The following is a 48,319-nucleotide window of genomic DNA, read 5'->3' on the forward strand; positions in this document are numbered from 1 at the left end:
ACGGGCGTTTTCCAGCAAAGGGCGGATGGCTTCGAATTGTTCGCGACTGATATCGCTGGGGTAAGGGGTTCTCATTGGGCAAGCATCGCCGGTCTGGAGCTAGATGAAAAGACTTTGAACAGGTTCTAAGAACCAGTTCAAAGTCTGCTGCGCGTTAGCGATACGGCGTTGCCCCTCCTCGGAATGCTCATTTACCATGAGTAAACTCCGCTTCCTCGGCGTTTTTTGCCTAGTCTCGCTTTAGCGCGCGAGACCATAAACAGATTCAAATTTGTGGCTGAGCGGTGAAAAGCATACTTTCCATTTGTGGGCTTTACTCTGGTGCTGGGAGTTGTCCTGCCGCGTGCAGTTTGAGCACGGTCTCGTCGAACTCTTTCATGAAAGCAGCAAAGTAGGGAAATCTATTGCGTTTGCTGGTGTAGCCGACATAAGAGTATTCCTTGCCAACTACGATAAGTTCACTGACATCGCTCATATCAAGGTTAAAACGCTTAGCTTCTGTTTCGATGGCTCGCCGGTCATTGGCGTAGCAGTCGATACGGCCTTTGATGAGTTTGCGCAGATTCGACTCAGTCGTTTTCGCCTCATCGAGCTTTACTTTGCCCGCCGCGAGCATAGCGAAAAAGGGTTCCCCGAGAATATGAAAGCCGGCGTTGTTTCCAAAGGTTAAACCGGTAAAGCCACTTGGCCAGCTCACACCTTTGTGGGATCTCACGATCTTGTCGGTACATAACAGCACGACGGTTTCAGTCAGCAAAGGGACCGAATACTCCATATTGGGCCGTACATCGGGCTTTTTATAAGGCGGATAAAATCCCATTGCCTCGCCGACTTCCACATGTTTGATGGCCCGTTTCCAGGGTTCCGGTTTCAACTGGATAACAAAGTTGGGCATGGCCGCGCTGATTTTACGCAGCATGTCGGCGTAGATACCTTGTGCTACACCATCCGCATCTGCAAAGCTATAGGGTGAGTAGTCGTCATCGCCAAGCAGTACCACGGTCTGTTTGTCTGCCAGGGCCGAGCTGCCCAATAGTGACAGTGCCAGCCAGCCTATTCCGAACATTTTCCCTGTTGGCCACATGACCTGTTCCTCGGCTACCACTGAGTAGCGCCAATCTGCGCGTGTCAGCCCCAGCGTAATACAAGGGTACTGATTAACTTTAGGTTACTGCGAATGGCGTTGTAAATGCGCTGCTTGCGCAATAGGACGAGCCTGGATCGTTACAGCAGCATAAAGCAGATTAAAAAAAGCAGTGATATATAATCTGTAATTTATGCTCAGTTAATACTGCACTAATTGTAAGCATATTTTATTACGCGTCACTTATTCCCGGGGTGAATACTTTGGTATTTGGGTTGATGAGGCGCAAGTGCTACAACAGATTGACTTGGCGACTACCTAATTTCAGGAGTTTTTTATGTGCTCTAAGCTTGCCCAATCCATACTTGCCAGCTTGTTGACGGTTACTGCGCTGGCCGCTGCGAATGTGACTACGGTACGTGGGCAGATTTCTGTTACAGGAAAAGATGGCAGCAGCAAACCGCTGGTAGATGGTGCCAGGGTTGAGGCGGGGAGCAAGATTGTCACGGGCAGCAATGGTTTTGCCATCCTTCGTTTTGACGATGGCCAAGTGATTGCATTGGAAAAAAATACCGACTTCACTATTGATCAATTCCGTTTCAACCGTGCACAGCCAGAAGACGGTAATGCGTTTTTCTCGATGCTGCGAGGCACTTTACGTGCTGTGACAGGATTGATTGGTCAACAGAACAAAGCTGCATTCCGCCTGAATACACCTACCGCTACGATTGGTATTCGCGGTAGTGACTGGATGGCCGCGCTACAGGGTAATAGCTTATATACGGGTGTAAATGCTGGCGGGATTACGGTTAAGAATGGCGCCAACTCATTGCTTGTCGATGCAGGCCAATATTCTGCCACTGCAGGGGCGAATGCTTCGCAATTGGTTAGTTTGTCGCAATTGCCTGCAGGTGTATTCGGTTCCCTACCCAATCTATCGCTTGGTGCGGTGTCGACCAGCGCTGCAGGTAGTGCATCAGTTGGGGCAGAGACTGGCGCTGCAGGTGGTGTACTTGGTGGCGTTGGTTCTACCGCAATTGCTGTGGGGGTAGGTATTGCCGCAGTTGTGGCAGTCACGTCCGATAGCGATGACAGCTCTTCTACTCACCACAGCAGTACAACGCACCAAGGTAGTGGTCAGTAAAGAATCTGGGCACTGATTGAAAGTAATTAAAGATAGGTCAGGTGGTTGAGTATTTTGTTAAAGGCGTCGCAAGCGACGCCTTTAATGTTTTCTATTGCCAGTTACTACGCACTTTGCTGGCAGCCAGAAATGTCTGCAGGATTGCTTCGGCATTACTAGCTTCCAGTTGTGCTGTCAGTTGCTCCAGCTGTTGCTTGAAAGCGGCCAAGTCGGAAAGCAGGGCTGTGCGGTTGGCCATGACGATATCGCGCCACATTTCCGGGTGGCTGCCGGCGATACGGGTGAAGTCGCGAAATCCGCTACCAGCTAACTGCAGGCAGGTCTGGGCGTCTGACCTGGCAAGTATCGTATTCATATAGGTGAAGGCCAGGACGTGGGGTAGATGGCTGACTGCGGCGAATACGGCGTCATGTTCTGTTGGACTCATCTGCACGATCTGGGCACCACATGCCTGCCAGAGTGACGCAACCTTGGCTGTGGTCTCGGCAGCGGTTTCCGCAAGTGGGGTGAGCACCACCTTCTTATTCTCATACAAGCCATAGCGTGCCGCAGCTGCGCCGGAAAGATCCGACCCGGCAATGGGATGGGCCGGTTGGCAGCGGTACAGGCTATCCGCCAGATGTTTGCGATACAGCAGGGCGACATCGGCTTTGGTGCTGCCACCATCGGTCACGATGGCATTGGCAGATAAAGCTGGCGCAATATGGGCCAGCACGCCATCCATTTGTCCGACCGGAATAGCCAGGAAAACCAGATCAGCGTCATGAACTGCCTTGGCGGCATTGGTTTCTGCAATGTCGATCACCTGAAGTTGCAAGGCGCGGTCCAGATTGGCTGTTGAACGGCCCACACCAACCACTTGTTTGACGAGCCGGGCACGCTTGAGATCCAGGGAAAGAGATCCGCCAATCAAACCGACGCCAATGATCACCAATTTGTTCAGCACTACGTCGTTCTCCGTGTTTGCCATGTCATCATTGTAAGTATCCGGTCACTTTTCCGACCAAGGGAGAATCCACTATTGAATGATGAGTAAATTTCCATGCGCTTGATCGTACTTTTCTTTTTGCTGTTTGGTTTAAATTTGAATGCTGCCGACCTACCGGCAGAGATGATGCAAGTGGCCACCAGCCAGCAACGATTGAGCGAGCGTATTGCAAGAATCTACGCTTGGCGCAGCCTGGAGGGTGAATCTGCAGAGGCGACCCGTCAGCATAAGCTGGCCAGTACACAGTTCAGCAAACAGCTTGAGCTTCTGCGTATGCTCAGCGCTGACGATGCAGAATTGGCCGACAACTACATGCTGCTGGCCCAGCTTTGGGCAGATTACCAAAAACTGACAGATGCACCTGGTTCGCACAGTGGTGCCTCTCAGTTGGCAGAACTTTCCGAGGAAGTAAGCTGGATTGCTCGCAAAGGCCAGGAGATCGTCGCTCAGCGTTTGGGGGTGAAGCACAAGCCCAGTAGGATGGTTGCTGATATCGCCATGCTGTCTCAGCGTTTGGCCAAGACTTACCTTTTGCAGGCAATGGGTCTGAAGCAACCCTTCCTACAACGTGATCTGGCCGATACTCGCCATGAGTTCATTACCCTGGATCGTCAACTCAGGGCGCTGTCGAACAATGATGCTGCCTTGAAGGACGAATTGCTATTACTGGAACAACAATGGTTTTTCTTCCAACACGCTATCGATGAGCTGGCAAAGAAAAATACCGACCCTCAGCTACGACGTAATGTAATCACCACCAGTGATCGTATCTATCAAATCGCGCTTGATCTTGGGAAACATTATGAGCGGCTTGGCAGGGGATAAGTTCATACTCATCAGTGCCACCCCTTAACCGGGGGAAAAGGGGTGTACTGGATATAACAGCAATTGAATTAAAGGCTGCGCCCCACAGCCTGGGCAATCAGGCGTAGAGAATCCATCAGCTCCTTCAGTTCTTGTGGCGTCAGTGCCTGGTCAGCATCACACCATGCCTCGCAAGGATTGGGATGCATCTCAACCAGAAGACCATCTGCCCCTGCAGCGATGGCGGCGCGTGACAAGGCCGGCACCATCCAGGCTTTACCTCCGGCATGGCTTGGGTCGACGAGTATTGGCAAGTGGGTTTCTTTTTTCATCACAGGAATGGCGGTTACATCGAGCACATTGCGGTAAGCGGTTTCGAAGGTACGGATACCGCGCTCACACAGGATGATGTTGTTGTTCCCGCCTGCAGCAATGTATTCAGCTGCCATCAACCACTCTGAAATCGTGGCCGACAAGCCACGCTTCAGGATGACAGGTTTGTTAACCCGGCCGACTTCTTTCAGCAGATCAAAGTTCTGCATATTGCGCGCACCGATCTGAATCACATCAACATCGTGTTCCAGGAAGGTATCGAGCATACGCACGTCCATCAACTCGGTTACGATAGGCATATCGTGTTCGCGAGCGGCATTCTGGAAGAATTCCAAACCTTGTACCCCCAAACCTTGGAAAGCATAAGGGCTGGTTCTTGGTTTGAATGCACCACCACGCATCATGCGGCAGCCGGCTTCCGCTACACCCTCCGCGGCAAGTTTCATTTGTTCCTGGGTTTCAACTGAGCAAGGACCCGCAATCACCTGGATCTGGTTTCCGCCGAGCTTAGTACCGCGAATATCGATAATGCTGCCGGCGGGGTGGCCTTCGCGCGCGACGAGTTTATAGGGCTTGACGATATGGATGGCACGCTCGACACCGGTCATCTGTTCAAAGGTCTGTTCGCTGAGTTTGCGTTCGTCGCCAATGGCACCAACGATGGTGCGCTCGCTGCCACGCGAAATATGTTCGGTGAGGCCAGCGTCGCGAATCTTGGCGACGACGGTATCAAGATCGGCTGGGCTGGCGGTGGGGGACATGACGATGATCATAGTGTTTCCTCTATAGGGGCGACGGCAATAAAGCAGATCGGAGCTTTGGCTCACAGGGTTGCTTGATCAGGACAACCTTGCGACCAACGCATCGACCCACGGAAAAAGTACAAATAAAAAGGCGGGCCCTTGTGAGGGGCCCGCCTTATTTTTTGATCCTGGTTTCTTCAGTACGAAACAGGCCAGCCCGTGTCAACTCGTGGACGGGAAGTAATAAAACGAGAAAAAGACGTTTTGCTGGCGCATGGTGTTCGTATGACGTTCGACTGTTGAAAATACTGACCGGAGCTTAACTGAAAAATTTCGGCTTTGCAGCAATTTTACTTTCACCTTGCACGGTCAACGGACGATAGGTTTGCGTAGCAAGGCTGAATCAGCCAGCGTGTCAGCTGCTTTTACGCTCCACGATGACATAGTGCTTCTGTATGGGTTCCAGCACTTCGAATACCCCTTTGAAACCAGCAGGAATCACAAGCGATTCACCAGGGCCTGCTTCAACCGCGGTACCCGCCTCGTCGATAATGCGGCAGCGTCCCTGGGTAACAATAAAGAACTCATCTTCGTCCGCACCAAACTCGATACGCCAGCTACCCACTTCGCAGGCCCATACGCCGGCAAATACTTCGCCTGATTTGTTGGTGAAATGATTCCAGGTGGTACGTTGCGGCGTACCCTTGATGCGGCGGGCTTCTTTGGGAAAGTCGTATTCCGGCAGGGTGTTCTGATGGGAAAAGGCAATGATGGATGACACGGCGAATTCCTGAAAAAAGAGGGCCGTATTATCTCATGCAGAAACAGATCCTGAAGGCAGGAGGGCTTTGCCTTTTGTTAACCCAGTACTGATTTATCATGTGCACGCAGCCGCGCTAGAGTTTGGATGGTAGCGCGGTTCATCATGATGTCCGGCTTGTCCCGCCTTACGAAGATGAGTCGTTCACGTCGGCTGGCATGGAAATAGAAAGCCCACATGGCAACAACAAGCAGCAGCGCAACACCCAGGATCAGTTCGAGCATGATGATAGCCGGCTGTTTTTGAGAAATTCATGCTAGTCATTTGCCTTACCCTACTCATCCTCCAAACGGGGGAAAGCGAAGAGTAAACCGAACATAAGCCGGGTAAAATTACACGCTCTCTTCAACGTGTACTTTTTTGCTTTGTGAACTATGGCGAGATCCGCTGACAACGATGGAGCAAGCTGTGTTTGCCGAGTGAACATGTGACTTCTAAAAGTATTTGCCAGTCGGTTTCATCGAAGTGCAGCGCACCTATAATTTACCAACTTAACCGAGCAGCTATATGCATCCCGAGCTTTCTCCCCTGGGTAAAACAAGTGCTTATGTCGAGCAATACGACCCGAGTCTGTTGTTTCCCATTCCACGACAAGGTAAACGTGACGAAATTGGCGTGCCAGCGGTATTGCCGTTTTTCGGGAGTGATATATGGAATGCCTATGAGCTTTCTTGGCTGAATCCAAAAGGCAAGCCGCAAGTGGCATTGGCAAGTTTCAATGTACCGGCGGATTCACCCAATATCATTGAGTCGAAAAGCTTCAAGCTGTATCTCAACAGCTTCAACCAAACCCGGCTTGAGAGTGTGGAAGAACTTAAAGCTCGACTAAGCCATGATTTGAGTGCTGCTGCAGGCAGCACGGTGAGCGTACGCATTGTTCTGCCAGACGCATTTGGCTGCGAACAGATGGCGGAGCTTGAAGGCTACTGTATTGATAATCTTGATGTGGAGATCGAGCACTATCAGCCTACGCCTTCACTACTGCGTACCGTGGCAGATGAAGGTGTTGTGGAAGAGACGCTATGCTCGAACCTGCTCAAGTCCAACTGTCTGGTAACCGGCCAGCCGGATTGGGGCAGCGTGCAGATTCGCTATCGTGGCGAGGCAATCGACCGGGCTGGCTTGCTGCAGTACCTAGTTTCCTTCCGCCAGCACAACGAATTTCACGAACAGTGCGTAGAGCGCATTTTCATGGACGTTATGCGCCAATGCAGGCCGCAGGCACTGGCAGTCTATGCGCGCTATACGCGCCGTGGCGGCTTGGATATCAATCCCTTCCGGACCAGCTTTACCCAGGCAACACCGGCAAATCTTCGTGCTGCACGTCAGTAGCTCAAGATAACTAAGAACTTGTTTACGATCTGCTGACAGCTGCTCGCAACAGATCGTAAAGAGATTCTAAGCGATCAGCTTCGCGGCCGCATCGCGTAACGCGGTGCGAAGACCTTCCTCCACTACCGGGTGGTAGAAGGGCATATCCAACATCTGGTTGATAGTCAGTTCCTGCTGGTAGGCCCATGCTAGAAGATGAGCGATGTTTTCCGCCCGAGGGCCCATCCATTCAGCACCCAGGAAGCGCCCTGTTTCCAGGTCTGCATAGATATGCATCAGGCCCTTGTTCTTCAGCATCACACGACTGCGGCCTTGGTCTTCGAAGCTGACGACACCGGTGACAAAACTGCGAGGGGGCAGGTCGGCATGCCGTTTACCGACCATGGCAAGCTGTGGGTCGGAAAACACGACGGCGATCGGCGCACGGCGCAGCCCGGGTTTTACATGCGGGTAGCGGGCAGCGTTCTCACCAGCGGTTTTGCCTTCGTCGGCAGCTTCATGCAACAGGGGCAGGATGTTATTGGCATCCCCGGCAATAAAGATAGTGGACTGACCACATTGCAGGGTTGCTGCATCAAATAGCGGCACACCAGATTGATCGAGTTCAATGCCGGCATTTTGCAGGTCAAGCCCGTCAACATTCGGCTGTCGGCCAGTAGCGGCCAGTACGTAATCGAAATGCTCCGTTATCTTTTCCCCTTGCAGGTTACGGTAAGTGATCACTACCTCGTCACCTTCCCGTTGCAGGGTATCTATTTTCACATCCGGGTCGAGATAGAACTGCCCTTGAAACACCGTGCGGGCATAGTCGCGGATGATTGGGTCGCTGAATGGACCAATACCACCGCCACGGCCAAATACCCGGGTAGTGACATCAAGGCGGGACAGCGCCTGGCCCAATTCCAAGCCGATGACGCCCGGGCCGAATACCGCTACACGGCGCGGTAAGGTTTCCCAGTTGAATACATCGTCGTTGACGATGAGTCGATCGCCCAAGGTTTGAAAGTGGACAGGAATAGCAGGGCTGGACCCGGTGGCGATGACAATGCGACGGGCTTTGACGGTGGTATGGTCATCCACAGCCAGGGTTTGGTTGTCGATGAACCGGGCATAGCCACGTAATCGGTCTTCTTCGGGAATATTTTCGACCCCCTTTAATACGAAGCCGACAAAACGATCCCGTTCACGCCGTACACGGTTCATTACTTCACGACCATCAATGCGGATATCGCCGTCGATATGGATGCCGAATGCAGCTGCATGGCGCATGTCATACGCTGCTTCTGCGGCTGCGATCAGGAGTTTGGAAGGCATGCATCCGACACGTGCGCAGGTGGTGCCATAAGGGCCACCTTCAATCAGCAGTGCTGTTTTGCCGGCAGCCTTGGCTGCACGGTAAGCGGCAAGGCCCGCTGTGCCGGCGCCGATGATGGCGATGTCGGTATGCAAGATGTTCATGAGGTTTCCTAATCGATTGCCAAGAAATAGAACGGCGTAACGCCAAGTCAGGCAGTACCTAATACGATAAGGTCTGACTTGGGGGGCTGATGATGCGCAATAGGCGCTGGGAACGTGTTTATCCCAGCGTCCACTTTAGAACCTGTTCACGATTTGTCTCGATCAGGTTCTCAGGCTGTGAGATGTGCCTCGAGTGCTTCAGCACCGCCGATCAATTTGCCGTTAATGAAGACTTGCGGCGCGGTCATTGTGCCGCTGACGGCGCCGAGCACCTTACCGCGTACTTTGTGGTCCAGTGGCAGATCAATGTACTCATATCCTTGGTCGCTCAGCAGTTGTTTTGCCTTGGCGCAGAACGGACAACCTTCCTTGGAAAATACGACAACCTGGTTAGGCTTTTTGGCTTCTGGGGCAATGTAGGCCAGCATGGTGTCGGCATCCGAGACTTCAAATGGATCGCCGTCTTTTTCCGGCTCCACGAACATCTTGTCTACGATGCCGTTCTTGACCAGCATCGAGTAACGCCAGCTGCGCTTGCCAAAACCCAGATCGGCCTTGTTGACCAGCATACCCATACCGTCGGTGAACTCACCGTTGCCGTCGGGAATCATCATGATGTTTTGCGATTCCTGGTCCTTGGCCCATTCATTCATTACAAAGGTGTCATTGACCGATACACATAAAATGGCATCGACGCCATGCTTGAAGAAAACAGGGGCCAGTTCGTTGTAGCGTGGCAGGTGCGTGCTGGAACAGGTAGGGGTGAAGGCACCAGGCAGAGAGAACACGGCCACGGTTTTGTTCTTGAACAGCTCATCCGTTGTCACGCTCGTCCACTCGTTGTTTTGGCGGATACGGAAAGTGACCTTGGGAACTGCCTGGCCTTCATGGTTCTTCAACATTGGAAAAGACTCCTTTGCGTTGCGGAATGGGCTGCATGGCAGCGATGGCATGCAGTATCCGGGCTCAAGAAGTATTGATCCAATTTATTGTTACAAATGTTCCGATATGGAATTGCTATTAATACTTGCTGGCGGGTATCTCTGAGGCTCAAAAAATAACGCCACCCATAGGGTGGCGTTGACTTGATATCGGATAAGGATGTGTTTTTAACTGGTTCTTCAGCCAAACAGCTTTGCCAGCTCTTTGCCTGGTGATGGCTGGCGCATAAATGCTTCCCCAACCAGGAAGGCATACACCTCGTGCTCCAACATCAAGGCGACATCGGCGGGTTTGAGGATGCCCGACTCGGTAATCACGATGCGATCGCTAGGGATTTCTTCCAACAGCTTCAAGGTGGTTTGCAGGCTGACTTCGAAGGTACGCAGATTGCGGTTGTTGATGCCGATCAGCGGCGTCTTGAGTTTCAGCGCTTCGTCGAGTTCCTTACCATCGTGCGACTCGACCAGCACGGCCATACCCAGCTCGTGCGCCAAGGCTTCGAGTTCCTGCATATGCGACGTTTCGAGCGCCCCTACAATCAGCAGAATACAGTCCGCCCCCATGGCGCGGGCTTCATAGACCTGATAGGCATCGACGATGAATTCCTTGCGCAATACGGGCAGGTTGCAGGCAGCACGGGCAGCCTTCAGGTAGTCGGCATGCCCCTGGAAATACTGCTGATCGGTGAGGACCGACAAACACGCTGCTCCATGGGCGGCATAGTCCGCGGCAATCTCAGCCGGCTGAAAGTCCTCACGGATGATGCCTTTTGATGGGCTAGCCTTCTTGATTTCGGCAATAACGGCAGCTTGATTGTCAGCGTACTTGTTGCGCAGGGCAGCTACGAAATCCCGCAGGTCACGGTTGGCCTCAGCTTCGGCACGAATGGCTTCCAGTGGCTTTTGCTTGCGGGCAGCCGCGACCTCTTCAGCTTTGGTGGCGAGAATCTTGTTCAGGATGTCGGACATGGTCAGGCTTTAAAAGATTGGGTCATGGTGACCAGGGCATTAAGTTTGGCACGGGCTGCGCCGCTGGCAATGACAGCTGCGGCAGTCTGAAAACCCTTGCTGATGGTGTCGGCAAGGCCGGCAGCATAAATAGCTGCACCGGCGTTCAGGACAACAATATCGCGGCATGGTCCAGCTTCATTGGCAAGCACCGCTTCGACTTTGGCTTTCGATTCAGCCGGGCTGTTGGCCTTCAAGGCCGCCGGGTCGCAGAACATGAAGCCATGTTCACGCGGGTCGAATACATATTCGTTGATCTCGCCGTCTTTTAGTTCAGCGACGAGCGTTGTGTCAAACAGGCTGATCTCATCGAGGCCATCGCGGCCGTGTACGACCAGCACATGGTGGCTGCCCAGCTCTTTCAGTACCCGTGCCTGGATACCGACGAGGTCGGGATGGAACACACCCATGACTTGATTGTCGGCTGCAGCGGGGTTGGTTAGTGGTCCCAGAATATTGAAGATGGTGCGTACGCCGAGCTCACGGCGTATGGCGCTGACATTCTTCATGGCACCGTGATGATTGGGGGCAAACATGAAACCCACGCCCACTTCATCGATACATTGGCCAACCTGATCTGGTGTCAGTGCCAGGTTAACACCCAGAGCCTCCAGCACATCAGCGGACCCGCTGCTGGATGAAACACTGCGGTTACCGTGTTTCGCCACTTTGGCACCCGCAGCTGCAGCAACAAAAGCCGCTGTGGTGGAAATATTGAAGGTATGGGCCCCGTCGCCACCGGTTCCGCAGGTGTCGATCAGATGGTGCCGGTCTTTTACTATCACCTTGCTGGCAAGTTCCCGCATCACGGTAGCCGCTGCGGCAATCTCGGATACGGTTTCCACTTTTACGCGCAAGCCAACCAGGATGGCGGCAGTATGCACCGGGCTCATTTCGCCATTCATGATCTGGCGCATGACCGACAACATTTCGTCGTAGAAGAGCTCGTTACCATCGATAAGGCGATTCAGCGCAGCTTGCGGGGTGATCATGGAGCGGGCCTATAAGAGGACTGGGTAGGGAAGGTCGTCGATTCTAGCCGGCTAGCGCAGGTGTACCAAGTGTGGGCTTGGCTGAACCCTGTCACCCGAAGAGGAGGTGTCGCACAAACACCGCCACCTGCTGCACTTGTGGTGCGGCAGACAGCGGCGATTCAAACAAGCGCTTATGCCGCTTGATGAGCCATGCCAGCCGGGGTACGGGCTGTGGCACGGTTGGTAGCGCTGATCAACGCCAAGATGGAAGCGGTAATGATGTTGCTGTGCAGGCCGACGCCAAATACGCTGCCGTCTACGCCTTCCATAGCGACCTCAACAAAAGCCACTGCTCTTGCATCGGCACCGTGGCCGAGCGATCTTTCCTCGTAGGACATTACCCTGACAGGTGTACCGAGTGCTGCGACGGCCGCTGCAATCGGGCCATTGCCGCTACCGCCCAGCTTTCGTGTTTTCCCATCGATTTCCACGATCAATTCAATCCCTTGCTCACTGCCTTCTTCTAGCAAGTGGTGCCCGTGCAGGCGCATTGGGGTTTGGGCATCGAGGTATTCCTGGCCAAACATGCGCCATAACTCGTCGGCATTCACTTCCGCGCCTGTGGCATCGGTATGCTTTTGGACGACACCGCTGAACTCTACCTGCAAGCGTCGGGGCATTACGAGGCCGTAGTGGGCCTCAAGCAGATAGGCAATGCCCCCTTTGCCCGATTGGCTGTTCACACGGATGACAGATTCGTAATTACGGCCAAGGTCAGCTGGGTCGATGGGCAGGTACGGTACATCCCAGATATCCCCTGCTTGACGACAGGACAGACCTTTCTTGATCGCATCCTGGTGCGAGCCTGAAAACGCAGTGAAGACCAGGTCACCCACATAAGGGTGGCGGGGGTGGATGGGCAGTTGCGTACAGTCTTCCACCGTACGCGCCACATGGTTGATATCGGCGAAATCCAGGCCCGGGTCGACGCCCTGTGTGTACAGGTTCAACGCCAGGGTAACCAGGTCAACATTACCAGTGCGTTCGCCATTGCCAAACAGGCAGCCTTCCACGCGATCTGCACCCGCCATGATGGCCAATTCCGCTGCAGCAACGGCGGTACCCCGGTCGTTATGCGGATGGACGCTCAGCACAACACTATCGCGTTGCTTGAGGTGGCGATGCATGAACTCGACCTGATCGGCATATACATTCGGCGTGGCAGCTTCCACCGTGGCAGGCAGGTTGATGATCAGCTTACTGGCTGGGCTTGGGCACCAAGTGTCGATGACGGCGTTACAGATTTCCAAGGCGAAGTCGGGTTCTGTCTGGCTGAAGGTTTCGGGACTGTATTGCAAGACCCATTCAGTTTCGGGGTATTGCGCGGTCAATGTCTTGATCAGGCCGACGGCTTCGACAGCGAGGCTGCGTACATCATCGCGCTCCATCCCGAACACCTGTTCACGCCAAGGGCGGGCGGTAGCGTTGTAGACATGGACGATGGCGCGGCGTGCGCCAATCAGTGATTCGATGGTACGGTGAATCAGATGCTCACGCGCCTGGGTCAGTACCTCGATGGTGACGTCGGCGGGAATACGGTCTTCGTCGATCAGCTTACGGACAAAGTCGAAGTCGGTTTGCGAGGCGGAAGGAAAGGCAACTTCGATTTCCTTGACGCCAATCTGCACCAGCGTTTCGAACATGCGCAGCTTGCGCTCGGCGTTCATCGGTTCGAACAAGGCTTGGTTGCCATCGCGCAGGTCTGTACTCATCCAGATCGGAGCGTGTTCGATGACTTTGGCAGGCCAAGTGCGATTGGGCAGCACAATGGCGGGGAAAGGGCGGTATTTGCTGTTTGCATTCTTTAACATGGCGTCTCTCGTGATCGTCGTGATGTCGGTACGGATGCGATGGTCTGTTTGCGGGGAAACAGAAGGCTGCCGGGCTGTCGCGTGCTCATGGCCGGGCAACCGTTGCGCAGTCGTAGCGATAGATCAATAAGACGAAGCATGATGAGATTCCTGTGTGGTGCTGTAAAAATGGATTTGGTTGAGCGCAGCCAACCCTCGCGGGTGGCGATGCTCTTCAGGACTGGGAGGGGAAAATCAAGCGCGCGAGGAGCGCAGCAGCAAACCCAGGCCCGAGGAGCGGGCTAGGGGTAGTCGTAGCGATAGGGTTTGCTGACGATAGGTCATAGACCTAACCGTAAATGCAGCAACTGGCTGTGGTCAAGCACTTTTTAGTTTTAGTGGCGATGGGGCTAAGCGTACCAACTGGCCTCCAGCCAATCGCAAAATGCAAACCAACCCATGCCAAACGTGACAGCAAGTTGGCTGAAACCGGGGATATGCGTAGGTAGGCGCATCTTGGGTAGTGCCGCGAATTGATTGAAACGCTCAGGTCGCCTAGTCATCGCCTCGGCGACCAGTTTACCCGCAAGACCGGTGAGCGCCAGACCGTGGCCACAAAAGCCCTGGGCGTAGTAAATGCTGTCGTCCAGTCGGCCAAACTGCGGCAATTTGTTAGGCGGAACATCGACTTGTCCACCCCATGCATATTCAATGGCTGCATCGGCTAGTTCCGGAAACACAGCCAGCATCCGTTGACGGGTATTTTCTGTTCGGTCGTATGAAGAACCCGTACTACGCCCACCAAACAGCAAGCGATGATCGTGGCTTAGCCGGAAGTAGTTGAGCACCCGGTTACAGTCGGCTATGGCTACCCCACTGGGAATCAGCTTTTGGGTACGTTCGATACCGAGTGGCGCTGTCGCGACGATAAAACTATCGACCGGGAGAAAATAGCGCGCCAGCTCGGGCGAGAGGCCTACTGCGCCGGTATTTACCGCTAGCAATATCTGCTGACATCGTATGCTGCCAGTGGCTGTCCGGATGCGCCAATACCCCTTCTCTCGCTGCCAGCTGATTACACGACTGTACTCATAGAAATTCGCACCAATGTCTTTAGCTGCCTGTGCCAAGCCCAGCGTATAAGCAAGCGGATCGAGATGGGCTTCGTGCGGATCGTACAGACCACCAACATAAGCATTGCTGGCAACATGTGCTGACATACCGGACTGATCGAGTAACTGGAAACTCTTGTAACCGTAGCGATGGGCCATATAGGCTTGCCATTCGCCAAGCGCAGCCATCTGCCCGGCATGGCAAGCCGCATAGACATACCCTTTTTCGACCAGATTACAGGGGATGTGGAAGCGATCGATATTGCCCTTCAGCTCCGTGAGCCCTTCGCAACTCATTGACCATATCGACTTGGCAGTCTCAATGCCTACTGCCCGTTCAACCACTTCCATACTCGCTGCCAAGCCTTGTAAGGCCTGTCCGCCATTACGTCCAGAAGCTTGGGAACCTATACGGTCTGCTTCCAGGAGCACGATATTGACGCCACGCTCCGCTAAATAAAGTGCTGCGGAAATACCGGTCAACCCTCCACCAACAATGACGACTTCTGCAGTCACATCGTCGAGTAGTGCAGGATGGGGTGTCACCGAACACTGGCTCTGGGCGTACCAGGAAGGATTGATGGGTGACAGCATGAGCAGAAATGGTGTTTAAAGGACTGCTTAACGAACCATCACATCGCCCTAGTGGGCCGAAATTGCTCTGGCGGCTAACCGTAAGCTTTGAGGAAATTCCCCAGCATCTGGTGGCCATGTTCGGTCAGGATCGCTTCAGGATGAAACTGCACGCCTTCAATCGGCAATGTTTTGTGCCGTACGCCCATGATTTCACCATCATCAGTCCAGGCAGTAATTTCCAGGCAGTCCGGGCAGCTTTCACGTTCGATTACCAGCGAGTGATAACGCGTTGCTGTGAAGGGAGAAGGTAGGTTTTTGAACGTACCGACATCGGTATGGCTGACGGGAGAGGTTTTGCCATGCATCAACTGCTTGGCATGGATGATTTTGCCGCCAAAAGCTTGGCCGATAGATTGGTGCCCCAGGCAGACACCCAAAATAGGGATTTCTCCCGCGAACCGTTTGATCGCTTCTACTGAAATACCGGCTTCGCTAGGTGAACAAGGCCCTGGCGAAACGACGAGATATTTAGGTTTTTTCGCGGCGATCTCATCGAGCGTGATTTCGTCGTTACGGTGAACTTCTACTTCTTGTCCCAGCTCGCCAAAGTACTGAACCAAGTTGTAGGTAAAAGAATCATAGTTGTCGATAACTAGCAGCATATGTAACCTTAAATCGTTGATTTTAGTTGCTTTATGAGGGGAATTAATGCCGGCTGACTCGCACTCTTACTCACAACTGATTCCAATGACTTTTTCCCGCCAGACTTGATAGTCCTATGAGCCGCCTTGATGACCTACCAATCTTCTTTGGCGCAGGAAACTCACCAACCTTGATCTTACGGTAAATTGTTGCGTGATGGTAACCGGTCAATGGGATGATGTCTTTGATCGTTGTATAGCTTTCCTAGCATGGTAGTTATCTTGTGAAGTGGGGAAGGTAGGTCTTTGTCTTCGTGGTTGAAATGAAATCACCCGGCCGGTTGGGCTCGGGTGAGGGATGATTGTTCGACACACTCGTAGTAACAGTAACTAATATATGCGGCGTCAACTTATCGGACTCTAGAACGGCGATAACGTTTGCTTGTAATAAGAATGCTCAAAAATATCCCCATTATAACTTCCATGAAAAGCGGAAGCCTATTCTGAAGGAAATGGAGAAGGCAATGCCTGAAATACGTGATGCAATCATAAATCAAAAGGGGCAATTTCCTCTTCTCCCCAAAATAGAGTTGTTTCATTATCTAATTAATGCGCTAAAAAGTGCAGATTGAAGGTGTGCTTGGTAAAAATTTCCTTCGGGGCTTCACCGGAAGTGGATGCACTAAATGATTCACCAGATTCTTAGATCCATATGGCGAGTTTGGTAGTATTGGCTACTATACGTAGTGTCTGAAGATAGTTAGAATAGGTGCTGTGAATATCTCTGCGGTATTTATCCAGCAATATACTTTATTGTAAATAATGCTAGGAAAATTAAACACTACTCTTCCGTTTGAACCCCTTGAATTATCCCCCCATCAAATACAACAAATTGTTCAGCAGTGCCATACCGCATAATTCCAGAAGAAAAAATAACTCTTCTGTTCAAGTCAATGTGTAACGTCAAAAAATCAGGACGTTCTTTTTGTAGCCATTGCACAAGATAAACATTTTCATCGATTTGTCTGGAGTTATAAGGAATGTTTTCATCACCGCTGCCTTTTTTAGGCCCAGCTACCCACTCATAACGTGCTTTCCCATCTGCAAATTGCACACGCACAGCATCTCCAGACTGGTACTGATAATACAACACCGTACCATCAAGAAGGTATTCTGGATCGCCGAATTTATATTCGGCTTGAGCGTAATTGCTGAAAAGAGTAAACAAGCTAATTAAAGCAACTTGGAAATAAAGCTGAGTGAAGTATTTCATGCTGACTTTCCTGCAGAGGTAGTGCTGTACGCTACTTAAACGTAGTTTTTCTATGGCGTAGTGTCAAGCTAGATTCATGAAATACGGTAATTATATGCGATGAATGGTGCGAGAGTCAGCGTCCCGCCATTCGTCGATATGTCAGAAGTAAGTTACTTTTATGGAATGATCTGTGCTGTTCGTTATTTTTATTAGGGGTTCTTTTTTGTGCTGAGTTTATTATTTTCATAGTAGGTATCAATTACCTTAGAATTGATGGTCAGTATTAATTTATTTGGTTGCGCTTATTTCATTGAGTAAAGAATCTATTGGCTTTTTGACTATTTATTGAGATGCCTTACAGAATTCAGCTATTACATATTGATAAAGTCTTAGAGCCTGTTCAAAGTCTCGCGAGCTAAAGCAAGACAAGGCGAAAACAATCGAGGAAGCGGAGTTTCCATGGGGTAAATGAGCATTCCGAGGGCGTTTTCAACACCGTATTGCTGACGCGCAGCAGACTTTGAACAGGTTCTTGGGAAGTATCGAAAATTTTTAGAAGTTGTCTATGCTCTGTCCGAGCAGCTATCAGCAGGGTACAGAGTAGGAACTGAGTCCTGATAGCAGCTGCGCAGTAAGGACGTAAAAGGTTCTTATGTCCGCTTTATAGAGACGTACAGCTACAGCCAGCCTGCTACCTTCCATCGGTACATGTGTAACCCTTACTCCAAATGGGGGATGCGAATATTTGTTCGTCTATCTATCTGTTTAGTAACGACAATGCTGGCCATGGTGTCTGCTGAGGTCGTTCTTTTACTCAGGAGATGCCGCAGCATCCGTTGATCAGAGTGCGGCGTTTATGCTGCGATCTCACTCTGCCCCTCATGAGCAGTTCAAGTTTCTGTCTACTCTGCCAGCAACGCGGGGTCATGTTCGTCTCGCGCTCGGCATTGTTGCCGGTTCGGCGATTCTGTTTGCGCTGGCCGTACCGTATGCCAAGTTACCATTAGGCAAGGTATGGCCCTTTATTCCAGCTTACCAATCAGCCTTGGTTGTTAATGACTTGATCACTGCGGTATTGCTGTTTGGTCAATTTGTCATTTTGAAGTCGCGTGCCCTATTGGCCTTGGCCAGTGGTTATCTGTTCACAGCGTTTATGGCTATCGTCCATGCGCTCAGCTTCCCTGGTTTGTTTGCCGAGACAGGACTACTTGGTGCAGGGCCGCAGACTACTGCGTGGCTATACATGTTCTGGCATGGGGGCTTCCCCCTGATGGTTACGGCTTACGCTCTGCTAGCCAATCATTCGGAAACCGCGAAATTTTTACGTCACCCAGGAAGCGAAATTTTTGCATGTATAGCAATCGCGTTCCTGATGGCGTGGGGGCTTACTGCCATTGCCACTACGGGTAAGCGTTACCTCCCACCCATAATGCAGGGCAGCCATTACACGCCGCTTATGCTGGGCGTGGTTTCTACAGTCTGGAGCTTAAGTCTGCTGGCTTTGATAGCTGTTGGCCGGCGGCGTAAGCGCACCATGCTTGATTTGTGGCTGACTGTAACGATGTTTGCCTGGCTTTGTGATATTGCACTGTCCGCAGTACTGAATGCCGGCCGCTTCGATCTTGGCTTTTACGTAGGCCGGTTGTATGGATTGCTGGCCGCGAGTTTCGTATTGATCGTACTCTTGCTGGAAAACGGCAAACTCTATGCGCACCTTGCCAATACGGCCGTAGCATTGCGCGAAGCAAAACAGGTGGCCGAGGATGCCACCCGGGCTAAATCGATGTTTCTGGCCAATATGAGCCACGAAATCCGAACTCCGATGAATGCCATCATCGGTATGTCTTACCTTGCGCTGAAGACGGAGCTTACAGTCAGGCAACGTGACTACGTTGGAAAAATCCACAATGCCGGTACTTCATTGCTGGGCATCATCAACGATATTCTGGACTTCTCCAAAGTCGAGGCAGGTAAGCTGGAACTTGAGTCGGAGCCGTTTCGACTGGACGATGTACTCGATAGTGTTTCTTCCCTGGTAGCGCAAAAAGCTGGTGATAAAGGGCTGGAGTTGCTGTTCAGTAACGGCAAGGATGTACCGCAGGATTTGGTCGGTGATCCATTGCGGTTGGGGCAAATCCTGGTCAACCTGATCAACAACGCCATCAAGTTCACCGAGAAAGGCCAGGTAGCCATCACTATTTCCCCACTCAAGCGGGTGGGCGACAAGGTTCAGCTGCGCTTTGGTGTTCACGATACGGGTATCGGTATGACCGAGGAGCAAGCTGCCCGGTTATTCCAAGCTTTTACCCAGGCCGATGGTTCGACAACGCGCAAGTATGGCGGTACGGGACTTGGGCTTACCATTGCCAAGCGGTTGGTTGAATCAATGGGCGGTGCAATTCAGGTGGAATCCGCGCCTGGCTGGGGTAGTTCCTTTGTATTCGGTATCTGGTTAGGTATTTCATTGAATGCGTTACCGGGCCAAAAATCCTTGCCTGAATCCTTGAAGGGATTGCGCGTATTGGTAGTGGACGATAATGCATCAGCACGCGAGATCCTATCGGAACAACTAACATCTCTCGACTTTTCAGTCAGTGTCTGCACCTCAGGTCGGGAAGCAATTAACGTAGTTCGACAGGCTGATCTCGACCACCCCTTCGATGCTGTATTTGTCGATTGGATGATGCCCGAAATGGATGGTATTGAGACAGTCAACCAGATTCGCGCCTTCAACCGTGGTTCCCACATCATTATGGTTACTGCATTTGGCCGGGATGATGTGCGGGCTCAGGCTGAAGTTATGGGTATCGATGGTTTCCTGACCAAACCTGTCAGCCAGTCTTCGTTGCTTGATTCGATCCTGGGCATACTTGGTCCACAGGTGGGAAACGCGGCGAAGTTGGCGGATATTTCGGAGTCACTACCGAGTTTGAACGGGATACGTTTGTTACTGGTGGAGGATAACAAGGTCAATCAGCAAATCGCCGTTGAATTGCTGGAGAGCGCCAATGCAGCGGTCACTGTGACAAGTAATGGGCGCGAAGCCGTGGATACGCTCATGGCTGCGGGGCCTGCAGATTTCGACGTTGTGTTGATGGACGTACAAATGCCGGTGATGGATGGCATAGAGGCGACGCGTCTGATACGTGGGGATGTACGATTTACAGACTTGCCCATCATTGCGATGACGGCTGATGTGCTGACCGAGGAACGAGAGGCCTGCTTGGCAGCTGGTATGGTGGATCATATTGCCAAGCCGCTGGACCCACCCACCATGTTTGTCACGCTAAGGCACTGGGTACGGCCTATGCCTATCGTGGATGCTTCGACAAGGACATTACAGACTGAGGCCTCACCACAGCAGGTCATTCCAGGCTTTGAGGGACTTGATCAAGCTGCGGGCCTTAAGCGTGTTGCTGGTAACCTTATCCTATATCTGCGTCTGTTGCGGCAGTTTGCCGAGGAAGAAGCGGATGCCTCGGCTCGGATCAAAACCGCGTTGGTAGAGGGCGATACAGCGACGGCAATACGCACCGTACATGCACTTAAGGGTGTCGCAGGTAGCGTGGGCTTTACCGACTTGCAGGCAGCAACAATAGTACTTGAACGCACCATCAAGGCGGGTGAGGCATATCACGCTGCATCACAAGTTGTTGAGCAAGAGTTGATGCGTGTTATCGCTTCATTGCGTGGTGCGCTGGCTCAGGAAAGATCTGCGGAGGTCGTGACAGTGTCTGGCGATACGCCGGCAATACTGGAGCGGCTTAGCTCGTTGCTTACTGCGAGCGATGGTGAGGCAGTGAGCTACTTCCTGGAGCATGCACCCCTTATTCGGTCGGTATTTCCTGATGGAAACTATACCGACTTCGAGAAGGCGCTGACTAATTTTGATTTCATCGCTGCCTTGGATCATCTGAAACATGTTGTGGCGACGGGTAAAAGCACTGTACAGGAGAGTACGCCATGAATACCTCACCTGAAGGTACAAGTCCTCAGACCGTATTGATTGTGGACGACACGCCCGAGAATTTGACGCTTCTTCACGGTCTGTTGAAAGATCGCTATCGGGTGCTGATTGCAAACAATGGTGAGCGGGCACTTCAGATTACCGCCGGTAACACGCTGCCAGACTTGATTCTGCTTGATGTGATGATGCCTGGCATCGGCGGTTTTGACGTGTGTAGACAGATCAAGGCTGATCATCGAACTGCGAATATCCCGGTGATTTTTCTTACCGCGATGGGAGAGAACGAGAACGAGCAGGAGGGCTTTGATGCGGGAGCGGTCGATTACATTATCAAGCCTATTTCTCCGCCTATTGTCCTGGCACGCGTCAAGACACATATGAAGCTCAAGGCGGCGGTAGACTTTCTGGAAGACAAAGCGGCGTATCTCCAACATGAGGTTGAACACCGCACGCATGAAGTTCAAGTTATCCAGGACGTCACTATCATGGCACTCGCATCCTTGGCGGAGACCAGGGATAACGAGACCGGTAATCATATCCGCCGGACACAAAACTACGTGCGTCTGCTTGCAGCAAAGCTAAGGCAGCATCCGAAGTATCGAGCCGTGCTTGATGACGACAACACCATCCAGATGCTTTATAAGTCCGCGCCATTGCATGATATCGGCAAGGTCGGGATACCAGATCGAATCCTGTTGAAGCCGGGCCCGCTTACCGAAGAGGAATTCGAGCTGATGAAGACCCATACCACGCTTGGACGTGACACGATTGTTGCAGCAGAAAAATTGATTGATGCACCGAGCAGCTTTTTGAAGCTCGCTCGCGAGATTGCCTATAGCCACCAGGAGAAATGGAATGGCAGCGGGTACCCCGAGGGGATGGCAGGCAATGACATTCCTGTTTCTGCACGTTTAATGGCGGTGGGCGACGTGTACGACGCCCTTATTTCACGCAGGGTATATAAGCCCCCCTTTTCTCATGACAAGGCAGTGGAAATTATCCGTGAAGGGCGTGGCCACCATTTCGACCCCGATATGGTCGATGCTTTTCTGCAGATCGCAGGCGAGTTCAAAGCAGTGGCAGCACGTTATGCTGACGGTGCGGAATGAGCATTGCAGCTTGGGATGCGTGGTATTGATTTTAAGCGTAGTGGCTAACCAAATCTGAAACCTATTCATTAGGAACCAGCGCCATTGTTATCTGTAGCAGCGCCCGTGTCATTTGCGAGAAGCTCTGTTTTTGTGTTTCTAGTATCTTCGTCTGCCTCTCAAGCAATAGCACTTGTGTAATAGACTTCTCATCAAGCGGTCCTCCCTCCAAGGTAATCAAGCTGGATTCAAGTTCCTTCGCGATTTGCAGGTATTTATCACTGGTTGCAAGAATTTCCTGTTGAATCTTATTAAGGCAGGGTAGCGTCTGACTTATTTTTTCTGCGTCCGCTTTAGGAGGAGAAAGATTCTTTGCTTTTTTCAAGACCTGTGCCAAATCATTTGAAATGAGTTTGTACCGAGAAAATACTGCAGGTGCCATCCCCGGTAACTTTTTAAGATCGATAACCTGAGTACTGTAGTTCTCGCCAATTCCTCTGCTTTCCCGGATTTTCTCTACAACGCTTACGCCCACCCCGATATATGCGGTCATTACTTCTTCCGCTTTGGTTTCTGTGGCGGCAGCAAATTTCTTTATACTCATCGTATTGGTATCGGCTGCAATGGCTGGTTTTAAAGTAGTACTTACCACAAGCAGCAGAATGGCTATTTTTTTCATCTTTTTCCCACTCTATTTAAGTCAGTTATGTATGAAGTATTCGCGAGAGAATCGAATATTCGGTGGGCTGTGCCACCAACGTCAGCGCCTGGCAATTGGCGGTATAAATTTACCTAACGTAAGAACTCGGTGGCGTTCGGAAAAAATGCTTCTAATGCTGGAGAGTCATTTTTGTTATTAGAAACATGAATTTCTCCAGTAAGACGAATATTATTGTTGAGGTCGAAATGCCATAAGTAGGTAGCCTCAACATCTTTTTCATTCGTAGGGAAACACATCCGCAGTACAGGTGGTTGATTGGCGGCCACAGACTTTATCGCTGCTGTACCGGTGATGGTCATCCCGTTAATTGTGCGAATGACGTTTAGTTTGTTTCCATATGCCACCAGTACAGCACGGCCTGAGTAAGGTTTACGTGTAATTGGGGACAGCCCGATCAGGTGGTATGTACCTGCAAGCTGTTGGATAAGCGGCGTTTCATTTACTTTATTGTTGAGTATTTGCATATGCCTCCTGCCATTACCTGTTGAACTGGCTCCCAAGCAGAGCGTAGGTAAAAGAATAAAGACAAGCAGGAGTGAGGTTCTCATAGGACACCGAGGGCTTTCTTATTAAAACCTGTTTACGATCTGTCGTGAGCAGCTGCCATGAGGGCGCAGAGCAGTGCAGAAACCGGAATGTACTTAAGCACATGAGGCTTTTGAGCAGCACATAAGCCCTGATCACGGCTGTATAGCAAGATCAAGAACAGGTTCTTAGCATTGTTATATTCACCACCTTATCAGGGGTGGCCTTATCGACTACCTATACAAATAGGCTACAACCTAATTCAATACCTAACGCACGGGTATATCGAAATAAGTATCTGGGTAAGGCTCATCGACCAATGTAAAATGCCACCATTCTGTTGATAGAGGCATAAAACCATTGCTTAGCATTGCTTCACGTAGTATTAAGCGATTCTTCTGCGCTTTTTCGGAGATGGCAGAAGAAAAGGGATGAGATAATGGGTCCATAAAATCGATCGGGGTACCCATATCCAGTTCAGGAGCTAAGCTTTTATGAGAGAGTGGTAGCTTCACAAGCGTAACATCTACAGTACTACCGCGAGAATGACCAGATCTTTTTGCAATGTAGCCCTCGTCAAATAGCTTGGCTTTATCGACGTTTGGATAATATTTAGATTTCATTTTTTGATTATTAGCATCCTCACTCCAATCAACAAAGTCATTGACGGCAGTTTGTGGACGATAACAATCAGTAACTTTCAGTCCCAAGCCTTGTCGTTCTAGCTGGCTTTGTACTTTGGCTAATGCTTCTGCAGCATTTACAGTTAGAATACACTTTGGTGCTTCATAGCCACGAATGGGTCGCCCAATAAAATTATTATTACCTACGTAAAGCATATCTTGTTGGATGGCAGGTGCCCTTACCTTCAAATAGCCGAAGTCTGGTGGCAGTTCATTACTCAGAACGCAACTTGAGCATAAACCAAGACTTATCTTTCTTAGAGAGCGATACATCACAAACTCCAAAAATTAGAAAGCGCTAGTGGCTTATTCTATTCTTGGCTTTCAATTTTGGGACCTATTTAATCTAAAGTGCTTTGTGAGATTTATTCAATTGTTGGTGTCAATTAACTTATAGGGAAATTAATTGTTGATTTGGTAATAGATAAATAACTAGTCGGTAAGAAAATGGTATATAAACGGATTTTCTACTGCCGATGCATATTGGGAATAAAGGGGAATTTAGCGGGATGGCAAGATAGAAATTATGAATCTTGATCAGATCGGCACTTCCTATCCATGGTAGGACTGACGACACTAAAACGAGTCGCCTAAACAGGTTCTAAGAGTCGCTAACAAAACCCAGCGAAGTGATTCTGGCTAGGCGCGTAAGCGTAGGCAGTACGTGGGTACGGCAAGCTTACGCAACAACGCCAGAAGGGTTTTGTTAGCGACTCTAAAGGGGAGGGCTCGTTTACGTTTTATTGGTACGTACGGCGACCTCTGCATACCATGCTTCCAATTGTTCGCTACGTTCGCCATGCATGACACGTAACAGCTCGGCGCGTGCAGCGGCTTTGGGTATGCCGCTTTGTACCAGGTAGTTATGCAATTCGCTGAATATTTCCCTGCGTTTCAGGCTGGGTTCTGTCTGATTTCGCCTTTCCCCAAAAAACTCCATGAGTGTGGAGCCGCAGATGCAGTTTCGATATAACTCCACGAATACCCCATCTATCTCATCGTTAACCGCTTTCAGTCCACTTTTATCAGACTGGATTGCCTGTGTAAGTCGGCAGTAGTCATCTGCCGATTCATAAACATGCCCACAGTTGGCGCATCGCTTTGGAAAGCAAGATTGATTCAGTGCCCTGAGACCAGCAAACCAATCGGTGGCGTCGGCAATTGGCATAACGATCTTTCCTAGAGCCTGTTTACGATCTGTCGTGAGCAGTTGTCAGCAAGGCGCAGAGCAACAGAGAAACCGGCATGTACATGGGTACAAGAGGATTTCGAGCAACAAATAAGCCCTGATCACGGCTTTGCGAATTAGTACCGTGAACAGGTTCCTATGCTGCTGACGGCATAGGAAAGTATAGGCGATCTCCCAATTCTGCCGGGCTTGAACAGATGCTTGGCCGCGCAGCCCACAGCGACTTATCGAGGGGACTGGGGGAGGGACATAGTGGGTCGGGTGGCTAGGGTTTTGTCGTCTTTATTCGCATGCGAATAGTCAGTAGAGTGGACATCAATCCGCCTTCCATACTTTGAATATGCCGTTATCCGCATTTCCCAGCCTCGACCAACACCTTTGCTTTGCGCTGTATGCCGCCTCTTTGCAGATGACCCAGCGTTATAAACCGATACTTGAGGCATTGAATCTGACCTACCCACAGTACCTCGTATTGCTTGTACTTTGGGAAAAGGAAGGGTTGGGAATCAAGGACCTCGCAGAACGGCTTCAACAGGACCCTGGTTCGATCACACCGTTGGTCAAAAGGCTTGAGCGCAGCGGGTACCTGATTCGACGTCGTCATCAGGATGATGAACGCAGTCTCGCCATTACGTTGACAGAAGCGGGAAGCGCATTGCGTGCCAAGGCGGCTGAGATTCAACAGTCCATACAGCAGATGTGTGATCTGTCCAGCTCGGAGATGGCTCGACTGGTAGGGGAGCTGGCCAGGTTGCGGCAGAAATTGTCGACCTGATGTTGCGCTGAGAACCTGTTCAAAATCTGCTGTGCGTTGGCGATACGGTGTTGAAAACACCCTTGGAATGCTCATTTACCCTTTGTAAGCGCCGCTTCCTTGGGTATTTTCGCCTTATCCCACTCTAGCTAGTGATAGCGCTTGAACAAGTTCCAACACGCGTTATCAAGCCCGCTTCGGTATTTCTAGGCCGCGTGCAACGGCAGGGCGTGTGAGGAAGGCATCGAGTGCCCGGGTGACATGGGGGAAATCTTCGATGCCGACCAGATCGCCCGCCCCATAAAAGCCAATCAGATTCCGCACCCACGGGAACGTCGCAATATCGGCGATTGTGTAAGTGTTGCCCATGATCCAGGTACGGTCTGCCAGCCGCTGGTTGAGTACATTAAGCAACCGCCTCGATTCTGCGACGTATCGATCTCGTGGGCGTTTGTCTTCGTAGTCTTTGCCAGCAAACTTACTGAAGAAACCCAGTTGCCCGAACATAGGGCCAATGCCACCCATCTGGAACATCAGCCATTGAATGGTTTCATAACGGCTACTGGGTTCTGCTGGCAGCAACTGTCCAGTTTTGTCGGCAAGGTAAATCAGAATCGCACCCGATTCGAAAAGGGCAAGCGGTTTTCCACCCAGTCCATTGGGGTCGAGGATGGCGGGTATCTTGTTATTGGGGTTCAGCGACAGGAATGCTGGCGACATCTGGTCATTGGTTTCAAAGCTGACGAGGTGAGGCTCATAAGGCAGGCCTATCTCTTCAAGCATGATGGAAACCTTCACGCCATTGGGCGTGGGCAATGAATAGAGTTGAAGCCGGTCAGGATGTTGGGTAAGCCACTTCTGGGTGATGGGGAAGGTGGAAAGGTCGGTCACGGAGGGCTTTCTGTATTCAAGGTGGATACAAAGACCGGTTCAACGCCGTATGGCTGACGCGAAGCTGATGTTGAACAGGTTCAGGCAACAGACATGGCGGCGAAACTTACCAATTCAAGACCGACTGGATGAACTGGGCAGCAGCACTACTGGACAGCCATGCGTTGTTTAATGTCTGGACGAGGGATGCAGCGGCTTGGACATATTTACGATCCGTACCTGTCTTGATTTCACCAGGTACGGACCGTAAGCAGGTTAGTGGCTGGTGCGGTAGCTCAGCTGTGATTGCCAGTCGAGCAGCTGGGGTTTGCGGTCAATACGTACCCGGAATTGCTCGTTTGCGCCGAGGCGGCTTTCCCAAAGATACAGGCGGTTGTTGGTGCCACCGCCGCTCCAGGCGGTGAGGTAATAGTCGGCAGCGCGCGCCCAGTCACGAAACGCGACGATATCCCCATCCTGCAGGCAGCCATTGGGCCGGCTGATATTGACGAGACGTAACTCCGGGTCTGCCTTCAGTGGTCCCTGGGTCGTGTAGTAACTGTATTGATCCTTTCCTACCGTGCCGGACCACGTCCAGAACCAGCCGGGTTGGTCGGTTCGTTCAATGCGAAGGTAATCACCGGTACGCAGGCAGCCACTGTCGCGCATCGAAAAGTTGTTGGAAAGGTTGAAGCGCGCACGGCTACTCGGGGTGGTGGCATCGGTTTGTAACCACCCTGCGTTCTGGCTGCTGCTCTGTACATAGCGGTTGTTGGCAACGTTTTGCAGTGTGACTTCACGATAGCTGCCTTCCTGGTCGGCAAATGACCGGGTAGGGGTTGTACTGTCGGCGTAGGCAAAACCTTGCACGGGATAGTGATCGCTATAGTCGGTGTAGGCGTAAGTACGCTTGCTGAGCGCTTCTTGCACTTTCCACTGAGGGGACGGTGGGTCCAACGTCAGGTTGTGCCAAACCGAGGGCTGGCGGTAACCCTTGAGGGCGACAACATAGTCCAGGTGTTCTATGGGGTCGCCGGTGCGGGCGCCATACCGTTCCAACGCAAGACCATTACGCTTGGTGTCAAATGAATCGGGGACACCAACATAGCGTGGCGGGGCGGCATCCAAAGTCTGCAACATGTCGGCGTATTCGGTGTCGCTGTGTTTGTTGACGTTGAAGTCGCCTGCTACGAGGACGATCTCGTTGGGAGAGATACCTTTCTGGTGCACCCAGTCATGGATTTCCTTCAGCTGGTTGCGGCGTCTTGTGACATGGCCATTGCTGCCGTCACAGCCCCAGGAGGATTCGGACTGCAAATGGGTGCCGATCACATGGTAGAACGCGCCGTTGACGTTGATTTTGGCGTAGGCGAATCCCTTTAGCGCTGGGGCATCGTCACCGCAACCTGCTGTGCGGTAGAGATACTGGATTTTTTCTGTCACAGGCCATCTGCTGGCAATCGCAACACCGCCGTCCTCGATCGTGTCGCGCCAGATACCCTCGGTTTTGTCCCAGCCAGTCTGGTTACGCCCAATAACCGGTGTCTGATAAGGAAAGCGGGCCTTAAGTTTGGCCAATAGCTGCTCGCTGGCTTCATTGTCGAAAGCCTCCTGCAACACCACGATATCCTGGTTGTTCAATACCGGTGCATTGCCAATCAAACCCGCACGTTCCAACTGCCCGTAGTTGGGAAAAGCGGTTCGGGGCAACAGCATGGTGTTCCAGCTCGTCAACTTCAAGTCATCTGGGTAAGCGGCGTTTGCCGCGGTAGCCAGCACAACAGCAATAAGCCCGATCAGCTGGGTCGGTATCCGTTTCAGCATGTTCTCTCCAGGGTTATGTTGCAGTGAAAGTGAAGCAGTGTTGCAAAAGGTCGTTACACACCCGTTGCGACTTGAATACGGGTGGTAGCGCAGTGTGAATGCGATGCACTTACCTTGCTGAACTTACGGGGCTTTCAGGTGGGAGGGGGAGAGAACGGTGTTAGGGGGAATTGCTGATATGCCCGCTGAGTGCGGAATTCCAGTGGGCTGGTGATTTTCTGAGGACGATATTGTTGCGCTATTTACGCCACAGGACAGTTGTACAGCTTATAAGCATACCAATTAGAATGTTATGATGCGGTTGTTTTTGATCGCTTTGTAGCTATTGGCCAGTCCATGATGTTTTTCCCTGTTGCTGCCTGTTTGCGTGCTTCCGTAAGTCGATACTCACAACGGCGGTGTTCAGTCTGGTAGTGCGGTCACCATCCGTGTGGGGAAGGCTGTATTCATCCCCCCACCATTCAAGGTAAGAACATGAAGAATCGTTTGATGACGGCCCTGGTTTGGGCCGGTGTTTTGTTCAGTAGTGCGGGTACTGCCATTGCTGCCGATAACGAAACCACCCGTTTGCTGCGGCAACCCAGTGTGTCGCACGATCACCTTGCCTTTGTTTATGCCGGCGATATCTGGCTGACCGACCGTAATGGCCAGAATCCGGTAAGGCTGACAGCACATCCGGCTACCGAATCAAACCCGCAGTTCTCGCCCGATGGGCAGTGGATCGCCTTCTCGGCCAACTACGACAACAACACAGACGTGTATGTGATGTCGGTAAATGGCGGTCAGCCACGGCGGTTGACGTGGCACCCCGGTGCGGATGTGGTCAATGGCTGGAGTGCGGATGGAAAGCGTGTGCTGTTCGTCTCACCGAGGGAAGTAGGGAGCAGCCGAAGCAATCAGCTTTATGAGGTTTCGCTTGAAGGCGGTGCTGAGCGCAAGGTGATGGAAGCCGTGGCGCAGGAAGGTAAATGGTCGGCCGATGGCCAACGCCTTGCTTACCGGCCCTATCGACCAGCCTATTTTGGACCGAGCGGTTGGCGGCAAAGCCGTGGCGGCACTACGCCGCCGATCTGGATCATCAACCCAGCCAACAATGTGGTGGAGAAAGTACCCCATGAGAATGCCACTGATGGCAACCCTATGTGGCTGGGGCAGTCGCTGTACTTTATATCCGATCGGGCTGACGGTGCTGCAAACCTGTTTGCGTACAGTAGCGATACCAAAGCCGTACGGCAGTTGACCCGCGAGAAGGTATGGGATGTTCGCAGCGCCAGCGCCTATGGTCAGCATATCGTCTATGAAGTCGGTGGATTGTTGAAGGAACTGGATGTTGCCAGCGGCCAGAGCCGGGATATCCCGGTGCATATCGCGCCACAGGCAGTACAAGCGCGTAGCCAATGGAAAGATGCGACCAAGAACATCACGTCGGCGCAGATATCACCGTCCGGCAAACGGGTATTGCTAAGCGCCCGAGGCGATATCTTTACGGTACCGGTTAAGGATGGTTCGACCCGGAACCTCACCGAGACTGCCGGCGTACGCGAATCCGATGGACTGTGGAGCCAGGATGGCCAGCGTGTGGCTTATCTGTCTGGCACCGGTGTGCAGCAGACCCTGATCGTGCGGGATCAGGCCGGCCTGGAAAGCCCACGCCAGTATGCACTCGGTAAGGAGGGGTACTTCACCCTGCTGGCGTGGTCACCCGACATGCAAACGATTATTTATGCCGACAACCACCTGAACTTGTATGCCTTTGCCCTGGATAAGGGACGCAGTAACCGTATCGACACAACGCTGCGCAGGCAGGCATTCAAAGTGTCGTTCTCGGTAGATAGCCGCTGGTTGGCTTATACGGCAACAGGCGAAAACTATTTCAGCCAGATCCGGGTATATGACTTCAATTCGGGCAAAAGCAGCAATGTTACCGACGGCTTGAGCCATGCCGATAACCCCGCCTTTGCGGCTAACGATTACCTTTATTTCACTGCGTCGACCAATTCAGGTACATCACAAGTATTCCTGGATATGTCGACGCAGGATCGGGTACGCCGTAGCGGTATTTATGCGGTGGTGCTGGCAGACAATGGCAAGTCTCCCTTGTGGCTAAAGAGTGGGGACGAGGAACTGCCGAAAAAAGGTAAGCCGGATAGTGAAGCCAGTGTCGATAAAAATGGTAAACAAGACAAGGAACAGGAAAAAACCAAGAAGCAGCCTAAGTCGGCAGGCATCGACTTCGAAGGCTTGCAGCAACGTATTGTCCCCTTGCCGCTTGCAGAGCGGGATTACGACTCATTGGCTGTTGCTGCTGATGGTGCACTGTTCTACTTGGAACGTCGCCCGGCGGCGGCAAGCAACGAACCGCCGAATACCGTTGAGGGGAACGATGCCACACTCTACCGCTTTGATTTCACTGAACGTGAAAGCAAGCCCTTGGCGAATCAGCTGGCCAGCTTTGCAATGAGTGCTGATGGCAAGAAGCTACTGCTCCAGTATGAGGGCGGCAGGCTGAGCACCGCTGAAGCAGCCATCAAAATGGATACCAAGTCGCTCAGTACCGGGCAGGTACGTATGCTGGTGAACCCTCGTGAAGAATGGCAGCACATCTTCGACGAAGCATGGTGGATGGAGCAGCAGTATTTCTATGACCCGAAGCTGCACGGCTTGGACTGGCAGGCAGTCTATGCGCGTTACCAGCCGTTGCTCAAACATGTGCAACGCCGCGAGGACCTGAACGAACTCCTGGTGGAAATGATAGGCGAGCTGCAGGTTGGCCATAACCGGCTGATGGGGGGCGATGTACACCAGGAACCGCCGACTCGGGTTGGGTTGCTAGGGGCCGACTTCAGTGTGGAAAATGGCCAATACCGCATCAAGACCCTGCATCGTGGTGACCGTTGGAACCCATTCCTGAAAGCTCCGTTGGCAGTGCCGGGCTTGGGGGTGAAGGAAGGGGACTATCTGCTTGCCGTGAATGGCAGGAAGCTGGATGCCACCCAGAATCTGTATGCCTTGCTCGACAATACGGTCGACAAGCAAACGGTGCTGCGCATCGCGTCGGACCCGACTGGCAAAGGCGCGCGTAATGTGACAGTTGAACCCATCGCCAATGAAGGAGCACTACGGCTTTGGTCCTGGGTGGAACGAAACCGCCAGTATGTGGACGCCAAAACCGGTGGCAAGGTGGCCTATGTGTACCTGCCCGATACTGCAGATGAAGGTTTCAAGTACTTCAACCGTATGTTCTTTGCGCAGGTCGACAAACAAGCTGTCATTCTGGATGACCGGCGCAATAGCGGCGGACAGGCTGCCAATTATGTGATCGATGTGCTGACGCGGCCCTACCTCGCCGGTTGGAAAGATCGGGATGGCTTGGTATTCGAAACACCAGGAGGTGCCATCTATGGTCCCAAAGCGATGCTGATCAACCAGGATGCTGGTTCGGGTGGCGATTTCCTACCCTATGCCTTCAAGCGTATGGGTCTCGGCCCCTTGATTGGTACGCGCACCTGGGGTGGTTTGATCGGTATCTCGGCCAACCCGAATCTGATTGATGGCGGCATGTTGACGGTGCCTTATTTTCGCTTCTTTACGCCAGAGCGCGAGTGGCGGATAGAAAACGAAGGCGTTGCACCCGACATCGAGGTGGAACTGGAACCCGACGCGGTTAACCAGGGCCGTGATACGCAGCTGGATACAGCAATTCAGGTGGTCATGGAGAAGCTCAAGCAGCAAAAAACAATGCAACGGGGAATAGCGCCAGCCATGCCGACGAGCCTGGGGAAGTAACCACTGGCCAGCTACAAAGCCGTAACGCAACCGTTACGGCTTTGTTTTTGGTCATGATTCAGGTGAACCGCCCGACATATCGGTTGTCACTTCCGTAGTCTTTATTAACCAGTATTCAGGTTGTTGTATTAATAAAGACATATTTCTTTAATAAACATGGGAGCTCTATTTGAATTGATCATTCAAATTTAACCACGCCATTAATTAATTTAAACGCCATAAACTAAATGTAGTTGACTAATCCAGTCTGATTACTACAGTACCCACGAAGTATCTCAACGCCTCAATAAATGTCACTTCTATCAGTCATTTGATTGACCGGGTGCTCTCCTCTGCAGGTCTTCCTTGTCATTGCTGTTTTCATCGTGGTTTTTTCCTGGAGAAACAAAATGAACGCAGAAACACAGGCGCTGTCAGGCATCGCTACCTTTGAAGTCAAGTTTGATGCCGGCTCTTCGGTGACCTCGAAAAAGATCTACGCAAATGGGCGAATGCAAGCCCGTGTACTGGTCATGATCCGGGGGAAGGATGCGCAAGGTAACGAAGTGGCGCTTGATGCCGCTACCCTCGGTAAGATCAAGCTGATCCGTTATAACGGAGGGGATGATCTGCAAGGTGGATGGAGTGCTTCCAAAACCGAGAACAACTATGAGCATGAATTTCCGAGCATGGCCTCCAGAGAGGCCGATCTTCAAGAGTTTGGCGCCAAACATGCTGAAGAGGAGATCGAGGTCGTACAGGATCAAATGGTTGGTGAAGCAGTAAGTGGTAATGCAACGGGTAACCGGGAGGCACGCATAGAACCGCAGCGCATGGACTTTTGGGTGACTTCATCCAGCACCGGTACCCTGCAAATTGCAGCTGCTGTCACCTTACCGAATGGCACCGTTGTCAAAACCAACAATAGTGGTGGGCCAGGGGGGAGTTTCAACAGCAGCGTCACGTTGGAAGGAAAATCTCCTGAGACTTATTCGATCGAAGCATTCAAATTCGACGAGGTGCTTAAACAAGGCACTACAGATACCGAATACCGTACCTACAACTACTACATCGGTTTGTTCCCCGGTGGCAGGCAGACCAGGCTGGTTAAATGGTTTCACGCCAATGGTGGCACTGGCGATGCACAGTACCACTTCTATGGCTCCGGCAAGGTGGATTACTGGCATACCATCGCATTGGGTGGCTGGCTGAACCAGGCGGGCCGGTCCAAGTGGGAGCTGAATACTTCCAGTGGGCGCTATGTCAGCGTGCCCGTCAACGACCGTAGTGGTGAGATTACCGTTACCCAGTTCATCAATAGAAAGAATTGGTACCTGACTGCCGTCAAAACCGGCAACTTCGACTTCAGTGTCCACGACCTTTACGGTACCGAGCATAAGCTGCGTATCCGGACCGTGATATCAGATCGCGCTTTTATTCTCGAGAAGCGCTAGCCGCTTAAAACCTGTTCACGAACAGTCACGAGCAGCGGTCAGCAGGGTACAGAAGCCCTGGTTACAGCTGTGCAACAGGACCGTGAGCAGATTCTGAGACAAGGTAATACAGGGTGGGGGGTTACCCCATCCCGCGTCTTGCCATCGTTTGATCCCCCATACGTCGTGGAGCACTGCTATGCAAAACAATGCCGCAGGGAACATTTATTCAAACGCATTCAACTTCAGCAGCTTTGTTACAACCGGAGTGGACCCAAGGACGGGCCTGTATACCTGTTCGTTGTCGCTCGGCGAAATTCAGTCTGCTGCTTTGAATGGGCCCACCTTGCCTGTTGCGCTGTCGTTCAATCCTCTGGGCGGTGACGATGCCGGCCTGGGGATCGGCTGGTCGATTGCGCTGACGCGTTATGACCGTATTGCCAAAGTGTTCACATTGAGTACGGGTGAACGTTTCAAGGCAGTTGAGACGTCGGATGGGCTCCGTCTAACAGACCAGAAACTGAATTTCTTCCGGGTCCAGAAGCATGCAACAGGTTATCGGGTCATACACAAAAACGGCACCATCGAAGAGCTATCGTTTCAGGCCGGTAGCCACATAGCGCTACCGGTTCGTGTTGTGGCTGCCAATGGTGTGGCCATTTCCTTGGGCTACACGCAGTATGGTGGGCAGCCGGCCCTTGCTGATATCAAAGATCACCAACGCACGCTTTTAACCATTGATCGTACGAGCATAAGCAATGTGACGATTACCCTGTATCCGGGCAGCGCTAGCCAAGCGGTGTTCCGGATGGGGTTGAACAATCAATTGGTGACAATGCTCAACTTGCCCGACAACGCCGGCCAGTGGGCATTCCAGTATGAAATACGTGGCGGATGCCAGGTAATCACACGTGTCCAGTCGCCTGCGGGGGCGTTGGAAACCCTGCAATACAAGGAGGATGGCCATCAGCTTCCACCTGGTGCGCCAGTCAACCACCTGCCGTATGTGATTTCGCATATCGTCGCGCCGGGGCAGGGTCAGCCCTCAATGGAGAAGCGCTATCAATATTCCGACCGCAACTTTCTTGGATTTGGCGCACTGAGCAGTTGGTCCAATGATGGCGACAACCTGTACCTGATCAATACGCAGTATGAATACACCTCAACTGAGCACACCTATCTGGATGGTAAAAGTTTCATTTTCACGGTGCGCACGTATAACCACTTCCATCTCCAGACAGCAGAGGTTACCCGGTGCGGCACCACTGAAAAGTCGACACTGACGACCTACCCGCTGATACCTGGCAAGCACTTCAATGATCAGCCTGCACAATGTCAGCTCCCTAGGCAACGCACTGTTCAGTATCGCGATGAGACCGCGCGTGAACCGCGCAAAGACGTACTGCAGACTGAATTCGACGAATACGGCAATCTGCTGAAACAGATCGAAGAGACGGGCATCACCACCGAGCACACCTACTATCCGGCGACTGGTGGAACGGGTTGTCCTGCGGACCCATTCGGATTTGTCCGCTCGCTTAAGCTGACCCGGACTTTGCCTGCTGCAACTGGTGATCTGACACCGGCACCAGCCAAGGAAACACGCTACCAGTACCAACAGCTGCAAGCCTTGAACGGGCAGGGAGTGCATCTGGTCAGAACTCGCCAGGAGACCTACGAGCTACAGGTTGCACAAACGGTTCCGCTGACGGTTGTTTGCTACCAATACTTGCAAGCGCCGACGGATGCGGCGATGCATGGCCGGTTGCTTCAGCATCAACTGACCCTGAAAGGCTCCGGTGGTGACTATTCCACGACGACGCAACACAGCTACTTGGTTGCTCAGGATGAACTGACGTTGACTGCGACCTTGACTGGTTATGATGGCCAGACCTCGACGCAATGCCGTACCGTCTCTGCGCTGAATGGGCTTGAGCGTGAGGTGCAAAATGCGGATGGTATGCACCTTACCTATCGCCATGACGCGTTGGGACGGATTGTTACGGAAGTCTCCGCACCCGGTACGGCCTATGAGGCTGCTCGACGCTACGTCTACACAACTGCAACCGATAGTGCGCCGGCACAGATGACGACTACGGACGTCAACGGTACCCAGGTCCGTCATGAATACGATGGGTTAGGACGTGTCGTCCGGGTATTGCGAGAAGATATCGACTCCGGTGGGCAGGCGGCGGGTACATGGCGGTTGACGGAGGAAACACAACACAACGCCCTGGGTCAGGTCAGCCAGGTGACCGAAATTGATTGGATCGAGGGGACCGCGATCAGGGTCGGCCGGCAGCTGACTTACGATGGTTGGGGGAACCCATTAAGCACGCTTCACGACAACGGCGTGAGGGAGTATGCCGAGGTTGACCCTATCGGACGTTCAGTTACACATTGGTTGGCCGGCCAGGGTAAGACGGCGACACGCCACAATGTATTTGATAAGCCTGTTGAGGTTACGCGTCTAGACCTGCAGGGCAAGACCGTCAGCAAAACCCTTTATGCCTATGATGGGTTTGGCCGGACTATCAAGCAGGTTGATGCCGCAGGCAACGAAACTCGTTATACGTATGATGCATTCGACAGGCTCACATCGACCCGTCTACCGGATGGGATCGAGGTTGAAAGTACCTATGCCATGCATACCATGGAGGCACAACCGGTCTTGATTCGGTTGGATGGCAGTGTAGCGGGTGAGCAAACCTTTGATGGCTTGGGTCGGTTGATTGCACGTACCGTCGGCGGTCGGCGGCATACCTTTCAATATCAGGGCAGTGCGCCGAAACCGGCTAGGCAACAGACACCACAGGGAGTCACGATCGACTACCAATACCAACCCGATCTGGAGTTTGCCTTAACGCGGCGAACAACAGCGGGGCTGGATGACAGCTTCCAATACCAAACCAGAAGTGCACAGCTGACAGAATCGATTGCTGAAGGGCAGACCAGGCGACGCGAGTATTACCCTTCAGGTCTGTTGAGAGCCGAGCATGTGGATGCGCTAGGGAAGCTGGCTACCAGCCATTATCGCTATTCCCTGGGCGGCAAGCCCCTTGGCTATACCGGCATTGCTGGCGATGAGCAGGTCACGGGCTACGACAGTTATGGACGGCCTGCGAGTTACCAGGCAGGCAGCCTTCGCACCACTGTCGCTTATGATGCGCATAGCAGACCATCCAAAGTGCAGGTCAAGGACCAGGCAACGGATCTGATGTTGACGACTAGCTTGCAGTACGACGATTTCGGTCGTGAGGTGCAACGAGTCATTGAAGTCCCCAGGCAAGCAACACAGACCCTGACCCTGGAATACACATCGACCGATAAGCTGGCACGACGGTTACTGAAGTCAGGTAATACGATCGAACGGGATGAAACCTTCGACTATGACACGCGGGGGCGGTTGGTTTCCTACCAGTGCCTGGGGCAATCGCAACCAACCGATAGCGCAGGTAAAAAAATCCTTCGCCAGGTTTTTGTCTTCGATGCGTGGGACAACATTGTCCGTATGGAGACCGAATTTCCAGGTGGCAGGAATATTGCAAGCTTTGCCTATGCTGCCGAAGATCCAACGCAATTGACGAGCGTGAGCAACTCCCATGCGGATTATCCAGTTTCGGTGCAATTCAGCTACGACGCAGCGGGCAATCTGCTGAATGACGAGCATGGGCGGCAACTTCGCTATGACACGCTGGGGCGTTTGCAGGAAGTCGTCGCAGGTAATGCTGACGTCTGCCGATATGGTTACGATGCAAACGATGCATTGGTAGTCCAATCCTTGGCAGATGGAACAGCCAGGCATCTGTATTACCGAGATGAGCGCATCGCTCATGAACGTGTGGGCAAAGACCTGGTCAGCGTTTTGCAGCTGGCGGATCAATGTCTGGCGCAACGCAATGACTCTAATGCCTCTCAAACATTGCTGCTCGGTACGGATCGCCAGCAGTCAGTCCTGAGCGTGGTTGGCAGCACTGGACGGCAACTTCTCGCTTATACGCCTTATGGCGATCAGCCGTCAGCATCCAGCTTGTCTTTGTTATTGGGCTTCAATGGGGAACGTATTGATCCGGTAACCGGGTGGTACTTACTGGGTAATGGTTATCGTGCCTACAACCCGGGTTTGATGCGCTTTCATAGCCCGGATAGCTGGAGTCCGTTTGAAGGCGGTGGGCTCAATCCCTATGCCTATTGTCAGGGGGACCCAATCAACTTCGTTGACCCCACGGGACATCTTAATTGGAAAGCGATTCTGGGCATCGTACTGGGTGCTGTAGGCATTGTTGTTGCGGTGGCGTCCTTGGGTACCGGTGCGGCTATCTCGGCGGGTCTGATTTCAGCAGGCGCAGGCCTGACGGCGTTCGCGGCTACCGGTTATGTATCGGCAGGGTTGGCGTTGGCGGGCATCGCTGCGGGCGCAACGGGCATTGCCTCTGCGGCCTTGTCGGAAAAAGATCCTCATACGTCGAATATCTTAGGGTGGGTGTCGCTTGGCCTTGGCGTTGGTTCATCAGTGTTGGGTGGTCTCAGCGCAGGTATCGGTTCTGGCATCAGTACAACGACCCGGGTATGGGCCGCTGGCATGGCAACATCTGGGTTGTTGGCTGGTGGTGCGGATGCAGCATCCAAGTTGTTGGTGGATGTCAGCCCGCTGGCATCGGAAATCCTGAGCTGGGTTTCACTTGGGTTGGGGGCGGGGGCCTTGGTGGTAGGTGGGGCTACGACGATTCGGCAGGGCCGTGTGAGTGGTCAGTACACTGCTGGCCACTTTCCCGACGCAGGTACCAGTATGGGCCATGCCGGCACTTACCGGCCGCGCTCTAACAGCGCTCCTGCGGTACGCGGCTTACCAACTGAAGCGGGTGCGACGGTAAGTCAACTTTTTGGCGCAGTGAGGCAGATTGCATCTGCGCCACCTACCGAGTTTCGTCGAATCAGAAGCCTGTCATTTGGCTAAAATCCAAGCGTTAGCAACAAAACCGCAACGTAACCGTTGCGGTTTTGTATATGGTTAACCCTGTGTTACCCCAGCTCATTGCACAGACAACCAATGTTCATTGTGGGAAAAACTTTCCACCAGGAAGTCCAGCATGGTGCGCAGGGTTGCTGGCATTTGCTTGCGTGAGGCAAATACACCATGAATACCCATTTGGGCTGGTTGATAATCTGGCAACAGAGCGATCAACTGCCCTGACTGAATCAAGGGCATTGCGGAATAGGCAGGTTGCAGCGTGATGCCGGCACCACTGAGCGCCGCTTCCAGCAGAACGGTAGATTCGTTGGCGCTGAGGTTGCCGCTGACGGGTACCGATACCGGTTCATTGTGATGGGTGAAATCCCAAAGGCTTTTGCCGAAATAGGAGTAGGTCAGACAGTTGTGTTGGGCAAGCTGTTCGGCATGCTTGGGTGAGCCGTGTTCATTTAAATAACCAGCGGATGCGCAGACTACAGAACGGCAAGTTGCGAGTTTGCGGGCAATCAGGTTTGGATCGAGTTGATTGGTGATGCGGATGGCAAGGTCGACACGTTCCTCCACCAGGTTCACGGTTCGGTCTACCAACCATAGGTCGACTGCGGTAGCGGGATAACGCTTTACATAGGTAGTGACAACACGAGCCAGGAAGGCTTGCCCCAGCGACATGCTGCAGGTCAGGCGCAGCATGCCTTTGGGGGCATCCTCCGGGGTGATCACCTGGGACTGGATATCATCGGCAATGCCGAGTAACTGCCGGCATCTGGGCAGTGTTTCGTTGCCGGCATCTGTCAGGCTGAGTCTACGGGTCGTTCGGTGTAACAGTCGTGCGCCTACCCAGTTTTCTACTTCCGCCAGATAGCGCGACACCATGGCTCGCGACATATCGAGTCTATCCGCTGCTGCAGATAGCGACCCACGGTCCACGACTTCCACGAATACCCTCATCGCAGTCAGGCGATCCATGATTGGCTCGATTTGTGCAATAAACTAGCCCTAATTATGCGGTTTATTTGGCTGATATACGCAACTAATATGCAGGCACTAACTGTTCACCCACTGATTGGAGCCTCCCATGTTTCGCCAAGCCTACTTAAAGACTACCCTGACTACCGCGCTTTCGCTGCTTGCTTTGACTGCATCGCAAAGTGCATTGGCTGCCTCGACTGACCTTGATATGACGGTATACAACCCCGGTGAAGCCGCTATCTTCCCGGTATCGTCTGAGCTGATTGTCGGTAAGAAGGAGGCGATACTGATTGACGCCCAATTCTCAACGGCCGATGGCGCCAAGCTGGTTGAAAAGATCAAGCAAAGCGGCAAGAAGCTCACCACCATCTACATCAGTCATGGTGATCCAGACTTCTACTTTGGTCTTGAACCGCTGCGCGCTGCTTTTCCTGACGCACGCATCATTGCAACCCAACCTACTATCGACCATATCCGTCATTCCATGAAGGGCAAATTGGCGTTCTGGGGGCCCAAACTGGGCGCAAATGCACCTAAGCAGCTTTATGTGCCATCACCGCTCAAAGGTAACAACTTGAGCCTGGAAGGCAAAAAGTTGGAGGTGATCGGTTTGAATGGCCCGAATACCGAAATGTCGTTTGTCTGGATTCCTGCGCTAAAAGCCGTAGTAGGTGGTGTACCGGTGGTAGGTAACAGCCATGTCTGGATGGCCGATGCGCAAACCAAACAGGCCCGTGCGGACTGGTTGAAGACCTTGCAGAAGATCGAAGACCTGAAGCCGGAAGTTGTCGTGCCTGGTCACTTCACCAAAGATGCGCCGCAGACATTGGAATCCGTCCGGTTTACCCGTGACTACATCCAGACGTTTGAGCGTGAAATGGCCAAGGCAAAGAACTCAGGCGAACTGATTGCCGCCATGAAACAGCAGTATCCGCAGTTGGAGGACCTATCGAGCCTGGAGCTGAGCGCCAAAGTGGCAATGGGTGAGATGAAGTGGCCGGCGGAATAAGCTTGCTCTGACTGTGCAGCAAGGTTGGAATAAATAGCCCGCATGCGGGCTATTTATTTTTCAACGGCAGAATTACATCTGCTTGAACAGATGATTGAAGCTGCGGCTTACTTCCAGCTTTTCGTCGCTGCCCCTCACATGAACAATCTGTTGGCCTCGAAAATCCCGGCTGATTTCCTTCACTGCATCGACCTTGACCAGGGTAGCGCGGTGGATTTGCCAGAATTCGTCGGGGTCCAGCTCCTCGACCAGCTCTTTGATGGGTTTGCGTATCAACGCTTCAAAGCTTTCGGTCTGTACCCGGGTGTATTTGTCCTCGGCTCGGAAAAACAGGATGTCGCTGGTGGGAATCATCCGGATGCTATTGCCCACGCTGGCCTGTACCCAACGCAGGTATTCACGCGGTTTGAGATCGGATCCGCCAAGACGCTGTGACAGTTGGGCCAGCAGATCCTCCATGGGGTGGGGGGTAGCATGCAGCCGGTCGCGCAGGCGCTGACAGGTCTGGGCAACGCGTTCGGGGTCGGCCGGCTTGAGCAGATAATCGACCGCGCCTTGCTCGAAGGCGCTGATGGCGTATTGGTCGTAGGCTGTGACAAACACCACATGAACCTGGCCTGCAAGGGCTTTGGCAGCTGCAATACCATCCATTTCCGGCATGCGGATATCGAGGAAGACGATATCGGGCTCTTGGCTGCGCGCCATCGCCACAGCTTCGCGGCCGTTGCTGGCTTCGCCGACGATGACGAGTTCTGGCCAAGCCGTTTTGAGGCGTGCAGTAATCTGCTCACGCATCAGGCGTTCATCGTCTGCAATGATGGCGGTGGGGGAGGGTTTATGGCTCATGCTGGCGATGGTTGTTGGGTAGCATCGGTATGAAGGGGTACAACCTCATACGGTACTTTGATGGTGGCAAGGGTACCGCCTTCCGGTGGTACGCTGATGATCAGCTCCGCACGACCGTTATAGAGTACCTTCAGGCGTTCGCGGATATTAGCCAGTCCGACGCCGCCACCGCCCTTGGGCATGAAGCCCATGCCGGTATCGAGTACGTGTACGGCCAACAGGCCATCGACAATTTCTGCACTGATTTCCAGTCGGCCGCCTTCAGCTTTTGGTTCCAGACCGTGCTTGATCGCATTTTCTACCAGCGTTTGTAGCATCAGCGAGGGAAAGACAGCAGACTTCAGTCCTTCCGGCACGGTGATTTTGGTTTGCAGCCGCTCTTCCATCCGCACTGCCATGATCTCTAGGAACGCGCTCGACAAATCGGCTTGTTGCCCAAGGGACGGCCTGTTGCCTGCTCGCATCTGCGGCATGGCGGAGCGAAGGTAGCGGATCAGGCTCTGCTGCATCTTGGAGGCGCGCGGTGGGTCGGTCTGGATAAGCTGGTCGATACTGGCAAGCGTGTTGAACAGAAAATGCGGCTCAATCTGGGCCTGCAGCGCCTCCATGCGAGCCTCAAGCACCATGCGCTCCAGTGTTTCAGTTTCTGCCCGCTCGGTAGCCTGGGTGGCGGTAAGCTCGGCTTTACGCTTGCCCCCGGCCAGAATCTTGACGATGAAGGAGGCGATGATCAGCAGGAAGATGAAATCGTCTGCGCCAAACGGCCCGCCCAGAATAAGCACCAGCAGCGAGATAATCAGCAGTGTTTTCCAGGGTACAACAGCCAGCCAGTCGAAAAAACGCCACCATAAAACCACGGCACCGTCACGCATCATACGTAAGGTCTGCTTGGTGTCTGGCGGCGAAGCGGGCTTGCTTGGGTCTTGGTCATCCGGCGCGGTATTGTGGCTGGGCTGATCGGTATTCATAGGGCTCGTCCTTGCGCTAACTTATCATGCACCAAGCTTATGGGCAGGAAACGTAGTCCTCCATTATGCAGGGATGCAATGCGCTTTGAGGGGGATGAAATGCCTGAAAACAAGATGTTTGGCGTAATGGATATACCTCATTCTTCACGGGCCGGCGCCAGCACACACCGATTACCATTGGTTTCCATTGGGGTGACGATGCCCGCCTGTTCCATCTGGTCGATCAACCGTGCTGCGCGGTTATACCCGATGCGCAGTTCGCGCTGCACTGACGAAATGGAGGCTTTACGCGTGCGGATGACGAAGGCGACGGCTTTGTCGTACATCTCGTCGCTTTCTCCGTCGCCACCGCTTCCGCTCAGGCCGAACTCACCGCCCCCCGAACTTTCACCGCCCATGCCTTCCACTTGCCCGGTGAGGATGCCCTCAATGTAATTCGGCTCGCCTTGCGACTTGAGGAATTCGACGACGGCGTGGACTTCTTCATCGGCCACGAATGCGCCGTGGATACGCTGCGGGTAGCCAGTACCGGGTGGTAGGAAGAGCCCATCACCCTGGCCGAGCAGACTTTCTGCACCCATCTGGTCGAGAATGGTACGGGAGTCGATCTTGCTTGATACCTGAAATGCGCAGCGGGTAGGGATGTTGGCTTTGATCAGACCGGTGATGACGTCCACCGACGGACGTTGTGTCGCCAGAATCAGATGTATACCGGCGGCTCGGGCTTTCTGCGCCAAGCGGGCGATAAGCTGCTCGATCTGCTTACCAGCTACCATCATCAGGTCGGCCAATTCATCGATCAGCACCACAATCAGCGGTAACGGTTCAAGTGGCTCGGGGCTGTCCGGCGTCAGGCTGAAGGGATTGGTCAATTTCTCGCCGCGTTTGGCGGCTTCCTTCACCTTGGCGTTGAAGCCCGCAAGGTTACGCACGCCCATGGCGCTCATCAGCCGGTAGCGTTTCTCCATTTCCGCCACACACCAGTTGAGCGCGTTGGCGGCATGCTTCATATCGGTGACCACCGGGGCCAGCAGATGGGGAATACCTTCGTAGATCGAGAGCTCCAGCATTTTCGGGTCGACCATGATCAACCGCACTTCCTCGGGCGTGGCCTTGTAGAGGAAGGAGAGAATGATGGCATTCATGGCCACGGACTTACCCGACCCGGTCGTACCGGCTACCAGCATATGCGGCGCCTTGGCGAGGTCAGTCACTACCGGTTTGCCGGAGATATCCTTACCCATGGCCATGCTCAAGAGCGATGACGAATCGTGATAAGCCTGGGAGCCGAGGATCTCGGACAGGCGAACGATCTGCCGCTTCGGGTTGGGTAGCTCCAGGCCCATATAGGTCTTGCCTGGAATGGTCTCCACCACCCGTATGCTGACGAGTGACAGGGCACGCGCCAAGTCCTTCATCAGATTCACGATCTGCGAGCCCTTTACCCCTACAGCCGGCTCTACTTCGTAACGGGTGATCACCGGGCCTGGGTAGGCTGCAACCACCTTGACCTCTACGCCAAACTCAGCCAGCTTGCGTTCGATCAGGCGTGAAGTGAATTCGATGGTTTCGTGGCTGACGACTTCCTGCATGGGTGGCGGTGGCGACAGCAAGGTGATGCTGGGCAGCTCGCTGCTACTGCTGGTAATCAGTGCGGGCGTCTTCTTGCTGACGGTCTTTTGCTTGGCATGTACGGAGGCGTTGTTTGCCACTTCTTCTTCCCAGGGCGGGAGTTCCTCCTTGGCAAACAATGAGGGTTGGGCCGCCGCGAGTTTGATTTTTTCCTGATTCTTTTGTTCTTGCTCTATTTCCCGGAGCACCGCCTTGGAAGGGGGAATCTCCAAGGTGGGTTCTTCAATACGTATAGCCGGTGCGTCATCGAACCGTTTCTTCTCCACGGTTACACGTTGTTCACGGGCCTGGGCGGCCGAAGCGCCGATTTTCCGGTCCTGTTGGGCTTGCCAGCGGTTGAAAACAGCCATCGCTTTGTCTTCGACCCAGCCGCCGACTTTTTCCATCAGCTCCAGCCAGGAGATACCGACAAACAGCGATAGGCCGATACCCAAGCCGGCGATCAATACCAAGGTCGCACCGATAAAGCCCACGCCATGAAAAAGCCAGCTGCCCAGGGCGAACCCCAGGATGCCGCCCGGCTTATCGGGCAGCGCCCAACCGAGCCCATGCAGACGCAACGCTTCCATGCTGCTGCTGGAGAGCAGCAATAGCAGGTATCCACTGACAGCAACCGTTGCCAGACGATGGTTCTGTTGGATTTTTTCGAGCCGTCGATAGCCCCACAGGATTGCAGCGATGCAGAATACGACCCACCACCAGGCGGAGAAGCCAAATACGGCGAGCAGAACATCAGCCAGCCAGGCGCCGAAGTTTCCACCCTTGTTATGTACGGATATCTGGGTTGCTGTATGCGACCAGCCGGGGTCCGAAGGGTTGTAACTGGCAAGAATGATGACCAGATAGATGCCTGCAACCACGGCGGCAAGCCACCAGCTTTCACGCAATATAGTAGTAAGCTGTGGTGGCAGCGGGTTGGATGTGCGAGCGGAACGCTTGGGTTCATTCTTGGGACGGCGTGAGAAGAACATGGCAACGCTTGAAAGGAGAATTGGCTTGATTATACCCACTGCATAAAGCCTGTCCGTGAACTTGCTGCATTGCAGTAATCACGATATAGGCACCGGGTGTAACACTGTGCAAACAGGAACTTGAACGACAGATTAAAGCCAGTAAGGGGTAGGGGCAAACCCGGGATAACGGAAAAATCCGTTGCAATGGCTTGTATGCCTTCCCCAATGCGGTACTCACTCCAAAAAACGTTTTTGCCAGCCCAGGTATAGCCGGTAGATGTGATCCTTCATGGCCTCGGCTGAGTCGAAATGAATCGGGTCGATCGGCTCGAAAACATGATAGTCGGCACGAGGATTCTGCGAGGTGGCAATCTGCCACAGTTTTTCCAGCAGATGCTCATCACCCCATTCAAAGGTCGCCTGTGCCTGGTAATGCAAAAAGACCGGCAAAATCGGCACGCCACTTTCATAGCTGGCGATAAACGCGCCATTGAAGAAACGCCCAGCCAGCCGTCGGCCTTTGCAGCCGCCCTCTGGATAAAGCGCGAGGTTGCTGCCACTACGGGCGGTATCGACCAAGGCCTGCGTAGCGGCTTTGCGTGAATCGGAAGACTCGCGTTTGACGAACAGGGTGCCGGAGGCCACAGCCACTCTACCCACAATCCACCAGTCAGCCACTTCGGCTTTGGCAAGGGAACGGACCGGAAACAAAGCGGGGATGCCGATGTCTTCGAAGATGGAAGGGTGATTGGCGATCAACACATAGCGTTGTGGGAGATTGCCCCTGTAGTGCTGGTGCAATCGCAGGTCCACCCCCAGTGCCCGTACAAAGCTGCGGCACCATGTGCGAAAGGGGATTGGGTAGACGCGTTTTACTAAGACAGCTGGCAGCTGTGCCAGCGCGAGCATGAAGACCGTAAAAAGCGCCAGCTCTACTATTGCCAAAAGGCGCCAGAGCAGTTTGAGCAGCGCAATCATCGCGGCGGGAGTCCTGTTGATTGCTTGAAAGGGCAGTTCAGTACAACTGAGCTAAGTACATCAACCCGGTTCGGGGTAACTGTGGCACAAAACGATCAAGCCAGGAATCCACGCAGTTTGTTCTCGATAATGCGCGGGTTTTCGCCCTGGGCAATGCCGATCAGACCTTCCATGACCATGTCGCGACGCCTTATCTCTGCAGCTATCAGCTGTTTGAGTTTGTTGCCGATGGGCAGGAACAACAGATTGGCGGAACCTACGCCGTAAATCGTCGCTACAAAAGCCACGGCTATGCCCGACCCAAGTTTGCTGGGCTCGGTGAGATTTTCCATCACATGAATGAGCCCCATCACCGCACCGAGAATACCGATGGTGGGTGCATAGCCACCTGCGGAATCCCATATTCGGGCTGCAGCACGGTGTTTATCCTCATAGCTGCCGATTTCCAGCTCCATGGCATGGCGTATCGCTTCTGGCTCTGCGCCATCAACCAGCAGCTGAAGGGCCCGCTTCACAAACGGGTCCTTTTCGGCCATCGCGGGGGTTTCCAAGGCCAGAAGACCGCCACGGCGGGCTGTGTTGCTCCAGTGCACGATGGTTCTGACCCAGGAATCCATCTCGATTTGCGGCGAGACCAGAATCCACTTCAGCATGCGTACGCCCATTACAAAGCTCGCTAGTTGGCTTTGCAGCAACACTGCGCCCAGGGTGCCGCCGATGACGATCAGGAAGGCGGTGCCTTGTATGAGCGAGGTGACCTTGCCGCCTTCAAGTATTTGACCGCCAATAATGGCGGCAATGCTGAGCAACAGGCCGATCAGGCTTAATCTGTCCATGGGTATGGGCAATCATCCATCTTTTTGGCGAACTCGCCGGGTTTATAGCAGATTTCCCTGCGTGGGCACGGGCTTGCACAGCAGGTGTGGATTATTTGTCTGTCCAATCCCGTAGTTTTGCGCGTAAACGGGTTACTGCCTGGCTATGCAACTGACTGACGCGGGACTCGGTAACATGTAATACCGCGCCGATTTCCTTCAGGTTGAGTTCCTGTTCGTAGTAAAGCGCCATCACCATCTTTTCCCGCTCGGGCAATTCGCTGATGCCTGCAATCAATACTCGGCGAAAATCACTGTCATCCAATTCATGCAACGGGTCGGCATCCTGGTCGGTTGCCATCGAGTCGAGTGCGTTACGGCCTTCTTCCTCCGCGTCGGTGTCATCGTAATAAATCAGCTGGTGGCCGCGGCAGTCAGCCAGCAGTTCCTGATAGGCGCTGAGGGAGAGGCCCATTTCCGCGGCGACTTCCGTCTCAGTCGGCGCATGGCCAAGGCTGTGCCCCAGTTTGACGAGCGCTGCCTCAATATCGCGTGCCGAACGACGCAACTGGCGTGGCAGCCAGTCTGTCTCGCGTAATTCATCCAGCATGGCACCGCGTATGCGCTGAGTGGCAAAGGTTTCAAACTGCACGCCGGCGTCAGGGTCGAAATTACGTGCTGCCTCCATCAAGCCGATCAAGCCCGCCTGGATCAGGTCGTCCACCTCTACGCTCGCAGGTAGCCGCGCCACCATATGGTAGGCGAGCTTCTTGACCAGCGGCGCGTGGGCATTCACGCGTACCTCCACTGGGTCGGTTGCATGTTGCGTGTAGGCGCCTATGGCGCGGGAGGAGGGCATGCGCAAAGTCAAAAACGAGGAGAGTAGCCTTCTTTATGCGCCAGACCGGCGAGGATTACCAAGTTCTACGTTTAGTACTTGGCGCCCGGGTGTTGGACCCAGGTTAACAACCGCTACTCTGACTGGCAATTTCAGGGGCTTTTACCCGCGCAGTCTGTGTCCTGGCTGCTGCACTCAACCTACTCAAAGTCTGCTGCGCGTCGGCGATACAGCGTTGAAAACGCCCTCGGAATGCTCATTTACCTTAAGTAAACTCCGCTTCCTCGGCTGTTTCCGCCTTGTCTCGTCTTAGCTCGCGAGACTTTGAACTGAGGTAGCCTGAATTCCGTAGACACACCTGATTGGTAAACTTGAGCCAACAGGAGGCTGCGGTGAGTAAGAGAGAAACACAAAGCTATACGTCGGAATACCGAGCGGAAGCCATCAAGTTAGTGCT

General features: G+C 53.0%; 37 protein-coding genes. 10 read left to right on the top strand and 27 right to left on the bottom strand.

The window, feature by feature from the left end:
• Nucleotides 1-313: 313 nt before the first annotated feature.
• Entirely contained in the window at nt 314-1,066 is a 753-nt protein-coding gene (locus tag ACUHMQ_RS11880; RefSeq protein WP_445295674.1) for a substrate-binding periplasmic protein, read from the bottom strand.
• Nucleotides 1,067-1,421: 355 nt separating this feature from the next.
• On the opposite strand from ACUHMQ_RS11880, the gene ACUHMQ_RS11885 reads away from it, so the two are divergent.
• The gene (locus ACUHMQ_RS11885; RefSeq protein ID WP_445295675.1) at nt 1,422-2,228 is read left to right on the top strand and encodes a FecR family protein; all 807 of its coding nucleotides are present in this window, start codon (nt 1,422-1,424) and stop codon (nt 2,226-2,228) included.
• Nucleotides 2,229-2,319: 91 nt separating this feature from the next.
• Here ACUHMQ_RS11885 and ACUHMQ_RS11890 read toward each other — a convergent pair whose 3' ends face one another.
• Nucleotides 2,320-3,174 (bottom strand): prephenate dehydrogenase, encoded by an 855-nt coding sequence (locus ACUHMQ_RS11890; RefSeq protein WP_445295676.1) that lies wholly within the window; start codon nt 3,172-3,174, stop codon nt 2,320-2,322.
• A gap of 96 nt (nt 3,175-3,270) precedes the next feature.
• Between ACUHMQ_RS11890 and ACUHMQ_RS11895 the strand changes: the two genes are divergently transcribed.
• Nucleotides 3,271-4,041, top strand: coding sequence for a hypothetical protein (locus tag ACUHMQ_RS11895; RefSeq protein ID WP_445295677.1), 771 nt, complete (start codon nt 3,271-3,273; stop codon nt 4,039-4,041).
• 68 nt (nt 4,042-4,109) lie between these two features.
• On the opposite strand, the gene aroF is transcribed toward ACUHMQ_RS11895, so the two are convergent.
• The 3 genes from aroF to ACUHMQ_RS11910 form a co-directional block, all read right to left on the bottom strand.
• On the bottom strand, nt 4,110-5,126 hold the full coding sequence (gene aroF, locus ACUHMQ_RS11900; RefSeq protein ID WP_445295678.1) for a 3-deoxy-7-phosphoheptulonate synthase: 1,017 nt from the start codon (nt 5,124-5,126) through the stop codon (nt 4,110-4,112).
• Between the two features lie 385 nt (nt 5,127-5,511).
• A complete protein-coding gene (locus tag ACUHMQ_RS11905; protein ID WP_445295679.1) occupies nt 5,512-5,877 on the bottom strand; it encodes a cupin domain-containing protein in 366 nt (121 codons plus the stop codon).
• A 77-nt stretch (nt 5,878-5,954) separates the two neighbouring features.
• Entirely contained in the window at nt 5,955-6,140 is a 186-nt protein-coding gene (locus tag ACUHMQ_RS11910; protein WP_445295680.1) for a hypothetical protein, read from the bottom strand.
• A 283-nt stretch (nt 6,141-6,423) separates the two neighbouring features.
• Here ACUHMQ_RS11910 and queF point away from each other — a divergent pair, with 283 nt between their 5' ends.
• On the top strand, nt 6,424-7,248 hold the full coding sequence (gene queF, locus ACUHMQ_RS11915; protein ID WP_445295681.1) for an NADPH-dependent 7-cyano-7-deazaguanine reductase QueF: 825 nt from the start codon (nt 6,424-6,426) through the stop codon (nt 7,246-7,248).
• Between the two features lie 66 nt (nt 7,249-7,314).
• Here queF and ACUHMQ_RS11920 read toward each other — a convergent pair whose 3' ends face one another.
• The 9 genes from ACUHMQ_RS11920 to ACUHMQ_RS11955 all read right to left on the bottom strand — a co-directional run bounded on the left by ACUHMQ_RS11920 (nt 7,315) and on the right by ACUHMQ_RS11955 (nt 17,081).
• Nucleotides 7,315-8,706, bottom strand: coding sequence for a dihydrolipoyl dehydrogenase (locus tag ACUHMQ_RS11920; protein ID WP_445295682.1), 1,392 nt, complete (start codon nt 8,704-8,706; stop codon nt 7,315-7,317).
• A gap of 170 nt (nt 8,707-8,876) precedes the next feature.
• Nucleotides 8,877-9,608: a glutathione peroxidase gene (locus ACUHMQ_RS11925; RefSeq protein ID WP_445295683.1), complete on the bottom strand. Its 732-nt coding sequence runs from the start codon at nt 9,606-9,608 to the stop codon at nt 8,877-8,879.
• Nucleotides 9,609-9,827: 219 nt separating this feature from the next.
• On the bottom strand, nt 9,828-10,616 hold the full coding sequence (gene trpC, locus ACUHMQ_RS11930; protein WP_445295684.1) for an indole-3-glycerol phosphate synthase TrpC: 789 nt from the start codon (nt 10,614-10,616) through the stop codon (nt 9,828-9,830).
• Between the two features lie 2 nt (nt 10,617-10,618).
• Nucleotides 10,619-11,647 (bottom strand): anthranilate phosphoribosyltransferase, encoded by a 1,029-nt coding sequence (gene trpD / locus ACUHMQ_RS11935; protein ID WP_445295685.1) that lies wholly within the window; start codon nt 11,645-11,647, stop codon nt 10,619-10,621.
• Nucleotides 11,648-11,820: 173 nt separating this feature from the next.
• Nucleotides 11,821-13,500, bottom strand: a complete 1,680-nt coding sequence (leuA, locus tag ACUHMQ_RS11940; protein ID WP_445295686.1) for a 2-isopropylmalate synthase — start codon at nt 13,498-13,500, stop codon at nt 11,821-11,823.
• A 389-nt stretch (nt 13,501-13,889) separates the two neighbouring features.
• Nucleotides 13,890-15,185 carry an NAD(P)/FAD-dependent oxidoreductase gene (locus tag ACUHMQ_RS11945; protein ID WP_445295687.1) on the bottom strand — a complete coding sequence of 432 codons (1,296 nt, stop codon included), beginning with the start codon at nt 15,183-15,185 and terminating at the stop codon, nt 13,890-13,892.
• Between the two features lie 74 nt (nt 15,186-15,259).
• Complete coding sequence (locus tag ACUHMQ_RS11950; RefSeq protein ID WP_445295688.1) at nt 15,260-15,829, bottom strand: anthranilate synthase component II; 570 nt, start codon at nt 15,827-15,829, stop codon at nt 15,260-15,262.
• A gap of 70 nt (nt 15,830-15,899) precedes the next feature.
• A complete protein-coding gene (locus ACUHMQ_RS21610) occupies nt 15,900-16,058 on the bottom strand; it encodes a helix-turn-helix transcriptional regulator (RefSeq protein WP_510182275.1) in 159 nt (52 codons plus the stop codon).
• A gap of 591 nt (nt 16,059-16,649) precedes the next feature.
• Nucleotides 16,650-17,081, bottom strand: a complete 432-nt coding sequence (locus ACUHMQ_RS11955) for a MoaF N-terminal domain-containing protein (RefSeq protein WP_445295689.1) — start codon at nt 17,079-17,081, stop codon at nt 16,650-16,652.
• A gap of 838 nt (nt 17,082-17,919) precedes the next feature.
• On the opposite strand from ACUHMQ_RS11955, the gene ACUHMQ_RS11960 reads away from it, so the two are divergent.
• Together ACUHMQ_RS11960 and ACUHMQ_RS11965 are read left to right on the top strand one after the other, a co-directional pair.
• Complete coding sequence (locus tag ACUHMQ_RS11960) at nt 17,920-21,030, top strand: response regulator (RefSeq protein WP_445295690.1); 3,111 nt, start codon at nt 17,920-17,922, stop codon at nt 21,028-21,030.
• The gene (locus ACUHMQ_RS11965; RefSeq protein WP_445295691.1) at nt 21,027-22,139 is read left to right on the top strand and encodes a response regulator; all 1,113 of its coding nucleotides are present in this window, start codon (nt 21,027-21,029) and stop codon (nt 22,137-22,139) included. The genes ACUHMQ_RS11960 and ACUHMQ_RS11965 overlap by 4 nt, the downstream gene beginning before the upstream one ends.
• A 61-nt stretch (nt 22,140-22,200) precedes the next feature.
• On the opposite strand, the gene ACUHMQ_RS11970 is transcribed toward ACUHMQ_RS11965, so the two are convergent.
• From ACUHMQ_RS11970 to ACUHMQ_RS11985, 4 genes are all read right to left on the bottom strand, one after another.
• Entirely contained in the window at nt 22,201-22,797 is a 597-nt protein-coding gene (locus ACUHMQ_RS11970) for a hypothetical protein (protein WP_445295692.1), read from the bottom strand.
• Nucleotides 22,798-22,910: 113 nt separating this feature from the next.
• Complete coding sequence (locus tag ACUHMQ_RS11975; protein WP_445295693.1) at nt 22,911-23,303, bottom strand: hypothetical protein; 393 nt, start codon at nt 23,301-23,303, stop codon at nt 22,911-22,913.
• A gap of 330 nt (nt 23,304-23,633) precedes the next feature.
• Nucleotides 23,634-24,320 (bottom strand): M15 family metallopeptidase, encoded by a 687-nt coding sequence (locus ACUHMQ_RS11980; protein WP_445295694.1) that lies wholly within the window; start codon nt 24,318-24,320, stop codon nt 23,634-23,636.
• Nucleotides 24,321-24,780: 460 nt separating this feature from the next.
• A complete protein-coding gene (locus tag ACUHMQ_RS11985; RefSeq protein ID WP_445295695.1) occupies nt 24,781-25,215 on the bottom strand; it encodes a hypothetical protein in 435 nt (144 codons plus the stop codon).
• 361 nt (nt 25,216-25,576) lie between these two features.
• On the opposite strand from ACUHMQ_RS11985, the gene ACUHMQ_RS11990 reads away from it, so the two are divergent.
• A complete protein-coding gene (locus ACUHMQ_RS11990) occupies nt 25,577-26,011 on the top strand; it encodes a MarR family winged helix-turn-helix transcriptional regulator (protein WP_445295696.1) in 435 nt (144 codons plus the stop codon).
• Nucleotides 26,012-26,176: 165 nt separating this feature from the next.
• On the opposite strand, the gene ACUHMQ_RS11995 is transcribed toward ACUHMQ_RS11990, so the two are convergent.
• The gene (locus tag ACUHMQ_RS11995) at nt 26,177-26,881 is read right to left on the bottom strand and encodes a glutathione S-transferase N-terminal domain-containing protein (RefSeq protein WP_445295697.1); all 705 of its coding nucleotides are present in this window, start codon (nt 26,879-26,881) and stop codon (nt 26,177-26,179) included.
• A gap of 255 nt (nt 26,882-27,136) precedes the next feature.
• A complete protein-coding gene (gene sph / locus ACUHMQ_RS12000; protein WP_445295698.1) occupies nt 27,137-28,684 on the bottom strand; it encodes a sphingomyelin phosphodiesterase in 1,548 nt (515 codons plus the stop codon).
• 474 nt (nt 28,685-29,158) lie between these two features.
• On the opposite strand from sph, the gene ACUHMQ_RS12005 reads away from it, so the two are divergent.
• The 3 genes from ACUHMQ_RS12005 (at nt 29,159) to ACUHMQ_RS12015 (ending at nt 38,839) form a co-directional block, all read left to right on the top strand.
• A complete protein-coding gene (locus tag ACUHMQ_RS12005; protein ID WP_445295699.1) occupies nt 29,159-32,470 on the top strand; it encodes a S41 family peptidase in 3,312 nt (1,103 codons plus the stop codon).
• A gap of 389 nt (nt 32,471-32,859) precedes the next feature.
• Complete coding sequence (locus ACUHMQ_RS12010) at nt 32,860-33,903, top strand: hypothetical protein (protein WP_445295700.1); 1,044 nt, start codon at nt 32,860-32,862, stop codon at nt 33,901-33,903.
• Between the two features lie 178 nt (nt 33,904-34,081).
• Nucleotides 34,082-38,839 (top strand): RHS repeat-associated core domain-containing protein, encoded by a 4,758-nt coding sequence (locus ACUHMQ_RS12015; RefSeq protein ID WP_445295701.1) that lies wholly within the window; start codon nt 34,082-34,084, stop codon nt 38,837-38,839.
• Between the two features lie 75 nt (nt 38,840-38,914).
• On the opposite strand, the gene ACUHMQ_RS12020 is transcribed toward ACUHMQ_RS12015, so the two are convergent.
• The gene (locus ACUHMQ_RS12020) at nt 38,915-39,820 is read right to left on the bottom strand and encodes a LysR family transcriptional regulator (protein WP_445295702.1); all 906 of its coding nucleotides are present in this window, start codon (nt 39,818-39,820) and stop codon (nt 38,915-38,917) included.
• Nucleotides 39,821-39,929: 109 nt separating this feature from the next.
• Between ACUHMQ_RS12020 and ACUHMQ_RS12025 the strand changes: the two genes are divergently transcribed.
• Nucleotides 39,930-40,832, top strand: a complete 903-nt coding sequence (locus tag ACUHMQ_RS12025; RefSeq protein ID WP_445295703.1) for an MBL fold metallo-hydrolase — start codon at nt 39,930-39,932, stop codon at nt 40,830-40,832.
• 72 nt (nt 40,833-40,904) lie between these two features.
• Here the strand turns inward: ACUHMQ_RS12025 and ACUHMQ_RS12030 are convergent, their stop codons facing one another.
• The 6 genes from ACUHMQ_RS12030 to ACUHMQ_RS12055 all read right to left on the bottom strand — a co-directional run bounded on the left by ACUHMQ_RS12030 (nt 40,905) and on the right by ACUHMQ_RS12055 (nt 47,883).
• Nucleotides 40,905-41,678, bottom strand: coding sequence for a LytR/AlgR family response regulator transcription factor (locus ACUHMQ_RS12030; RefSeq protein WP_445295704.1), 774 nt, complete (start codon nt 41,676-41,678; stop codon nt 40,905-40,907).
• Nucleotides 41,675-42,646 (bottom strand): sensor histidine kinase, encoded by a 972-nt coding sequence (locus ACUHMQ_RS12035; protein WP_445295705.1) that lies wholly within the window; start codon nt 42,644-42,646, stop codon nt 41,675-41,677. Before ACUHMQ_RS12035 ends, ACUHMQ_RS12030 begins: the two co-directional genes overlap by 4 nt.
• Nucleotides 42,647-42,783: 137 nt before the next feature.
• Entirely contained in the window at nt 42,784-45,249 is a 2,466-nt protein-coding gene (locus ACUHMQ_RS12040) for a DNA translocase FtsK (protein ID WP_445295706.1), read from the bottom strand.
• 216 nt (nt 45,250-45,465) lie between these two features.
• The gene (locus ACUHMQ_RS12045) at nt 45,466-46,209 is read right to left on the bottom strand and encodes a lysophospholipid acyltransferase family protein (RefSeq protein WP_445295707.1); all 744 of its coding nucleotides are present in this window, start codon (nt 46,207-46,209) and stop codon (nt 45,466-45,468) included.
• Between the two features lie 95 nt (nt 46,210-46,304).
• A complete protein-coding gene (locus tag ACUHMQ_RS12050; RefSeq protein WP_445295708.1) occupies nt 46,305-47,045 on the bottom strand; it encodes a flagellar motor protein in 741 nt (246 codons plus the stop codon).
• 91 nt (nt 47,046-47,136) lie between these two features.
• Nucleotides 47,137-47,883, bottom strand: coding sequence for an RNA polymerase sigma factor FliA (locus tag ACUHMQ_RS12055; protein ID WP_445295709.1), 747 nt, complete (start codon nt 47,881-47,883; stop codon nt 47,137-47,139).
• Between the last annotated feature and the right edge of the window lie 436 nt (nt 47,884-48,319).

The sequence above is a fragment of the Chitinimonas violaceus genome (assembly GCF_052601015.1).

What these genes read in the sequence shown, in the direction of transcription:
- ACUHMQ_RS11880 (WP_445295674.1), bottom strand. Translation starts at nt 1,066, where the DNA reads ATGTTCGGAATAGGCTGGCTGGCACTGTCACTATTGGGCAGCTCGGCC.
- ACUHMQ_RS11885 (WP_445295675.1), top strand. Translation starts at nt 1,422, where the DNA reads ATGTGCTCTAAGCTTGCCCAATCCATACTTGCCAGCTTGTTGACGGTT.
- ACUHMQ_RS11895 (WP_445295677.1), top strand. Translation starts at nt 3,271, where the DNA reads ATGCGCTTGATCGTACTTTTCTTTTTGCTGTTTGGTTTAAATTTGAAT.
- aroF (WP_445295678.1), bottom strand. Translation starts at nt 5,126, where the DNA reads ATGATCATCGTCATGTCCCCCACCGCCAGCCCAGCCGATCTTGATACC.
- ACUHMQ_RS11910 (WP_445295680.1), bottom strand. Translation starts at nt 6,140, where the DNA reads ATGCTCGAACTGATCCTGGGTGTTGCGCTGCTGCTTGTTGTTGCCATG.
- queF (WP_445295681.1), top strand. Translation starts at nt 6,424, where the DNA reads ATGCATCCCGAGCTTTCTCCCCTGGGTAAAACAAGTGCTTATGTCGAG.
- ACUHMQ_RS11920 (WP_445295682.1), bottom strand. Translation starts at nt 8,706, where the DNA reads ATGAACATCTTGCATACCGACATCGCCATCATCGGCGCCGGCACAGCG.
- ACUHMQ_RS11925 (WP_445295683.1), bottom strand. Translation starts at nt 9,608, where the DNA reads ATGTTGAAGAACCATGAAGGCCAGGCAGTTCCCAAGGTCACTTTCCGT.
- trpC (WP_445295684.1), bottom strand. Translation starts at nt 10,616, where the DNA reads ATGTCCGACATCCTGAACAAGATTCTCGCCACCAAAGCTGAAGAGGTC.
- trpD (WP_445295685.1), bottom strand. Translation starts at nt 11,647, where the DNA reads ATGATCACCCCGCAAGCTGCGCTGAATCGCCTTATCGATGGTAACGAG.
- leuA (WP_445295686.1), bottom strand. Translation starts at nt 13,500, where the DNA reads ATGTTAAAGAATGCAAACAGCAAATACCGCCCTTTCCCCGCCATTGTG.
- ACUHMQ_RS11945 (WP_445295687.1), bottom strand. Translation starts at nt 15,185, where the DNA reads ATGCTGTCACCCATCAATCCTTCCTGGTACGCCCAGAGCCAGTGTTCG.
- ACUHMQ_RS11950 (WP_445295688.1), bottom strand. Translation starts at nt 15,829, where the DNA reads ATGCTGCTAGTTATCGACAACTATGATTCTTTTACCTACAACTTGGTT.
- ACUHMQ_RS11955 (WP_445295689.1), bottom strand. Translation starts at nt 17,081, where the DNA reads ATGAAATACTTCACTCAGCTTTATTTCCAAGTTGCTTTAATTAGCTTG.
- ACUHMQ_RS11960 (WP_445295690.1), top strand. Translation starts at nt 17,920, where the DNA reads ATGCTGCGATCTCACTCTGCCCCTCATGAGCAGTTCAAGTTTCTGTCT.
- ACUHMQ_RS11965 (WP_445295691.1), top strand. Translation starts at nt 21,027, where the DNA reads ATGAATACCTCACCTGAAGGTACAAGTCCTCAGACCGTATTGATTGTG.
- ACUHMQ_RS11970 (WP_445295692.1), bottom strand. Translation starts at nt 22,797, where the DNA reads ATGAAAAAAATAGCCATTCTGCTGCTTGTGGTAAGTACTACTTTAAAA.
- ACUHMQ_RS11975 (WP_445295693.1), bottom strand. Translation starts at nt 23,303, where the DNA reads ATGCAAATACTCAACAATAAAGTAAATGAAACGCCGCTTATCCAACAG.
- ACUHMQ_RS11980 (WP_445295694.1), bottom strand. Translation starts at nt 24,320, where the DNA reads ATGTATCGCTCTCTAAGAAAGATAAGTCTTGGTTTATGCTCAAGTTGC.
- ACUHMQ_RS11985 (WP_445295695.1), bottom strand. Translation starts at nt 25,215, where the DNA reads ATGCCAATTGCCGACGCCACCGATTGGTTTGCTGGTCTCAGGGCACTG.
- ACUHMQ_RS11990 (WP_445295696.1), top strand. Translation starts at nt 25,577, where the DNA reads ATGCCGTTATCCGCATTTCCCAGCCTCGACCAACACCTTTGCTTTGCG.
- sph (WP_445295698.1), bottom strand. Translation starts at nt 28,684, where the DNA reads ATGCTGAAACGGATACCGACCCAGCTGATCGGGCTTATTGCTGTTGTG.
- ACUHMQ_RS12005 (WP_445295699.1), top strand. Translation starts at nt 29,159, where the DNA reads ATGAAGAATCGTTTGATGACGGCCCTGGTTTGGGCCGGTGTTTTGTTC.
- ACUHMQ_RS12010 (WP_445295700.1), top strand. Translation starts at nt 32,860, where the DNA reads ATGAACGCAGAAACACAGGCGCTGTCAGGCATCGCTACCTTTGAAGTC.
- ACUHMQ_RS12015 (WP_445295701.1), top strand. Translation starts at nt 34,082, where the DNA reads ATGCAAAACAATGCCGCAGGGAACATTTATTCAAACGCATTCAACTTC.
- ACUHMQ_RS12020 (WP_445295702.1), bottom strand. Translation starts at nt 39,820, where the DNA reads ATGGATCGCCTGACTGCGATGAGGGTATTCGTGGAAGTCGTGGACCGT.
- ACUHMQ_RS12025 (WP_445295703.1), top strand. Translation starts at nt 39,930, where the DNA reads ATGTTTCGCCAAGCCTACTTAAAGACTACCCTGACTACCGCGCTTTCG.
- ACUHMQ_RS12030 (WP_445295704.1), bottom strand. Translation starts at nt 41,678, where the DNA reads ATGAGCCATAAACCCTCCCCCACCGCCATCATTGCAGACGATGAACGC.
- ACUHMQ_RS12035 (WP_445295705.1), bottom strand. Translation starts at nt 42,646, where the DNA reads ATGAATACCGATCAGCCCAGCCACAATACCGCGCCGGATGACCAAGAC.
- ACUHMQ_RS12040 (WP_445295706.1), bottom strand. Translation starts at nt 45,249, where the DNA reads ATGTTCTTCTCACGCCGTCCCAAGAATGAACCCAAGCGTTCCGCTCGC.
- ACUHMQ_RS12045 (WP_445295707.1), bottom strand. Translation starts at nt 46,209, where the DNA reads ATGATTGCGCTGCTCAAACTGCTCTGGCGCCTTTTGGCAATAGTAGAG.
- ACUHMQ_RS12050 (WP_445295708.1), bottom strand. Translation starts at nt 47,045, where the DNA reads ATGGACAGATTAAGCCTGATCGGCCTGTTGCTCAGCATTGCCGCCATT.
- ACUHMQ_RS12055 (WP_445295709.1), bottom strand. Translation starts at nt 47,883, where the DNA reads ATGCCCTCCTCCCGCGCCATAGGCGCCTACACGCAACATGCAACCGAC.